The following is a 55299-nucleotide window of genomic DNA, read 5'->3' as shown; positions in this document are numbered from 1 at the left end:
TGTTTTCCGTCCGGCATTTGGCCGTTGGCGGCTTTTCTTGATTTTACGCTTCTCCCACAAACCTGTTATGCAGCTCGCCGAGCTTTTCGATCCTGACCTTGACTTCATCGCCGGGCTGTAAGTACACCTGCCGATCTTCAGGGTATCCCAATACGACACCCTCCGGGGTTCCTGTCAACAGGACGTCTCCCGGCTCCAGGGTAAGGTGATGCGATAAGTAGCTGATGATTTCGTCACAATGAAAAATCATGTCCGCTGTGTTCGAGTTCTGCCGCAGCTCGTCATTGACGAACGTCTGGATGGCCAGCGTATTCGGATCTCCGACAGCATCCGCCGTGACGATCCATGGACCCAGAGGCGCAAAGCCGTCGCTAATCTTGCCCAGCATCCACTGCGAGGTGCGCATCTGCAAATCGCGCGCTGACAGATCGTTGGCGATCGTATACCCAAACACATAGTCAAGCGCGTCCTCCCGCCCTACGTTACGAGCCTGTCGACCGATCACAATCGCCAGCTCGGCCTCATAGTCCAGCTTGGAGGTCGCTCGCGGGATCGCGATGGACGCTTGGTGCCCTGTCAATGCATTGTTGAACTTATTGAACAATATCGGGGTTTGCGGAATGGGCGAGCCTGTCTCCTCCGCATGTCTTCGATAGTTAAGTCCCACGCATATGATCTTCTGCGGCGACGTGACGGGAGACTCCCACTGCAAGTCCGCTTCGCTCTTGAGACAGGCGCTTGCTTCCTCGCCCTTCGCGGCCAACTCCGGCAGAGCGGCGATATACGTCCTCAGGGCGTTCAAGGATGGCTCGCCGCCCCGGATGATCGCCATCATATCCGTAGCGACCGGACGGTCGGTCGGATAGTGCTGCAAGGCCGCAGCAACGTCTATGACGCCCTGCGGGGTGCGAACACCCAATCGAACTTCCTCGCCTTGCCTAAAAGACAATAGTTCCATCATTATCGTTCCTCCCCGCCTAATCCTCCTTGGGATATCAACCTGCCCATGACGCGATCCGCAGCCTGGAGCGTCTTGGTCGCCTCTTGCTCCCTGTGCGCTGCCGACACATACCATAGACCGTTGGGCCTCAGCAGCACGCCCTCCTCCAGCATAAGGGCAGCGAATCTTGAGTAAAGCGCGCCGTCTCGCTTGTTGAACGCTTCGAAGCTCTCTACCTTGTCCTCGCGGGTAAACATCATATTGAATACCGGTCCCTCCCGGTTCACAACGCCCGGCAGTCCATGACTCTTCATAAGATCGGCTATGCCGTCCGTCAGTTGGTCCGTGATTCGGTTCATTCGCACATACGCGGCTCCATGATCGGCAGCCAGCGCTCCGATCGTGGCCAGGGCTGCGGCAGTCGCAACCGTATTGCCGTTCAGCGTACCGAGATGACTCACTGTACCGCGCTCGATCAGTTGCATAATGGCAGCACGGCCCGCAACGGCGCTTATAGCGATCCCGCCGCCCATCGCCTTACCCACCGTCACCAGATCCGGGTCGATCCCGAATAACCCGTGCGCTCCGCCAAGGCCAAGTCGGAACCCTGTAATGACCTCATCGAGAATCATCACGATGCCAAGCTCTCGCGTCCAGGCGCGCATCTGCTCCAGATAACCTGGCTTGGGGTGAATGCAGCCCGAATTGCACATGATCGGCTCCGAGATCACTGCCGCAATCTCATGATGACGCGCTCTCAGCGTCTGTTCCAGGATCTCCGGATCATTCCAAGGCAAGAGGATGATATCATCGAGACTGTTGGCGGACTGGCCGCCCGTACCAGGCACGACTGCGTCTTGGGCTGCCGTCAACGACGAGGATGCCTTCATATCCACGCTCGGGAACGAGGTGAAGATGGCATCAGACCAGCCATGATAATGGCCATGGAAGCGAACAACCTTGCGCTTGCCCGTGTGCGCCCGCGCCAGCCTCAGGGCCAGCATGACGGCTTCGGTGCCGGAGCCGCTCAGGGCTACTCGCTCCGCGCAAGGCAGGATCTCGCACAGCGTACGGGCCAAATCGACCTCTCCGGCATGCTGCAGCCCATATGTCGCGCCGCCCCGGACGGCAGTATCCATAGCGCCGATCAAGGACGGGTGGGCGTGCCCCAGGATTAACGGACCATACCCGAGCAGATAATCGATGTACTCCCGTCCATCGACATCGCGAATATAAGGGCCATTACCCGATTCGGCGAACAACGGGGTCGGCAGCATGGCCGCCCTTAATGTACTGGCCACCCCTCCCGCCAGATATTGCTTGGATTGCTCCAGATAAGCTCTAGATTTCGTATAAGTCATGAACCATTAACCTCCTGTTGCTCCTGTATCGACAGACTGGATCTTCATCCCTCCGGCAGCTCGTCCAACGGATAGACGGGACGTCTGACCAGGCGATACTGGAAATGATGCAGATTGGCGCTGCAGCATCCGGGCGTATCCAACTGATACACCGCTCGGGCCAATGCGCCAAAGGCTGCCTGCCAAGCGATCGCCGACTTGACGACGATAACCTTGTAGGTTGAGGGGTCTACCCCCAGGGAGAGGAGGTGGCCGATATCCCAGGGCGCCGTCCGTTGCCCGGTCACCACCAAGGTTAGTCGTCCGCACTCCAGGACCGCCGTCTTGCCCATCTCGGCATAGTGCCCTGTATTATACGGCCCCACATGCCGATATCGACCGTCCGAGAGCAGGCGGACCTTCCCGGCCACCGTCACGGGCTCCCCATGCATGACGTCCGTCTTGCCTCCGACGCGTAGCCTTATCGTTGCTCCGATCCCCGCTTCAGCCGCAATACGCACCGCCTCCGGATCGTATAGGACCTGCAGCGCCCGCTGGGGCGGATCGACGAGGCGCGCCAGCAGATGCGTGGCGTCCGCGGGCGCGCCGCCGCCGACATTATCCGATCCTTCCGCGAGGATGATCACGCCGTCAGGCACGCGCCAGGCTTCGGCGAGCGCATCCTCCGGCTTCCATAGCTCCACGTTGAATCGCGCCTTTTCCTTGCTCATCCTCGCCATGAGCACGGCCAGGCAGCGCTGCGCCGTCTCTGCGTCGCCGTCTGCCGTCACGACGAATGACATGCCCGCATCCGGAACGTCGCTGTATGGAAAACCGCCTGCTACCGTAATATTGACCAGACCGTACGTCTCCTCCAACTGAGACGCAAGCTCCATCAACTCGCGCATGGCCCCGCTGCCCGTCGTCATCGCCTGCGGCGCAATCAGCATCGACGTATGCCCATAGGCATGGACTGGCTGCAGCTGTCCGGCTATGTACGCGGTGAGCTTATGGAAAGCCTCGATCGCCCGCTCGTACATGTCCACATGCGGGTAGGTGTCATAACCGATGATAATGTCCGCCTGCTCCACCATCGCCAAGCTGATGTTGGCATGCAAGTCCAGTGTCAGCGCGATCGGGAAGTCCTTGCCCACCTTCTGTCGTATCAAGCGCAAGCACTCGCCCTCCGCATCCGGGTATGGCTCGGACACCATGGCCCCATGCATGATCAGGATCAACCCGTCTGCCGACGCATCGATGGAGTCGACCAGCCGATGCATCAGATGCTCCATCGTCTCCCGATCCACCATGGCGCTTGGGGTGGCCGACGTATAGAGCCCTGCCGCAACCGTCGCCCCCTGCTCTGCGGCAGCCTGCAGCACCCCGCCCATAGAGGTTCGGCTGCCCGCATAGCGGGCTGCGAACGCCCCGTCGCCCTCGACCCATTCACTGTGGAAATGATCCAGCGTCGTGATCCCCGGGGCAAAGGTATTGGTCTCATGATAGATGCCGCCCACCGCGATCCTGGGCGAGGAGACCTCGCCCGCTTTCTTCCTCGTACCCAACCTGTTCGCTTCCTCCTCCATCTCAGAGCTGCGCTGCTTACTTCCCGTATCCGAGGTCGTTCAGCTGTTGAATCGCCGACTCGACATACAGCTTGTAATTCATCGTGTTCTCCATCGTCTCCAGGAAGGCGTCATACTCCTCCAGCGGGCGAAGTCCGTAGACAAACTTCGTGAACTCCTCCTCCAGATAACGGTCGGCGTCCGCCGGATTGTACCCCTCCGGATAAGTAAGGAAGCCGTTCAGCACCTCGATCCGAGGCAATTCGCTGGCAAAATCAATATACTGTCCCTGACTTGCAAACTTGACCTTCAGGTACTCTACCTCCGGACGGCCAGTGAACTGGTACAGCCAGCTATATCCCGCCTCTTGCGCCATCAGCTCGGTTGCGACCACCTTGTCTCCTTCGATATTGAAGTGCGTGCCTTCAAGCCCGAACTGCACAAGCCTGGAGCCCTCGCCCTCCGATACATAGTTCAACAGCTCGAATACTTTGTTTAGCTTCTCCGTATCCTTCTCCAGGGACTTCGGGATGGCGAACATGGTGCCGGCAGCGCCGATATCGAACGAATTGGCATAATTTCCGCCCGGACCTTGCGGCGACTCGAGCTGAATCCATTCTGCGTTCGGATTAACCGTTTTAATTTGCTCGACGAACTCGTTTTTGGTCAAGTTCGCCCAGTCGATAAAGATGATGCCGGCCTGTCCCTTAATCGCCTTCTCCTGATGCATCATTCCGTTGTTGGCCATAATTTCCGGATCGACCACTCCCGCCTCATTCAGCTTGCGGAAATAAGCCAGCGCATCGCGCATTTCCGGGTCGTACAGCGAATTGACAACCTCGCCGTCTTTGACATAGAATTCGCCCGGGTTCACCGTGCCAAACGATCCGTAAAAGGCGGCAAACGTGCTGAGCGAGGTGCCTGTAAGCCCCATCGTATCTTTTGCGTTATTGCCATCGGGGTCGCGCTCCACGAAGGCTTTGGCTACCTCATAAAATTCGTCCAGCGTTTTGGGAACCTCCAGCTTCAAGTTGTCCAGCCAGTCCTTGCGAATCCACAAGCTTGTGCTTGGAATACCCGGCGCCTTCGGAATCGCGTACAGCTTGCCGTCGATCATCCCTTTTTTGAGCGTATCCTCACCGAGAAAATCCTTGACTGCCTTCAGCTCATTGTCCATGTAAGGCGTAAGATCCAGCAAAATGTCCTGCGCTTGGTATTGCTGCACCTGCGCCTTGTTTACGCTGAACAGATCAGGCAAATTCGTCGAGGACATCCGGATGTTCAGTTGACTCTGATAATCGTCCGGGCTGCCATATGTCGTCATGTTGATGTCGACATTCAACGCCTCGTTTAACGCGGTACGGATAAAATCCTTGTCGGGAGACGGCAAGCCGCTCGCGCTTTGCATAATATCAAGCTTGATGACCTTCCCGGCTCCGTTGCCGCCCTGGTCGTTGCCGTTATTGCCGGTACCAGGGTTCGGGTCATTGTCCTTGCCTGTCGAGCATGCGGTCAGCACCGTAGTCATCAACAGCGTCAGCGCGAGCAAAAGCTTTACAGAAAAAATCCTTTTCACAGTCTAACACCCCTTGTTTGTATTTATTGAATCGGGTTGGCGCGGCACGATGTTGACGATGCCTCGCCGCTCCCGCATCAACCTTTGATCGAGCCAAGCAGCATACCTTTCGTGAAATACTTTTGCAGGAAAGGATAGACCACAATAATGGGCAAGGATGCCATCACGACCGCTGCCATCTTCAAGGTTTGCGCAGGCGTGGTCGACTCGAAGTTTTCCAGCTGCTGCGATTGCATCAAGATTTCCCTCACCACCACTTGCAGCGGAAACATCGAACGATCCGTTATATACATAATCGCCTGGAAGAAATCATTCCAATGCCCTACGGCATAGAACAAGCCGATGGTAGCAATGACCGAGGTGGATAACGGCACCGTAATCTGCCCTAATATCCGATACTCGCTTGCGCCGTCGATCTTGGCCGCTTCGAATAGTTCCTCCGGCAGTTGCTCGAAGAAGCTTTTGACAATCAGGACATTAAAGCTGCCCACAAGCCCCGGCAAAATAAGCGCCCAGTACGTGTTCAGCAAGCCCATGGTCTTGACAATGAGATAGGTAGGGACCATCCCGCCGGAGAACAACATCGTAATTAAAATCATCATCAGTACCAGGCTGCGTCCCGGCATTTTTTTGCGACTGAGCGGATAGGCCAGCAAAATCGTCACGATCAAATTCAATATTGTCCCCACAACCGTCACCATGATCGTTACGCCATAGGCTTGCACCATCCCCGAATACTCCCAGATCGTTCGATACGCGCTAAACGTAATTTCCTGCGGGATGATCGGGAACGAGCCGCTCTTGTGAACGACGCTAAGCGGCGTCAGCGAGACCGAAACGACATAGAGCAGCGGGAAGACGGCGACCAGACCCGCCAGGAACAGGATCGTGTATATAATGCCATTGATGATGCGATCCTCAAGCCCTCTTACCATATCCCCTCACCCCATTTTTTCGCGACATAGTTAGCGGTCATGACCAGCACGAGCCCGATCACCGACTTGAATAGTCCTACCGCTGAGGCAAGGCTGAAATTCATCTGCTGCAAGCCTGTCCGGAATACCCATGTATCGATAATGTCTGCGACGGAATAAACCTGCAAATTGTACAGCACGTAGATTTGTCCGAACCCGGCGTCCATAATGTAGCCCAGATTGAGGATGAACAGCATGACAATAACGGTTCGAATGCCCGGCAACGTAATGTGCCAGATCATACGCAAGCGACTTGCCCCGTCCACGCGCGCCGCCTCATACAATGCGGGGTCAATGCCGGACATGGCGGCCAAATAGATGATCGCCCCCCAGCCGAGGTTTTGCCATATTTCGGACGAGACGAGCAAGGATCGAAAGTAATCGGGCGAGGTCAGGAACGGTATCGCGCTGCCCGTCGCATCCTTGATCCATGTATTGACCAGACCCGACGTCTGCGAGAGCAAGGCTATCATAATGCCGTAGATGATGACCCAGGACAAGAAATGCGGCATGTATGTTAACGTTTGCACCAACGACTTAAACCAGCGCACCCGGCATTCATTCAATAAAATCGCCATCACAATCGGCGGAATAATGCCAAAAATCATCTTGTACACACTGATCACTATCGTATTGCGCAGCAGCTGATAGAAATACGGCGATTCAAAAAAAGCAAGAAAATGCTTGTTCCACGGGTCTGCCCAGGGACTCGCCATAATTCCGTCCATAATGCGGAAATCCTTAAACGAAATAATGACGCCGTACATCGGCAAATATTTAAACAAAATATAATATAAAACTCCAGGTATCAGCATAATGTACAACGTTCTGTACGACCATATTTTCCTGCCGCGCTCCCACCTCAGCAGTCCTTTTCCGGATTTCTCAAGAGCCGGTGTAGCCATTGCATTCCCCCATCTCGGATGTGTGTATGCCTTTATTTTATCAACCGGCTTCTATCCGCTATATGCAGTAAAATTGTCAATTTAGGCGGTACGAGGGAGGATAAAATAACTCCGCCCCTGCACCGATGCGCAGAGGCGGAGTTGTCGGGCATCGCGAACAGCCCGGTTGCCTGATCGGCTAGCTACCTGATCGGCTAGCTATAGATAAAATGCGCGCTCGCCTTGCAATCGCTATGCGGAACGATCCGCACCCAGTGCGCGCTGAACCCTGTCGGGAACACATGATGCGCATAACCATTTGCCTCTACTTCGATGCGGGTATAGAGCTTCCAGGTGCCGTTGCCGAGGAAATCAACCTCGATATCAAAGGCGACCGCCTGCGACGACTCGTGCGTCAAATGCAACACCTTATGCTCGAAGCCCGTCATCAGGTAAGGGTCTGAGGCTACGCCAGCCGCAACTTCATCCTCCCACCAAGGGCCGCCCCAGCCGGATGGCTTGCCAAATTGCCACAGGTCGTCAGTTTTTCCGAACCACAGGTTGGATTGCGGCTCTCCGGCCAGCAGGTTCGTATCGAAGATCGGCGTCACCTGGTTGCCTGCGAGTACAAGCATCCCTCTCCAGGAGCAAAAATCAGGAATCATCCGCAAATGGGTCGAAATCGGGCGAACGCCCCATACCTTTCCGCCATAGGCGTTATGCGACATTTCATAGAACATGCCATGGAAGTTCATCAGCAGCCGTTCGGTCTCTACCTCGCGAATGCGCGGCCACTCGGTAAACCACATATGATCCATCGCTTGCGTCGCTTTTGGCAGCCGGTACGTGCTCCACTCCCCGTTCACGAACACCTTGAGAATCGCCGATGCGCGGTCAAAGCCTGTAGCAAACAGCGGGCTGCTGCCGGAAGAAGCGACCTCGCAGTAAGGGCTCTCCTCCAGAATCGTCCAGGTTTTGCCGTCCCATTCCGCCAAGCGGCCATCGCTTTTGCTGCCCAGATATTCCCGCTCATCATACGTATTGTTGGCGACGACGACCTTGCCGTCCTTCGTCCAGCCGCCCTTGAAATGCGGCCAGCAATCCGGGGATACCTTCAGCTCGACCAGAAGATCGAATAATTGCTCTGTCTCCAGCGTATGCACATCTACCTCGAAAAACTTGCCTTCCATCGTCAATACATACAGCTTGTTGTCCGCATCGGTCAAATGGGTAAAGCAAGCGGTCAAACGATGCTCAATAAGCGACTCAACGGTGCGCACGTTGCCTTCGGTATCAATAAAATGCGGCCCGATCATCAGTTGGCTGGATTGCGGGTGAATAATGCGATTGGCGTACGTGCCGACAACGCTTTGCGGATGCTTGCGCACCTCCAGCTTGTCATTGACCTCGAATAGACCGGTGCCGGTGCCCGTGCCGACGCTGTGCGCTACATACGAGATATACCAAAGCCGATTAGCCCAAGGCATGACTGCTCCGATCCCTGTCTCCGAACGTGCGCCATCTATACCTGCGACTGCCGTAAGATGCGGATATACGCCGCCGACCTGAACGTGATTGCTCATGAATGAATAACCTCCAATGTATGATGTATCGTCTAACGAATCATTACCACTTGCTGACGAACGTCCCATGCGACTGCCAATCCTCTTTGAAGATCGGACGAATCGCCACCTCCATCGCAAACGCCTTCTCCTCCAGCCGATATTTGCGAAGCAGCTCCGGTCCGCACGCATGGGAACCGGAACCGCTCATCTTATAATCCAGATGAACGATCGATTGGGGCCGCTTCAGCTCGCTCAGCTTGAAGTCATGCGTGGCGGACGCGAGATCCTCGGGCTTGTAGTGGCTGACGGCAAAGGAAAACGGCTTCGTCGCGCCAAACCATAACCCCATCCCTTGCAGATTCGTGACCGTCGCCCATTCCGTCCCATATCGCGCGCCGTTCTCCTGCGGACGAATATAATGCTCCATCATGTCATCCGCCGTCGTCAGATAACGTCCCTGGCGCGTGCTATGTCGACGATCGATATAGCTGGCATGCGGCCCGTATCCGTAATATTCGACCTCTTCATGTCCGGCAGGCATCGAGAGCTGCAAGCCGAAGCGCGGCAGGAAGGGCAAATGCTCCGCGACGTTCGCCTCCACCTGCAATACGGCTTCGCCCGAGCCATTGATTTGCCACCGCATCGTTCCCCGCACAACCGGACCTTTGCTATAGCCTCCCAGCGAGTAGCGGACCGTAATTTCCACCGTATTGCGCTCCTGCAGGTAGGTCCAGCTGGATGCGTATGTTTTTTGTACTGCGCGATCATAGCCTTCCCGCTCCCAGCTCTCCCGGATGAAGATGTCATTGTCCATCGGAGCCCGCCATATCGTCAGCTCGGCCGGTTCGTCGAGCAATGACAGGCCGTGCGATTCGATGAGGGCCAGCTTGCCTTGCCGCAGATCGAAGCCATAACGAAACTCGTCGCCTGCGACGATCAGCATCGTGCCCTGCTCCTGCACATCAAGACCGACAGCGGGCAACGCGCGCTCCCCATCTGGCACGGCGTCCATGCCCGGCTGCTCCGCCAGTCTGAACTGGGCGAACGCGAGCTCATGTCCGGCATCGCTCCACCAGTCGTCCTGCGAGGTGATCGCCCGCAGCAACAGACAGGATCTCGCCGGGGCAGCGGCATACAGGCTCGGCCATGAGCCGCCCAGAGCAACAGTCGTCTTGCACCCGGGGGACAGCTCCACCGGCTCCAGCTCGCCCTGGGCCCGGATCTCCCCTTCGCATTCCAGCCGATATCGAATCTTGACCTGCCCCAGATCGCTGAAGTCGTATCGATTATGGATGCCGATCAAGCCTTGCGACAGGTCCATCGCCTCGAAGTCGATCGGCGCAATCGCTTGCTTCAACTCCAGCAAGGCCGTATGCGGCGTGCGATCCGGCGCCACCAGACCGTCGATGCAGAAGTTGCCGTCATGCGGCTGCTCTCCGAAGTCCCCTCCATAGGCATAATGCTCCGGCTGGCCGTCACACTGCTCATTGGCCTCTCGCTTGATGCCATGATCGCTCCATTCCCATACGCAGCCCCCCATCATCTGCGGGTAGCGATAGATCAGCTCCCAATAATCATGCAAGTCGCCTGGTCCATTCCCCATCGCATGGCTATACTCGCATTGAAAAAAGGGCTTCTCCTGCTCCGGGTCCGATGCGTAGGCCTCCATCTCTTCTAATGAAGCATACATGCGACTCTCTACATCCAGACAAGATCGGTCGCTATCGCCCAGGTTGATGGGAGCGGCCCCTTCGTAATGAACCGGACGCGACTTATCCCTCGACTTGACCCAATGCGCCATCGCCTGATGATTCGCACCGTATCCCGCCTCATTGCCGATCGACCACATGACGATGCAGGGATGATTTTTATCGCGCTCTACCATGCGGATCGCCCGGTCGAGGAAGGCTGTCCGCCAGAGCGGGTCCTGTCCCAATCGATGGAACGATGCCGGATTGCCTGTGATTTCGCGCCCCATCCCATGGCATTCCAGATCCGCTTCATCGATTACATAAAAGCCGTACCGATTGCATAGCTCAAGGAATCGCGGATCATTTGGGTAATGAGCGGTTCGGACGGTATTCACATTGTGCTGCTTCATCAGCTTCAAGTCCTGGAGCATGCTATTCACAGGAATCGCATGTCCGAGCACCGGATGGGACTCATGACGATTGACCCCTTTGAGCTTGACCGGACGCCCATTGATTCGAAAGACCCCCTGCACGATCTCGATCGTCCGGAAGCCGACGTCAAATGCCAGCACCTCCGTCCCCGCCGTCAACAGCAGCGTGTACAAATAAGGGGTCTCGGCATTCCAAAGGTTCGGACGATCGACGCGAAGCGTCAACTGACCGACGTCGGCAATGACGTCAACGCTCGACGCGACTTGCTTGCCCTCCTGATCGAGCAGCTCTGCCCGAACCGTCAGCTCGCCCTTGACGATCAGCTCGCTGCTCAACACCGCCTGACCGAGATCCTCGCTCAGCTCGGGCTTATTATAGACATCCCTGATATGCTCCTTGTCTCGCGCCAGGACATATACATCGCGATAGATGCCGGAGTAGCGCCACATATCCTGGCCTTCCAGATACGTACCGTCGCACCACTTCAAGACGAGCACGGCGATCGTATTTTTCCCTGGCTTCACATAGGGGGCGATATGGAATTCCGCCTGCATCCGGCTTCCCTGGCTATATCCCGCCAGCTCGCCATTGATCCAGACGTAAAAGCAGGCATTCACGCCCTCGAAGACAATATATGCCTCCTTGTCCGACCACTCGGCAGGCATCCCGAATTCGCGGACGTACAAGCCCGCAGGATTATTGTCCGGGACGTAAGGCGGGTCGCAGGGGATCGGATAGTTCACATTGGTGTAGTGCATCTGATCATAGCCGTTGCGCTGCCAGCAGGATGGGACGACCAGCCCGTCCCAGTCCGATGTATCGTAACCGGGAAGATAAAAGCCCTCGTCTGCGTCCGCTATCGAGGAACAGTAGCGAAACCGCCATTGCCCGTTCAGCGAGCGGTAGCTGGTCGAGCTGCCGCGTTGGCCGGCTACAGCGAGGCTGCGGCTTGGATAAGGAATATAGCTGGCGCGCTGCGCCTCCCGGTTGACTTGTACGATATCGGGATTTTCCCAATACCGGGGAATACAGATCATTGGTTACTCGCTTCCTCCATTCCGTTCTATCCTGTTGCCCAAGTGCTCATGATACGGTATAGCGGGCAGGGTGACGCGGATGCACGTTCCCTTGCCCAGCGTGCTGCGTATGCGCAACCCGTAAGCCATGCCAAAGTGCAGCCGCAATCGTTCCTGCACATTGGATACGCCAATTCCGGTTAGCCGATCCTTGCTCCTCCCATGAGGTCCCGGTTGAAGCAGCTCCGCTTGTCGAGCCTTGGCCATGCCGGCGCCGTTGTCGCATATAAGGAAGGTCATCCGGTTGCCGTACCGTTTCCCCCTGACCGCAATGACGCCGGGGTACGACTTGGTCGGCAATATGCCGTGAAATATAGCGTTCTCGACGAGCGGCTGCAGCGTCAGCTTCAAAATCAAGCAATGCTCCATGCCCGGATCGATATCGCAGCGAAATTCGAACTTTCCTATATATCGAATGTTCTGAATTTGGATGTACTGCTTCAGCGCCCGAATCTCATCCGCTACCGTCACTTCCGCTCGGGTCTTGTCGAAGGTCAATTCCAGAATGCCGACCAGCGAACGAATCGTCTCCCCCACCTCTCCGAGCCTTTGCTGACGGGCGAGGCTTCCGATGCATGCCAGCGTATTGTATAGGAAATGCGGCGAAATCTGGCTTTGCAGCACCTTAAGCTCCAGCTCCTTCTTCCGCTCCTCCATCTCCCTGGTCTTGACAATGAGCTGTTGGATCCGCTCCAGCATCGCGTAGAAGCTGCGCGTCAGTCTGCCGATCTCGTCTTGCCGCGTAATCGTAATCTGAGGCACGACGATCGAATCCTGAACTCTGTCGAGCTTCAAAGCGAGCATGCGAATCGGCCGCGTGAGAAAACGCGACATGATGAGCGCCATCAAGAGCAATACGACGAACATGATCGCTCCTGCAGTCAGGAACGTTTCGAATAATACGGCGATGCTTTGATAAAAAAACTCTTCTTTGAAAAACAGGATGAGACTCCATCCAAGACGATTTTGGCCCGATCGCAGCGTGACAAGCTCCCCTTGAGGACCTGCATAGCTGTCGATGCCCAGCTTCAAACGACCCGCCTCCGCGATCGTCTGCTCCGACAGCTCGGTCAGATACGAGTTTGGCATAGCGGGCAACAGATTGGTCTCCCTGTCATATAAGACGAGGCGATCCTCGTTGGAGAGCAACATAAAGCTTTGGGTCGCGGACGAAATATCGATCATTTTTTGATGCAGCTTCTTCAAGTCCAGCTCCACAATCGCAACTGCAAATGGCTGCTCTCGCTGATCGGATATCGGCCTGGCGATCGCTACCGTCTGTCCCGACAACGGCGAATAATAAGGCTGGGTGACCATCGCCCCATAATTTTTTTTGGCTTGTTCATAAATTCCCGGCAAAGCAGGGTTTTTCATCACATCGCACACCAATTGCGCGTTGCAGAATACCTCCCCGTCCTCCCGGACAATGTACAACGTCTTCACGATATGACTGTTCACGGTCGCGATGGATCGCAAAAACTCGGATATTCCCCGTTCTTCTCCGCGCTTCAAAAACTCGGCCTGGGTCGTGAGCAGCAGCAATATATTTTGCCCATTGTCAAGGTAGGAGTCCAGAAACTGATTGGTTCGCACCATTAACGTCTGAGCGTCGTTCATAATTTGCGTCTTGAACAGCTTGGAAGTCTGCGTGTAGTTGTTGACCGCCAGGAACGTAAACAAAGCGACGGTAACGAGGAACAGCAGCAAAAATTGCTTCGTTGCCATGCTCCAGTTTTGGAGCCGCCAACCGCCTGAGAGACGATCTCCTCCTTTGACAGGATCGCCGTCCTTGTTGTTCTGATCCCTGACTGCCTGCATCGGTCTCATCCTCCCGGTTTCTTACGCCATCCATCGCCTCCGTTACGCTGGTTATTATGAAAGCTGGCATGAGAGCCATGATCGACGCTTTCATAGGTTCATTGTAACTTCGTTATGGCTGCCCCAATATACAGTAATGTTGTAATTATAGGTATTAATGCTGTAACGGTCCTTGTCTCCTGTATTCGGTAGGCGACAATCCGGCATACTCGCGGAAGACCGAGGAGAAGTAGCGGTAGCTGGGCACGCCCACCTGACAGGCGATCTCGTAGATGCGCAGACTTGTGCTCCGAAGCAAGCGAGCCGCCATCTCCATGCGTTGCTGCTTGATATATTCCTGGAACGAGACCCCTTTCTCCTCCGGAAAGAGGCGACACAAATAATGGGCGCTCAGTCCGACTTGCTCCGCTACGATCGATAAAGTGAGCGATTTGCCGAGATTGGACTTGATATAACGCATGGCATCGTCAATCTCCCGGCGCGGCTTGCGCTCGTGGTCCCACACGGCGTCCATCTCATGAATGATCACAGCGACCAGCTCTTCGGCCGTATCGGCCCTCATCACCGCCTTGGATATCTGAGAAAATTCAGGCCATGTCCGATCATCCTTTAGCCACTCCCGTCTCCATTCATTCGCCAGCTCCTTGAAGGCGTCCGGATGCAGTCTGCGCTGAAAGGCCCAGTCCGCGAGCGAGCTCCCAAGCTGAGACATACGCGCCTGAGCAGGATTAATATGCTCGGCCAGCAGCTCGTCAAATTCAGCTTTGTGCCGCTCTCCAGGCCACAACGTCTGCTCCTCCCCGCTGTCCCAGACCAATCGGCCTCGGTCATAAAATCGGAGCGGCTGCTCCCTCATCGCCTCCGCCATACCCGACTCCGCTTGCTCCGGCGAATCGGCCAGCGGCCCGAACACGCCGCAAATGCTGAGCTCGTCCTGCAGCAACCCGGCTTCCTCTTCCAGCAGGCTGCGGAGCCGATCGACAATGGCGGCTAATTTCTCCCTTGTCATCGTTAGCCTGAACGGGCCTTGCTGGTCGGCGAACACCAAAAAGACGCCTTCCATCGCTGGCAAATACCGAAACGACATTTGCTCCTCCAGAAGACCAAGCTGCTGCTCCAGCACGCGCTTTGCCAGCATCCACGCGTCTGATTTGGCATCGACGTGCAGAGCGGCGAAGTGCAGGGGCAGTCTGCAATCCAACTCGTCCGTCAAAAATCGGTATACAGCCGTCTTCGCTTCAGGCGCCGCTGCGCTGCTCCGGCTGCCGCCCAACAGCTTCGACAGCTGGCGCGCGAGCTCCCAACGCTTTTCCTCCCGCGCATTTTGCCTTCGCATACCGTCCTTCTGCAAGGCTTGCCGCGCTCGGTCAAGCGCCTGGATCAGCTCAGCCGGCGTTAAGGTTACCTTGAGCAAGTAATCAACGGCCCCCTGCCCGATCGATTCCTTGGCATAGGCAAAGTCCGAATGACAGGTGAGCAGTATAATCTGCGTATCCGGCAATTCTCGCCGTACCTGGCGCATGAAGGTAATACCGTCCATGACAGGCATCGTTATGTCCGTAATGACGATATCCGGTCGATGTCTGCGACAAAAAGAAAGCGCATCCAATCCATTATCCGCTTCCCCGACACACTCCAAACCGTGAACGCCCCAATCGAAGGCTCTCAGTTCCTCCCGCAATGGAGCTTCATCGTCGACTACCAGCACCTTCAACGTATCGTTGGACATAAGCTTACCCCCCAAGTTGACTTGCTTATTCTGCTATGACGCTCTCTACTAGGTCAGCTATCGCGAACCGGGAGGCCGTCCGCTTGCGCAACAGCCCCCGCTTCGACAGTCTACCTCACTTGCCGCTATCCGCTTCGTCCATGCGGCTGCATGTATCGACCAGCCAGGATGATACGGCTTGTACGATCGCTTCGATATATGTCCTGCCCTGGGCTGCCGTTGCCTGATCGGCCGCATCGGTATAGCCGTTCACTCCGGTCAGCTCCATGTGACGACCGATAAACGTGCCGGGCATCACGCCCGTTAGCCAATCGCGCTCCGGATGATGCTTGCCGATCGACGACCGATCGATATGCGCCCGGTCAAGCGCCATGACAAGCGACGTCTCGAAGCTTCCCGCATGTCCGGGCACAGGTCCCGATTCGGCGGCAGCGACGGCTTCCAGAGCCGTCTGCGCTATCGTCCAGTACGAAGCCGAAGCGGTCCAGACCGGATGCTGTACCGCCAGATCCGTTGCCGCCTGATGCATCAGATATTCATTGCCTCCATGGGCATTAAGGAATACGATCCGCTGAAAACCGCTGTCAATCAAGCTGTTGCCGATATCTTTAAGTATACAAAGATACGTATGCGATGCAAACGACAAAGTCCCGCCAAAGGCGAGATGATGCGAGGAGCACCCGATCGGCAACACCGGGCACAGCACGAGCCTGGTTCCCTTATCCGCCGCGAGCTGCACCGCTCGTCGGCTCACCTCCCGACAGACGAACGTATCGGTTCCCGTCGGCAAGTGCGGGCCATGCTGCTCGATCGCTCCCAGCGGGATTACAGCGGCATACCCATCCCGGGCTCTATGCTTCAGTTGCTCTCGCGTAAGCTGTTCAAACTCGATCGTCATGACGCTCGTCGGCCCCCTCCCTGCCTCTGGCTGCTATCGCATCAATCTCAACCAGCAGATCGTAGTTCAGATCGCAATACACCAAGGTTCGACTGGGATAAGGGGCACGGAAATACTGTCGGTACAGCTCGTTAAACGCCTGGTAATGCTTGCGATCCTTCAAATAGACATTGACTTTGACAATATGCTGCATCGTTAGCGAGGCCTCGGCCAAAATGGTCCGAATGTTTTCTAACGTCTGAATCGTCTGCGACTCCAGGTCGGGGCCAACGATCTCCCCCGTCTCGGGCAACAGCCCGCCTTGACCGGATACAAACACCAGGTTCTCAAAGGCAGTAGCCGAAGAAAAGGGCAAGGGTTGACGATCGCTTGCTTCGATTTCTCTATTCATCGTCCGCACATCTCCTGTCGTAATAAATCTCAAGCTCCGGCGTCGCAATAAAACGACCGGTATGCAATGCTTCCATCGCACGATTAATCAGGCAACTGGACACCAATATTCGCTCGGCAGGGAAAGGGGGAATACCCGTCATCATAAATTGCTCCAGCATCTGTGTCATCCGATCGAAATGACGAAAGGGCCACTCGTTATCGCTCAAGCATACCGACTCAAACACGTCCCCGCGGCCATCGCGAAAGGCGAAGCTCCATTGCTCGGCCAAGCCTGTCTGCTGAATCACATACCCTCTGCTTCCGTCCCTGTAATGAACCGTAAGCAGATACGTCCTGTCCGCAGACGCTCTCGGATGAGGCGCATCGGCAGCCCGTACCGGCTTAAGCGCAGCCAGCAGCAATGGCTCCGGCCATTGCCGACGATCCATCGCCTCCCATACGGCATCGCCCTGCAGCGCCTCGATCCCCGCGATACCCTGCTCCCCGCCTGCTCTGCGTTCGGCAAGCGACTGCAGCACCTCCAGCGCGTGGTAGCCATACGCTTCCAGCTCCGAGGAGAAGCTCACGACCAGCCATTCCCGCGCGCTGGCCAAGTGATGACTGGCGGGCATATCCCTCCTGGGCGCCAGCGGAATCGAAGAACCGCCCATGAAGGGAATCCCGCCGTCTCTGAGCATCTCGAACATGCGAACAGACTGATCGACCCGGTAGGACAAAAACTTATCGGAAAATATCGGCACGCGTACATTCAGCTCAGCCAATGCGTCAAGAACCTCCTGCATAAACCGATATCTCGGGTATTGCTTGCGCCCCCATTCGTCCAGCGGATAATCGCCATGCTCGCCAATAATGACCACGCCGTGCACCCCGCCGCTGCGCTCCGCATGGCCTATCGCCTCGCGAATATCGCCCAACAGCGGAATGCCCAAGCGGGCCGCCGTCTCTCGGCCCGTGTCGTTGGCCGGATATTGATCCAGATAAAGGGCGGCGACCTTAACCTGGGGAGTATAATCGGTGAATTCACCCAGCAATCGGCCAACAATCATATGCGCATGGGAATTAGGTCGATATTCCGTGGCGACTGCGACGATCCTCATAAGCCGAAGCCCCCCGTTATCGGGTACATCGACCCGGTCGCATAGGAAGCGGCGTCGGATAGCAAAAATGCCGCCAGCTCATTCACCTCATCGGGCAGTCCGCTTCGTCCGATCAACGTTTGCTCCCGGATCGCTTCCTTCTGTCGTTCGGTATAGCTGGCGATCCGTTCCTCGGACTTAAAATCTCCTGGAACGATTGCATTGACGCGAATATGCCAGGGAGCAAGCTCAACGGCCGCTACCCGGGTCAATTGCTCGACGGCCGCTTTGCTCGCGCCATATGCCGCATTCTCCGGTACAGGAACCGCGCCCAGAATAGAGGAGGTATTGACGATGGCTCCGCCCCCGTTGGTCTTCATCTGCCGGGCAGCATGCTTGTTCATCAGGAAGGTGCTGGTCAATGTGCCTCTAACGGCGTCCTCCCAATCTGCCAATGTTTGATTGACGATCAGGGCGGTGCGGTTGACATAGACATTGTGATAGAGACCATCCAGACGGCCGAACCGCTCCTGAATGATCGTCATTAGCCGGATGATCTGCGTCTCGTCGGTCATGTCAGCCTCGACGAACAGAAAGCGCGGCGCCATGTCCGCTCCCGGCATCCCGTCATCCGGCATCGGCCTGGCGTCGCATGCGGCTACCATCGCGCCACGCTCCAGGAACATATGCACGGCTGCCGCGCCCAACATGCCGGCGGCTCCGGTAATGAGTATGATCTTGTCTCTCAATTGCGCCACGGATCTCCGTCTCCTTATCCAGTGTGTAGTGATGACTATTGTTTGCGGTAATAGGGCAGTCTGCCCAGCGGCACCGGGATCGTCAGCCTCGTCGGTCCTTCGACGACGCTTCCGTCATCGCCCTCCCATCGGCCTGTCGGGAATACGACCTCTCTGGATCGCATCCCCTTCTCCAGGGCAGGCGCGATGAGCCATTGGCTCCCCAGCATGAATTGATCCTTGATCTGCTCCATGCCAGCCTCGGGGAATTCGTAGGCCATATGCCGCATGATAGGCTCGCCCGTACGGGCCGCATGCTCCGCCAGCTCGAGGATCTCCCCGCCCAACTGCGCATGAAGCCTGGCCGCTTCGACACAGTAGCCCAGATGCTCCTGGTCCAACACGCGCCAAGGCGCCGCAGAGAACTGCATCATCGGAAATAAGGCCGAGCATTGCGCGTAGCGCACATACAGCTCTGCATCGAGTCGGGACGTCGTAAAGCTGAGATATTCCCCGCCGCCGATCATGTCCGGGCAATTGTAGGCATAGCCCAGCAATCCCTGCGCCAGACCATCCGGGATCAATGCATCCAGACCGTTGCCGCGCCATTCATGGCTCTTGTCCTTCAAGCGCTGCACCAACGGCTGGCCCGCCAGCTTCCAGCAGGCGCGATACTCGTTCAGCCGATACCTTAACCCGACGCGCGCCCAGGCCTCGCATTGTCCGTTGGGCGTAGTTGGCGCGTAGCTCTGGTCCCCCGCCTCATAAAATTCGTTGTCCCCGGCATCCAGCTTGAAGCCGTCGATCCCGTATTCACGCTGCAAGCGATCAAGCTGCGCGCTGAACCAGTTGACCGTATCGGGGTTCGTGCAATCGAGCACCGCACTGTATCCGTTCCACCATTTGCGAATGGCAGTCTGCCCGTGGCTGTCCTTCAACAGCAGTCCGGCAGGCTCCAGCTCGCGGAATGCAGGCGAATCCGGGCTGACAAACGGACAAACCCACAGCATCACTTGAAACCCCATCTCGTGCAGCTCTCGCACCATCTGCGCGGGGTTGGGGAATCTTCCCGAGTGAAAATGCCAGTTGCCGTAAGGCTCGTGCCAATTATCGTCGATCATAATCACTCCTGGTGGCATACCGCATGCCAATACCGACCTGGCATATTGAAGCACCTTCTCCTGCGTCGGCTCATAGAGCAGCTCGATCCACAGATTGTACTGCGGCGCCGTAAACAGCAGCGGCTCCGGCAGTTCCGGAGCTGGCGGAAAGAAGGTGCGGGACACATGTCGGAATACGCCCTTCAGCGTCCCATAGCCTTCGCCCGTCATAAGCTCGTCCCCGTGGGATCGAACCGTCAGGCGTCCGTCCTCGAACGTGAAGTCGAAGGCGGACTCGCTCCATACAAATCTGCCTTTACTGGACAGCAATAGCGGAGACGCCTGATTGCCCAAATGCGACGACGATAAATCGACCTGATGGAGGCTATGCCCGAACGGCATACTCCGTCCATCCGCTACCCGTCCTCCCCACCAATGCTCGTTAGTCAATAACTCCATTGAAAGCTCTTTTTGCGACATCTCGCACTTCCCCCTTGCTTCTGTCCTCTCCTGCTGCATGACTGCAACGCCACATTCCCCAGCATCTTCCCGGATGATCCACATCAAAGCGCTGCACATTGCCGGTATCCGCGACCGTAGCGTAGCCCGTCCGGCCGTCATGCCCCCCGAAGGTTACGTTGGTCACATGGTTGCCGATAACCTCGATCTCCCTTAGCGGCTTGCCCTCCGGGGACAGCACCGCGATGCTCCCCTTGCCGTAGCGAGTCACATAGAGATTGCCTTGCATATCGCATCGCATCCCGTCCAGCAAATGATCGTCATATTGGATAAACAATCGCTTGTTTGCGATATCCCCGTCTGCCGTCAGATCGTACGCCCAGATGCGTCGTTGCACCGTTTCATTCACGTACAATATCCGTTCATCCGGACTGATCTCGATGCCGTTCGTCGTCCCGCAGTCCCCATCAAGCAACGTTACCGTCCGATCAGGAGCCACCCTCCATATATTCCCTGTCCCTCGGTCCCAATCCGGATCGCTCGCCAGCAGCGTCCCGTTCTGCATCATGGCAAGATCATTGGGCTGATTCATCGCCGGTTCGTGCGCCCAGACCGAGATCGCCCGAGTCGTCCGATTGATGTGCAACACTTGATGGCCCACATAGTCGGCGACCAGCAGATTCCCTTGTCCATTACAGCGAATGCCGCTGGCGACGCTCCCCTCTGGCAGCTCGACCCATACCTCGGCCTCGCCTTGAGGAGACACCCTGCCGATCGTGCCTTGCCGTTCATAATTGACCGCATACAGATAGCCGTCTGGATCGCATGCCGGGCCCTCGATTCCGCTCGTGAATCCACCGGGCTCCGTGAAATGTCGACTCACCCTGTCCTTCAATCTTATCCCTCCGAAATGGACGGCCAATGGAGCAGGAGCACGGCGCTCCTGCTCCATCCCTTCAGTCGTCGACTACGGCGTGCTCGGCGCGAGCGGCGGTGTCGAAGGGCCGTCGGTAAGTATAATCGGCTTGAATTCTCCTACGTTCCATACGGCTCCGCCGTCCCAGCCATACAGACCAAGCCCTGAGCCCGTGCGGTGGTAATTGCGGAAATAATGCCCCATCACAACCATCCCGGCCTCCGGCGATGCGATATTGATCGTACTGAAGGGGATCGCTTGAATGACGACCCATCGGTCCTGCTTCACGACAGCAGCCGACTCCCAGACGCCATTCCAGGCCGGACTGACCTCAGGACCACTGTAATCGATATTGACGCCTAGCGAATTCGACATGAGCGCGTAATAGCCGGTGCCCATCCCGTCGAGCAGATACGTTTCTACCGAATCATCGTCCGAATTGACCCACCACTCGTTGGGCGCCGTCGGATGTGCCCGTATGAGCGAGACATCGGGATCGAAGTTTTCGTATCCGATGTATAGATAGTCGTCATCCCATAGCGTATACACCTTGGTATCGACTAATGGCGCTGCTCCGGTCTGCATATGCTTGAAGTCTGTCACCGGCGTCTCGACACTAGACCAAGGAGCCGCATCGAAATCAAAGGTCGACAAAATTTGTTGCTTCGTATAGTTCGTTTTGATCGCTTGGGTCGAAACATCGATATTGTCGCCGACAGCCAGCGCCATTCGCTCGAACGCTTCCTTGATTGGGGCAATTCTCGCCTTGGCCTGTACATCCGCGAGGCCGTAGGCTTCGTTCAGCGCCGCCCGCGCCGTCTCTCTTATACCAGGTCTGACAATATATTGCCGGAACAACGTTTTCCCGCTCGTCGCCCATGTTTGCTGCGCGTCATCATAAGCCCAGCCTTGCTCCAGCAGCGCATAATAAGTGCTCATCGCATCGGCGGCCGCACCGTATGCTTTGTTGATGAACGTCGTTTTCAACTGCTCGATATCTTCGTCCGGATTCCAGAACAGCTTGTTCATCAGCCAATATTGCAGGGCATTGACGCCCCAGGCTTCGTTGGACGAATCGATCGTTCCCTCTGGCAACACGCCCATAATCCCCAGCTCGCGATAGAACTGTACATCTTCCTTTACTTTCTCGGCGATAGGCCGCTCAAAGTCGGTGGAAGGAAAGCTTCCGTAATAGTTGTAGACGATGATATTTTTCGTTTTCAGCGACCAGGCCTCGAGCTGTTGCTTGTATCTGTAATTCGCGCTGCTCGTATCGTCCGTGTCCAACGTGATGCGCGCATCCTCATACAGCGGCGCATAGACGACAATAATATTGTCCTCCAATGCCGTCTTGGGAGGCTCCTCCGTCAAGGTGTAAGCATAGGCTACAACTTTGGCATCGGGATAAGTAAGCTTGATTTCTCTGGCCATCTTGTTGAGGAAGGTGAAGAACACGGTAGACATGTAGGACGGATCGCTCGGCTGCACGACGAGGCCTTCCTCGGTCGTAAACGGTTGATCGGACAATCCCGCCTGATAGAAGCTGGAGTTGTCGTTCAAGCCTACGCCTACATACTCCGTACCTGTTGCCGCGATCAGAGCTTTCGCTTTTTCTGCGAACAGATGCGGCAGATCCGGATGATAGAAATTGAACTGCGTCTTGGCAGACAGCGGGATATAATTGCCTTGCTGATCTGTATTATAGTAATCCGGATGATCGTCAAAATACTCCGCGTTTGGAAGCCAATAATTGAGGTTATGCCCCAGCATGATCGGTTCAAGCCCGTCAGCCTTCATCCTGCCCCATGTTTGTCGCGTCGCATCATGCGCCGACATGCGGGCATTGTTCTTGTTGCGGGCCAGCATCCTGTCGGTCGCCTGATCGCCCTGAATTTCATTGTCGGCGCTCAGGCCCAGCGTCAGCCAGCCGCGCACCTGCAAGGGTGATCGCTCCCAGTAATCCGACTTGAGGAGCGCCAGATCCTGTTGCGGCTCATAGAGCGTCCCTTTCTCCGAAGCCCGCGTCCAGAGCACACCCGCATTCTCCTCGAGGAAATCGTAGACCCCGTTCAGCACGCCACGCGGCTCATCGCCTACAATAAAGACACGGTTCCCCTCGCTGTGCACCGCAAAGCCGTCGGAGCCTTGCAGATGCCCGGCGTAGGTCTGCTGAATCGCCGTAAAGTCGGACCATCGGTCCAGCGTTCCGACCACGATCTGGAAGCGGCCTTGCGAGATCACGCCCGGCGCCGGCGGACCCGTCGGCTCGACCGGCGGATTCGGCGCCTCGACAAGCGTCACATCGTCGATCCACAGCCGGCCGGGGCCATTCGCTTGATTGAACGACATCACTATCCAGTTCGTATCGAATTGATGTGACGGGTTACGGGTATAATTGACGGTGAATGGCTGCCATTCTGTCGTAACCGCTGCATCGACTGCAAAAACTTCGGTTTGCGTATAACCGACCACTTCGCTTAGTTGCAGCTTGGCATTCCCCGCCTTCTCGCCCTTCATCCACGCCTTCAATACATAAGAAGAGCCAGGCGCTGTCTCGAAGCTTTGGGTGGAACGCACATTAAAGGTGTTGCCGGTATCCGCCCCCAGACGATACGACGCCTCGCCGCTTCGCTTCACGTCCGTATCGAGAGCGGCCGTACCCGCAGGCGAATACCAGCCGTCGCTGAGGCCGGCTTCGAACCCGCCATGCTCCAGCAGATTGCGCTTGACCCGAACCGTCAGCTCAAGCTCCGGTCCATAGACAACATTGTCGACATAAGGCTGAAATCGTACCGTATAGTTCCCGTCCTCTGCCGTTGGCGGTACGAACAGGGAGCCCGTTACCGAACCTGTCTGCCCTGGCGCAAGCGAGAATCCTCCATTCAACGCAACATCAAATGGGTTTGCAACAGCAGGCGCACCGATTGATACCGCTTTCAAGGTGGTGTCGTCATTGGTGAAGTTGATCGACAGATCATAATTCCCTGCCTCCGCAACCTCTAGCTGCCCTTCGCCAAGCGATACATTCACAGCTTCGCTCAACAGCTCATCACGGACATAAATCGGCAATTCTGCTCCGGTGACGAGCTTGATCGTGTCCTGCAATTCTTCGGCCGCATAATGCTCCATGTCGTCGGCATCGGAGTGAATAATAATCTCGGCGCGTGGTAGACCGTTCTCGACAAGCAATGGCGCATCCTGCGAGAGCCCGTTGTCCGTCGTTGACGCACTTGCCTTGGCGCGAACATCTGACAATGGCAGAATGCCGGAAGCAGCTACAGTTACAGCCAACACGTATGACAGTGTCTTGTTCAGCAATGATGGCGTGGCTTTCATGCGTTCTTCCTCCTTATCCTTATGAGATGATCTTCATTGGAACAGTCTAGCACCCTTTCCAGCCGATCCTCTATGCATAGAAGTTGCAAAAATGTACACTGAGTCGTGGTACGGCAATGGGATGAACAGCAAATGGCAGCTTTTCCCCGTTCCGTCAGCGCAAGAAAAACAAAAAAATGCCGGGCGAGAAAACATTACGTTTTCTCGTCCGGCATATGGTTTTGGTGCTTGCTTATGGAACAAACGTCACCCTATTCTCCAATTAGACCACTCTTCGAGAAGGCTGGCCGCCATCGACGACGCTCAAGGCCACCGCTTGCGGCAGATCTGCGGGCGCCCCGGCCTTCTGCTCTTGCTGACGCGAGATCAGCAGCAGCGCGGCCCAGATCAGGATAAAGCCGACGATCTGGGGGATCGTAATAACCTGACGGAATACGGCCATGTTGATAAGCACGCCGACCATCGGGAAGCTCAGCTCTGCCAAGGTTGCATACGAGGCTTTGATGCGGCTGAGTCCTTTGTAGTACAGCAGCAGGCTTAGCAAGCCTGGCAAGAGCGCATGCAACAGCAGATTGACGCCCATCAGGGCAAGGCCACCCGCCTCGCCGGGCAGCGACCAGATCTGACGCTCCGTCAGCGTCATCGCCAGCAGCAGCGGCAGCGCGAGCATAAATCGCAGCGATGTGACCGTCTCATAGTTGACCGTACCGAGCAGGTAACGTCCCATTACTGTGGAGCCGCCCCACAGGATCGCTGCGCCGATCGACATCAGACTGCCGGCCTGGAGCACCTCGCTCATATTCGAGAACGGCAGCTGCCAGCCGAAGGTCAGCAAGTACGTACCGAGGATCGCCACGAGGAATAATCCTCCGAACGAGCGGGGCAGATGCTCCTTCAGCAGCCATCTCGCCATCAGGATTGCGAACAGCGGCTGCAGCTTCTGCAGCAAGAGCACGGAGTTCAGGTCGCCCGACGCCAGCCCTTGGGTGAACAGCACCGTTGCTAGCGCCGAGCCGCCCCACGAGACGAACAGCAGCGCGCCTAGATGACGAAGCTTGAGCAGCTTCAGCTGCTGACGATGCTTCCACATCACGGGCGACATGAACAAGACGAGCAGCACATGCTCCAGCAGCGTAATCTGCGTCGAGGTCAGATGCTCGAGCAGCAGCTTGCGGAACAGCGGATCGACGCCCCAGAGGGCGGAGCCGAGGACGACAAACCAGAACGCAGGCTTGACGGTCTGATTTTTGAACAGGGACGACGACATCAGATTACTCATGGTTGATTGCTCCTCTTCTCGCATCAACCTTCAGGGGTGTACCCTTGCTATGGAGTTGCTCAAAAAAGCCCCGTTCCGCAAAGTGGCGCGAAACGGGGCTAGCCAAATAAAACAAGCCGCGGGCTTATTTTAAATGGCGATCTTCTCCCATCCGGACTATACCGTCGGCCCTGGATTCTCACCAGGTCAGTCCCCCTGCCGTGATCGGCTTGGGGAGTCGCGGGCTTAGCTTATGCAGCATCACCGCCGGTCAGGAATTGCACCTGCCCCGAAGATCTCTATGCGTATCATGTATTACTGCTACTATACCTCGCATCTCGCTGCGCAGCTATGATGTTCCTCACAGGCACAGCGATGACATTAAAAAAGTAAGTATCAATATTTTCTAATCATAAGGAGTATTGGGGTTGTTGTCAATACTGAATTGTTATCGAGTGTCGTTGGGCTTTGATATTATCACCATAAAACTGTTCTGAGATACTTTGCCGACACCTTCGTTATAGCCTAAGAATTTGGCTTTACGTAAATTTACTTATACTTAATTGAATTTTTAAGTTTTCTGTTCAATACCAACCCAATTAGGCCACCTACTATACTTGATAACAATGTTATCGAAAATGTTACTAAAAGCACCAGCCCAACTGCAATGTTCCCTTGATCACCTTGACTACCTCCTGTACCCATCGTTATTTTATAAACAAGGTACAACAACAAGAATGAAAGAAATATTCCGATATTACTAAAAAAATATTTCCAAAACTCTCTTTTATACAAGAACAAAAAAGTTAGGGCATTCACCGTGACAACAATTACCGAAAAGGCAACTATAAACTCTAATGTAAAAGCCCAATTAAAGTTAAGAACAAAAAAAGATGCCACCACCAATAAAATTACATTTATTATCGGATTAAACAAAATAAAAGAAGCTCTTGTCATTTTATTTCCCCTCGTATATCGAATTTGTAAAATCAACTCACTCCTTTCACCCGAATTAATTGGAAATGAAGTGATTTTCTGGCCTTTTAGTTAGAAAATACAACCGAACCCCCATAGAGGGAATAACGGAAATCGGAGCCGAGTACGATATTCTTCAAGACTAAGAGTTCAAAATCATCCAGTCTCGATAGTATCACCGACTCCTATTCCGTTTCACTCGTTTTTGTCGTTGGACCGATTTTACCTCTGATTAGGAAAACAACAGACAGTATCTAGCACCAAATAACTAACAGCGTTAGTAATGTTACTTCCGCGCATCAAAGCGGCCGATTCTATTCGTGTGCATTATGACGATTATCTCATTTTTCAACAAAACATTAAGCTTATATTTGTAGCTGCACTTATTTATAAATTGAATTGTAGATATCGATACCCACTTGTATCATGGCAGAATCTCTAGGGTCATCAAAATATGAGGAAACATATCCCCATTCTGATGTCCCGGAATATATTTGATATATACCCGCTCCACTCTTAAGGAAAGTATCATCATATCCAAAGACTTTACCTGCGTATCCAAAATATATATTACCTAAATCATCTCTTCTATAAAGCTCACCACTATATATATAATACGAGTTGTCCTTAAAATGTGAATTTTTCACATCAACTCTTCCACCTGTCTTTACATTATTCACAAATGTCCTTAATTTAGTAACAGAATTCTCTGTGTTGTCCTTAAAATCTGTATTAAACTCAGACATCAACGAATTTAACTGCACAGTCACATTAGGGGCAGTTATAGATGAACTTCTGTATTTTACATCAGAAGGGATCGCCATACCATGCAGTTTATAATATGAAGTTCTTACTGCATCCGCTCCCATTTCATATTCCTTCTGCAGACCTTTGTAATAATCTATTAGAGGCAGCATAGTTTGTGCATTCTGACACAAAGTTACTGTAGAACAAGTTTTCACAGTATGATTAATAGTATTGATATTCTGCTGAGCCCGGTTCCATTTATCCGTATAGCCTTGAACCAACCCCGTCAAGTGTGCATTATCAGAAGCCTTTGCGTGTCCTGATGGATCAATCCAATTTATAGGGTTGTTCTCTACATATGTATAAAGGTTCATACTCAGTGGATTCGTAATCTGCCCCTCATACGTATCCTCATTTAAAAAACGCCCTACTGCCGGATCATAATATCTTGCGCGCAAGTAATATAATCCGGTTTCCTTATCATACTGTTGACCGGCATACAAAAACGAATTTTCTATCCCCTCATCTCGTTGAAGGACATTTCCCCACTCATCATAGCGATATTTATTAACAATCGAGCCAGAAGTATCTATAATCTGAATAACGTCTCCATGGCCGTTGTAAAGATAATAATAATCCTTTGACGTCGCTACTTCTTTCTTCACTAGCAACCGATCACCTCGAACGTAATGTGCAATAGCTTGATTATTCGCATTTACTTCTGCAATTACTTCTTTGTTTGTATTGTAACGGTACTGCGTTACATTGCTTCCATTTGTTTTCTTATAACGAAGCCCATCTGGGCCGTACTCGAAATTAGTAGTATTATTTGATTTTATGACTTGCTTGAGAGTATTGTATAAATCATACGTAAAGGACTGATCTGATACATCAAAAATCATTCCTCGGCTGTCTTGAGTAGTCAGCCTATTTCCTTTTAAATCATACGTATAGGTAGCTTGACTACCATCAGAACGCGTAATTCCTATTAACCGATTTAATCTGTCATACGAATACAGATTAGCCTCAGTTGGTTGGCCTTGCATCTCCTGTGTCGAGCTTGTAGTATTCCCATTGCTGTCATAGAGGTAAGTTGTCGAAGATAAAACAGTACTTCCTTTTTTATTTTCTATTTTGGTCATTCTTCCAAGAGCATTATACGTGTAGTCAGTTCTTAGTATACTACTATCAGTTAAGTGCGGATAGGTTATAGATCTCAGTTGACCATTTGGAAAATAAGAATATTTAACATTAGCTACATCAGAATCATTTATAGTTTGTTGCCCATTCGTTTGCACCATTTCAAGACGAGTACGATCATATTTATATCTTGTCGAAAATAAAGAAGAAGAAGAAGAAGAAGATGTACTACCCGAAGAAAGCACCATTAAGTTGTTATTATTATCATAACTCATCCCTGTGAAAGCCGAAAATCCCGAACTCACACTTGAAACATTAGTCACTCGTTTCAAATTATCCATCGTATTCGTAATCGTACTTGAAACAACGCCATTTTGAAGCATTTCAATCTTATCTTTCAGAATTGAACCGCTACCCACCGTTAGACGTGTTTGCAGACTCTGACCATTCGTTGCAGATGCTGATTTTATAACATCACGATAACCTTCATCATATTGTGTTGAAAATAAAGTATTGTTCCTGTCTTTTCTTGAAACTTGAAGTCCAATTTGATTGTACCCATACTGATCCAGACGACCCGCTGGATCAGTTTTCGTAGCAAGCCCTCCACTTTCAGTATAGTCCTTTTTAAAAATAGTCTGTTGCGGCCCCGAGGATCCTTTGCGGATTGTAGCCTGTTTTAATTGACCATTAGGATCATATTGATATTCCGTGTGTTGATCCAATGCATCAATAATGCTCACAACACGGTTTAGTCCATCATACTTGTATTGATTTGTAACGGAACCTGGAAGGCTGAAGTTTGTATTTGGATCTGTGTAATGAGTAAGATTCCCCAAATTATCGTATTGGTAGCTCTCAATGATTGGTGAAGACTGACTAGGCCAGTTCGGATAAGCCTTATTTGAAATCAACCGTCCCTTGATATCATAGCTTTGCTCTACGTAGTTAGACTTCAAATTATTTGAGGATGGATTAGCTCTATATGCAGAAATATCCGCTGCAGCTACAAAGTAATGGACTTGCTTTCGTTCTTTTAGTTTGGCCTCTGTAACACTTAAATTGCCGAAAGGGTCTATTGTTTCAGCTAATTCACCCCAAACGCTATAAGCGGCACTTATGGAATTCCCCATAGGGTCCAATGACAATGTTAAAGCTCGTTGATCATTATATTTGAATTGCTGTATCTGTGTGCTGCCGCTTCCTGATGTAACCTCGTATAGAAGACCTCCGAGACCATCATAATGGCTTGATTTATTGGACAAATAAATTGGTGAAGCATTAGTGGTTTTATTAGTGTATTTTCTTTTATAGTCCACCCTCAAGCTATAAATTGATTTTATATCTGCAAATGCTGTACTAGGTACTGCTGAGTTAATATAAGAATACTCATCAACTGCTTCATACTTTGTCCCCTCTAAATTTGTGAATTGAGGGAATTTAACCGTCTTAACCCGCCCAAGAAGATCATACGTGTATACCGTTTCGTTGTTATCGCCATCTTTCTCTGATAATAATCTTCCAGAACTTATATCATATTGCATATGTTTTTTGACTATTTGTTCGATAGATTGGCCATTAGCATTACGAGTTGTTATACGGCTACTTATTTCACCAGGGTAGGCGTATTGTGTTTCGGATTTAAATATCGTTTCATTTCTTGTGGACTTTGAATTACCTAAGCTTTTCGTCTCAATAACTTTAGTAACAGGCCCTGACAATTGCTGTGAAGAATTTGTGCAGTTGTTAAGCTCTTGTTGACTTGTATTGATAGTGTAATAGCAATAATTTGTCGTTTCAGATACTGCATTTTTGTAACTTTTCAGCCTACCATTTGAATAGTACGTGTAAGTATCTGTGAATGGACCGGCATTGGCACCCTGATACCAAGATTTAGTTTGCAAAAAATTATATGTTGGCTCATATACATAAGAAATTGCATGAACAGGGTTGTTCACTTCAGCAACAGGAACAAAGTCAGTCTCACTTGCTAGTCCTCCCCAAGGAGTATAAACATTCTTTTGTTGTAGAACTTCTGCTGCGGAAGCCGTGTCTCCAGCCGCATAAATCTCCTGTTGAACAAGAGTCGGCAAATACTTGAAAGTACTATCAAAGCTCAGATTCCGAAGGAGTTTTTTCTCTCCGTTTGCTGCCTTTGTCTCCGTTGATATAGGCTTTCCCTCACCGTTATATAAATAGGTCGTAGCCAGTCCATTTATAGCTGTAGAGCTAACTGTCGTAGCTTTAGATGAATAATTATACGACTGAGGGAGCGAAGCTGAATTCGAATAAGTAGGATAGCCTGTGTAATCTCCGTTATATGTGTAATCTACGCGTTGGTACTCTCCTTGAGCTGCCCCAGAAGTTTTTAAAGTATTGTAACGTTTTTTTGCGCGATATTCTTCTGTGAAGCCGGATGAGGTCCAGTTTCGACCCACCTTCTCGTATTCGTAATAGACATACGAGCTTGGAGAGTTAATATGGGTTAGATAGAGCCCGTAGTTATTACCTGAATAGCTCGTGTGGGTTTTATAAATCGGATGGAAATTGGATAGAAAGAACTCATGATTATAGTAGGTATATTCACCCAATTGGTTTTTGTAGTCATGCAATATTGGTAAGTATTTCCCATCTAAAACACCATTATAATTCGAGGCTACTCTAGTCTTTTGGAATTCAATTTCTTGTCTCGTTATTGTGTCATTGCTATTATTATAAACCCTTACTGAGATAGCCTCCCCACTAAAGGCACTAGGATTTTGTAATGTTGTCTCATAATCAAAACGTACTACACGGCCAATACTGTCTGTAATGGCAGAGATAACTTTGTTAGTTTGACCATCATAGGTTATTCGGTCAATATGATTAAAAGTAATTCTATTTCCGAATCTATCTTGAATCCCCAACAGACGTCCATCACTCGCAAAATATTCACGTTTTTTGTCCGCATACTCTAAATAATATCTAGAATTCTCAGTTCCATTAGAAAATTGACCTTGGAGGTCATCCATAAAACGCAAATCCTTGCCTTGATACCCTACTAAATGAGTATAGTTAACTAGAGAATCACTGGAGTTCATTTCAACTGTATAAACGGCACCTTGTCCATTATGGTAAAATAAATACCCTTCAGATTTTTGTACAGAAGGAAACTGAAAGCTCCACCCTGCTCCTAAGTCGTATCGCGTCAGCCAATAGTTGTTTTTCTTCAACTCCCACGGAGACCCAATATTTTGAACAAAATGAAACGATTGATTGGAGTCGTACATAGTACCAATGTTTAGGTCCAAGCCATCCCGTCCGGGCAATGAGATATGCAACTGTTTAACGACTAGTTTCCCGGTTACTGGGTCTATAAATTCACTGTTCCCCTCACGGTCGGCATACTGAGGCTTATTCGTCTGATTAATCATTTGTTGTGTGATTAGCCCGTTAATTACACTGTTTACATTGGAGACGAGCATGTTTAATGCACTATTTTCGTCCATTACAATTTCATCAAGCATTTCTTCGGTTATAATTTCCGGAACCTCAATCTCTATCGGCAGTTCTTCAGGTAAAGTTCCATCTTCTACAACTGTTTCTGTCAGTGTTTCATCTGTTATGTCGGTCAGTGTTTCATCTGTTATGTCCGTCAGCGCTTCATCAGTTATATCCGTCAGCACTTCTTCAGAAAGTTCAACTTTCTCTAAGTTACTCTCAACCTCGAAGAGGCTCTTTTCGGATGAATTCTGCTGTGTTGCTGCTTCCTCCATCTGCTCCCACGTTAGTTCACTTTTCTGCTTTTCTTGAAGGATCTGTTCCGGCTCTACTTGAAGCTCGTTAGCCAAGAAGTAAGAAAGATAGATATCATCTGGCGAAACGCCGTTCAGAAGTAATTGTTCAATTTCTGATTTAGAATAATTATAAGTCAGACCTTTTGACGTTTTCTGTAATTCCAGTTCTTGCATAGCAAGCTTTTTTAGGATCGAATCAATTTCTTCTTCGTTGCTAATACCTTCAAAATTGACAGGCGGAAGTTCTTGTAACGGGATTACTTCATCTACACGCTCAAAACCAATATCAACTGCTTCTACCAATTCCTCCGCCATGCCATCATAGTTATAACTTTCATCAACTGATCCAAGCGCATAAGTCGGAGGCTCTAATAGCATGACCCACGCTAACATGAAAATGAATAAAGCTCGCAGTCTTTTCTTTTCGAATAACATTCGATTTTCTCTCCCTTATATGAGTAGTACGAGAGCTTTCCCTTAATTCTTACTGATAGAGGCTATTTAAAACTTGAGTTGAATTGCCATTTTGATCATATCCGTAGGTGCGAAGGTACTTTTGCCCACCCTGCAAGAAATAGATCCCTTTCAGACGATTATTATCATCATAGACATATCTTGGCTTATTAGGTGTTCTAAAGCTATTCAGGGATAGGACCGTCTCGGAAATACCGTTAGAAGATGACTTGCCTAGTTGTCCGTACTGATTGGTTCCCCAACCAAAGACCCCACCATCATCTAACATTGCTACTGCAAAGGTGTCACCAGCACTTACAGAAACAATTCCCTGTAATGTTTGAGTGCCAAGTGGCCCTGCTACAAGGCTAGCTGTATTCATTGTAGTGAACGTATTAGCAAGCCATGGCGGTTTTCCCCAACTGACAACAGTACCATCCTCAATTAGCGCTAATGCATAGTTTGATCCGGCGCTGACTTCTTTTACGTTTCCAAGGATCTTCGTGGGAATATCATCTATCCTAACTTGGACTGGATCAGGAGTCCAGTAATCATAACCTTCTCTAGGAATTTGAACATTACTACTATCCCCTAATTGACCATTCCCTCCATAACCCCATGTAAGTACTGTTTTATCCGTTTTAAGCGCAACTGAAAATTCATCTCCCGCACTAACAGATACTACGCCTTGCGTAATTAAACTTGGGTACAATATGTAGTTAGGCTCAATCATCCAAGGATCTTCAATTTCTCTATATTGACCAACCTGACCATAATAATTATTTCCCCATCCCCAAACTGTGTTGTCGGATCGAACAGCAAGTGAGTGACTAGCACCTGCACTTACAGAAATAACATTGGTTAAAACACCTGAACCATTTGGCCCTTTGACTTGTACCGGGAATGAACTCGTTGTTTGGGTTCCATTCCCTAATTGCCCTCCATAGTTACCTCCCCATGCCCAAACCGTACCATCATTTTTAAGTGCTAAGGCAAATTCCCTTCCAGCACTCACCTGCTTTACTCCTGACAAGTAACCTACTCCGCCAGGGCCTTTAATTCGATCTGGATTATTCCCTTCTCCCCACTCCCAAACATAGCCATTATTATCTACCGCTAATGTACGATTAGCCTTAGAACTTATGCTCACGATACCGCTTAATTGATTACTGCCATTAATCACATAAGTACCCAGATGATTGTTTACCGTGGTTCCATTTCCTAATTGTTTAGAATCATTTCTTCCCCATGACTGAATTTTTCCATTAAATAAAAGCGAAACATGACTTCCACCTGCACTAATACCAACATCAACTGGTTCTTCATATGGAGGCTCTTCTATTGGAGGCTCTTCTACCGGAGGTTGCTCGTAATACTCAACTTCAATTACTGTAAATAATTGCGTTTCATAATAATTGTTATCTGTCGTATAAAAAATCCCTCCAAAGAAATCCCTTTCTCCAACAAGAGTTAAAAGTTGTTGACCTGATAAAGTTAATGAGCTACCGTCAGCAGTGATTGGTACGAATGACGTATTACCTATTAGAATTCCTTCAGCAAGACTAGGAGGCATACTAATATTGCATCCATCTCCATAGCTGCAATCATTATCCTCAACATCACTGAGGGCTAAATAAACTTGAAAAGTAGAATGTACGGGTTCCCAGTTCCTCCCTGGACGTTCCCAATACTCCGCCTTAAAACTAATTTCTTTAATTTGGCTTGTATTCAAATTTGGCAATGAATGAATCGTCATATTTGTGTTAAATCCCTCCAAAAGTGTACTTGTTACGGTCTGTACATTATTTGGATTAGCTGATAATAAGCTTAGACTGGTTTGAGGGGCGTTTTCTTTAATTTTAGAATTCTGCAAGGAATCTACCTCATCAGTATTAATGACGGTATAGATGGTATAAGAAAAAAAACATGATATCAAAAAGAAAAAAACGGCAAATTTCTTCATTTTTCAATTACCTCCATATTATTTATAAATAACATCCACAAATTTCACAAAACAAATCACATAGAAGTAACACAACCTTTCCATTAAATCTTTCTAATTAATTATCGGTCAAAATCACGAAAAATAATAGGGGATTTTTTTGTCTTATAACGTCTAATAAAATCGAATTTTGTCGAATATCGATATAATTTATCCAGAACAAAAAGCATGCACCTCGCAGGACAGCTAGATAACAAAGACAACTAATAGAAAAAGAGGTGTTCCGAATGGGAAAAGAGGACAATATTATGGTGAAGAGCGTAAAGAACAACATAATACGTAAAGAAAGTTATCATGATTAAGGAGTTTAATTTACTGCAACCAAATCCCCCCCTCTGTCAGAATAGTTGTCGTGCCCCAGTGGGGATAACGAGGACCAGGTGAGGACCATGAACCAAACAAATGAGAAATAAAAGCAAAATATTTTAGAGCGGATGTTGCCCCCGAATAATTAATCGGTGAGTCGGTTAGCCATGGAGAGCGGGGTCTCCGAGATGATGTTAGTTAATTGTGATGGGCCGAGTGCAACCGAGCACGGCTGATGTGTCCACTGAGCGATGAAATACACACGAGAAGTTCACGATCATCATCGAAAGTTTAAGTGAAATCGAGTTCGAGTGTACTGCCGAACAAAAGTGTTATGCGTCAAGCAGGTGGAGACCTGACGGGATGCTTGGTTGCAGGCTAATGGCGTCGTTCCCGCCCAGACAGGCAAGCTGCAGGAAGAACTTCGCATCAAAGAGCAAGAGAAAAACTTTAGACGAGAACTGAAACGCAAAGAAGCCGCGCTCGCTGGAGCCGCAGCCTTGTTGGTACTACGAAAAAAAGGGGCCGGGCGATTTTTTTTTTGGGGGGTCCCAAGGACTAGTGATTCCTGCCTCAGATCGCAAGCAAATCATCACCCTGATTCATGCCGCCGTCATTGACGGTGCAAGAGAAACCTTGGCGTGCCAGGAGTTGGGGCTGTCCCAGCGAACGCTGCGCGCAAGCAAGGCAGCACGGCTCGCCACACTTCCAACGCCTGCCAACAAGCTAAGCGAGGCGGAAAAGCAGTAGGTACTGGAGGTTCTTCAGCAGCCTCATAACCGGAGCCTTCCGCCAAAACCAGATTGTACCGGCTTTAGCTAACAAAGGGAGCTTCATCGCTTCGGAGTCGAGCTCTATCGCACCATGCATAAGCATCATCATCAGCACCATCGCGACCGTAGCAAAAAGTCCACCGCGAGGCCGCTCACCAACCAAGCTGTAAACTGGGATGAATGGAGTGTGGTGTCACCCTACCTACACCACTTAACAGGCAGGTTGCTAATTGATTCTAGTTACAGCCACGAACTGGCTTCGCGAAACTCGGTTGGACATGTAAGCTGAGCGATTGGGAATTTCGCAGAGCGCACAGCTAGAGCGCGATGTCAGATGACTTAAGCAGAATGGCGGAGCCTCCGTAGTAGTCCGTGATCGGAAAGCCATTTACATGGCCAAGGGGGCAGTTTTTTTTCGAGGAATTTGCAACATTTATCTTGACAAACACCATAAACCGTAAGGAAAGCGGCCGTGAATATAGACATCAATTGACTCCATCCCTCATTTCATTAACTAAACGCGTCAATTCGAGTCTTATTTTCTTATCCTTCTCCCCAGTATAGGGCTGCTCCAGAATAAGCAAGGCTTCCCGGCTGATGCTTCGAGTCGTTATGGCGAACCGGACGGTTGAATAGGATCTGTTGTCTAACAGAGTTATCATGTCTTCCTGGGACAAGCTTTGCCCATGCTGCAAGTTTCTGCGGCATCTGGAAGCAAAGCTTTCCTTTAATACCGTTTTCGTAGGAATACGGGCCAATACCTCATTCAATTGCGCTTCTGTTAATAGGTCTTCTTTTATTAATCCAATTACTAGGCTCTCCAGCGCGACATATTTTGTTCGTTCGTATGCGTCTACTAATCTGCTGAAAAGCTCTTCCGACAGCGACTTCTGTTTCACCTTTCTCCAAAAGAACGACCACACGATGTGCTCTAATGGACCGTCATCTAAAGTAATATCATCTATATTCTGATAGATGAAATCCAAGGCAGCGTCGGATAGATCGTGATGAAGAGACAACTGCTCACTCATCCCTAGATTCGAAAGCAAACGATTAACGCGATTGATTAACGAGGCATCATTTGATGCGGATAAGACGATGGCATTGATTTGGTTTGCAGTTGATATTGACATAGCCCCCTTCTTGCAATTAAGGCCACAGTCTGACTATCTTCCATTGACTGCCTTGCTTAACATATCGAATTCGTTTATGTTTTCGCTCGGGGTCTCCTTGCCAAAACTCTACTTCTTGCGGGTCCACCGCATATAATCTCCACTGAGGCGTAATCACTTCTGGATTGCGAGCAATCCGGTTTTTCTGAGCTGCAACGGAGCTGTCCACACTCTCTTCACTATCCAGTACCTGACTCTGGCGTTCTGTCATCGCAACGGCTCTAGCCCCCATAGAGCGTTGTCTGAAATCATCCGCTCCCGCTTCGTCCCCTTGATCCTGGACGATCCCTCTCACGCGAATCTGCCTTCCCAATACAGGCCAATAGAAGGTTAATGCCACATGCGGGTTCCCCTGCAGTTGCTGTCCTTTTCGACTCGCTGAACTGGATGCAAAGTAGAAGCTGTCGCCAACGATTTGTTTTAGTATTAAAACTCGCGCATCAGGATACCCTTCCGCGTCCACCGTCGATAACGCCATCGCATGGGGCTCTTTGACATCGTTATCCATGGCGCATCTTAACCAATCCAAAAAAAGCAGCCCTGGACGGGCTGGCAACTTCTCCATATCCCATTGCGGGAACGGTCCGGCTAAAGAATGTAGATTGCGCAACAGGTTATCTGATTCATTGCCCATATCATTACCTCCATGCAAGATTCCCATTGGAGCCCTGTTTCGTTGACATGTTTTTCCTACAAATAAATTGTAGCTCGCAAAATGAATTCCGTCTATACACTATGACTTAAAAACACCCTCACTCCATGATCTTATCCAGTCTTCCAAAAAGAAGCTTCATCATCCGGGTAGGCCCGGGCAAGCCGGGATAGATGAGGAGCAGCAGCGCCAGGAGAGTGGCAGCCAGCGTAATGCCGGCCATCGCCGCCCGCATCTTTTTGCTTTTGCTGCCTCGCCACTCGCCCAGGATAATGGCAACCGCCAGGACAACGATACCGAGGGTGGATAGAAACTTCATGTCAGCACTCCTTCCTGCATGCCATACTGACTGGGCGGGAGCGTCCTTTATGCCTCCGACGAGGCAGTAAGATCGCGTCCGTCCACTCGACTACTTGGTCGCTTGGCGCGGGATGCCTTGAGGTTCAATCGATTGGCCGCTATCGGTAATGACGACATTCCCTGTAATTTCTACTCTCATATTGCGATAAATAGTTAACCACTCCCCTTGGCGCTGCTTCCATAGTCCAGGATAGTGACGGCGGAACTTGTCGGCGAATTGATAAATGTCGGCTGACAGCTCCTGCCGGGCAAGCTGAAGAGCGTCTTCGGTCAGCTCCTTGAAACGATTCAGCCAAGCCCCCTCCACTTTGCTTCGCAGGATGGGATCGAGCAGATCAAGATCAGTTGTATTCAATACCACCTCACCCTCGGCTTTGAAGTGGATGCCCATGCTCCATTCCCCGTTTGTAATATGTGGCGTCAGACTGGTTTTGACCTCATTCATGCGGATGGAGAAGGAGCCTTTCACCTGCTCCAGCTCTACAGGCATAATTAAGTTGTTTAATTCATTGCAAAGCAGCAATACCCCCACGCTTACCGGCTCCAGAGCGGTCTTAACATAGTAGCCGTCCTTAAACAGACTGATGCCTTTGGCGTAAGGCGTCGTGATGCGTTTCTTTTGCTCGGGATCCGAAGGGGAGATCAGCATACGAGACAAAACAACGGCGCTGCTAGGGCTCGCAACCGCTTGGGCCAGCTCCAGCATCGTCACGCGGGCACCCAGCCCGAGATTGGCCATCTCGCGCAGCGATTCGGCCGAGCTTCTCTCCAGCGGGTCCATGAGCGCCAGCACTTCCTTGGCGTCGCCGCCGCTGGTGAACACATAGGCATGCTCCCGGAATTGGGGATAGCGGAGCAGGAAATCAATATATTCGCGAAGTCCCTGCTTGCCCGCCTGCTCGCTAATGACCACGACCTCGCAGTGTCCCCAGAACATCTCGCGCGACACCTTCCTTTGCAGACGATTCAAGGCTTCCGCTATCGTGCTGCCCTCCGCTGTGCGTGTCATCGTCACCCCACTTGGGCTGCTTTCCGAGCTTCCGGTACTGCTAATGCTCCCGCTTTGACGAGGAATAAAGATTTGCGCGGTGAGCTGCACTTGCTGGTCGGCATAGTCAATGCCGGTAGCCAAAACAATCGCCAAATCGTTGATTTCCGTTCGATCCCAACAGCCAGACAACAGCAGGCTGCACAAAAGAGGAAGAAAACAAGCAGCGCTGCATCGGATTGTCCTTCGCTTCATATCCTTCAGCTCCTTTTGGGATCAGCTTGGTTGTCGTTATTTCCGGCGCCTTTTTTGCGCAAAAGCGCTACGATATAAAGGGCGGTGGGCAGCACCAGCAAAATAAGCATGGTGTATGCATGCGCTGAAGGACCAAGAAGACCGGAGGCTCCGGGTCGATCGGAGACGATCCAATAGGTGTAAGCCATGCATAGATAGGATAGCGGGAACACGAGCGGCTTGTAGCTGCTCAGGCCAAGCCACTGCGCTGCTGTAATGGCGAAAATATACAGGAAGACAGATATTTTCACGAAAATGCCAAACATCCAAATCGCAATAATAATCGACTCGATATGCTGCAAAAAATCTGCGATCGTAATGTACCGTGCCGCGATCATCATCGGATAGCCAAAGCTGCTCGTAAGATCGCCCAGCAGGAAGAGACAAAACAGATTGGTCGTTACCATGGCTACGGTTGTAATTGCAAGCGAAGTCAGCATAATCGGCTTGATATTTTTGTTTGAATGAACAAAGGGAAGTAGGAACGCCAACACCAAATATTCGCTAAACCAGGCCGCCGGGGCAATGGCCCCCTTGAGGGAAGGCAGCAAGCCATCCTCCATGAAGGGCAACAGCTCCTCCGGATTCAGTTCGCCGATCAGCAGGAAAAAAATCAAGCACAACAGAAAGGCCAGCAGGACGACAAAAACTTGCGAGGTTCTGCCCACCACTTCAATGCCGAGTCTGACATTGAGCGCGCAAACCGCAGTCATCGTCCCCATAATGACAAAAAGCGGCGTCTCGGGCAAAGCATTGCTGGAAATAAACTCGCCGTACGCCCGAATAATCATCCCCAGGAGATGAGGCAAATAAATCAAAAAAATAAAGCCAAACAGCTTGCCTGGCAGCCAGCCAAGGATATGCAAGCTCGATTGGATAATCGTCTGTCCTGGATAAAGAGAACTCAAGCCCAGCGAGACGCCAATCGTCGCCAGCCCTACAAGGGAGCCCCAAACAGGCGACAGCCACATATCGTGACCCGCATAATGCATCGTAAGACTGGGGATGGACAAAATAGCAGTGGCCAAAATAGCCGGAAGCATCATAATCGCAAGCTGGGAGGCCGATATTTTCCCTTGATCCGGAAGCATAAGCGAAAACTCCTTTGTATCTTAACGTGACTTGCTCCATGGCAGGGTACGCGACCAAACATCATGCAGCCTCCTGCCGGAAGTAGGCGCAATAGGATACAGATACGGCGTGCCAAATGAGCGAATACTGCTCAAGTGAATGACAAGCAGTATGATGCCTAGCATAATGCCGATCAGTCCAAGCGTGCCCGCAAGCAGCATAATCGGAAAGCGGAGCAGACGGGTGGAAATACTAGCCGAATAGCGCGGAATCATAAAAGATGCAATGCCGGTCATCGCCACGACAATAATCATCGGCGCCGATACGATGCCTGCCGATGTGGCGGCTTGTCCGATGATAAGCGCGCCTACGATACTGACGGCGGAGCCGATCTGCTTGGGCAAGCGCACGCCCGCTTCTCTCAGCGCTTCAAACGAGACCTCCATAATGAGCGCCTCGATGAGCGCGGGGAATGGGATCTCCTCGCGAGCTCTGGCGATGCTCAGCAGCAAGACGGTCGGAACCATCTCCTGATGAAAGGTAGTAATCGCTACATAGGCCGAAGGCAGCAAGAGCGACAAGATATAAAACACGTAGCGCATCCATCGAATCGCGACGCTGATGTAGATGTTCTGATAATAATCCTCGGGCGATTGAAGCATCGAGGACAGGGTGATAGGCGCAACGAGGCTGAAGGGCGTCCCATCCACCAAAATGACAAAACGGCCTTCCAGCAAATTGGAGACGACCACGTCCGGGCGTTCCGTAGCGAGCATTTGCGGAAAAGGGGAAAAGCGTTCGTCAACAATGCCTTCCTCGATCGTATGGCTCTCCAGCACGGAGTCAAGCTCCAGGCGGCCAAGTCGCCGCTCGGCTTCTTCGACAAGCTCCGGGGCAATAACCCCCTCCACATAAGCCAAGGTCACCTTGGTGTTGGTATATTTGCCTATCGTCAGAGACTTGGATTTGAAAGCCGGTATTTTTAGTCTCATCCGCAGCAGCGCCATATTGCTCTCCAGCGATTCCGTAAAGCCATCCCGAGCGCCTCGAACCGTAGATTCGGCTGCTGGCTCTTCTGTCGTCCGGCCTATGTTCTTGGAGAGGGCGAACACCGAGCCGCTCGGCTGGCCTTCCACAAGCAACAACGCAAGGCCGTCCAGAATGGCTTGTGTGGCCTCCTCGATCGTAAATACAAGCTGGCTGGAGGATACCGCCGGCGATCCGGCGTCAGCCTCGGCTAGCGGCATCAGCACTTGTCTCTCGATCCGCTCGGCGTCGCATAACCCGACACAAAAAATACAGACCGCAAAAAGACCGCTTTCGGTCTGAAAGCTGTGGAAGATAATATCCGAGCAGCCTGAAAAAACGGTCTGAAGCCTTGCTTCGTCGATGTCCGGTCGCCCTGTAATAACGTCGTTGTCCTTACTGTCCACCGTGCTCTCTCTGTTGCTCATGCTTGTCCCTCCCCCACCCCATATCTCGTCAAGCTACCTATGTAGATTATGAGTAGGATGCGTAAGGAAAAGGGAAATTATGCATCTTGGAGCTACGAAAAGGCCTCCCTCTGCTCTAAAGCGAAGGAGACCTTTTCCTACTAGCTGTCATACGCTCAACCGCTATTGCATACGATAGACGTTCCGATACTCTCCGGGCGGAATGTTCAGCACTTTTTTGAAGGCGCGATAGAACGAGATATGGTTGGGATAGCCGCTCTGCTCGGCGATCGACTGGATCGGCTCGTCGGTCTCGGCCAGCATCCGCTTGGCATGCTCCAGCCGGGACTGGATGACGTAATCGACAAACTTGACGCCAAGCTCCTCCTTAAAGATCTGGCTGAGCGCGCTGGGCCGCACCTGAAGCGCCGAGCTGACGGCAGCAAGCGACAAGGACGGCTCTGTAAAATGCCGGTCGACATAGGCTTTGGCCTGCATCGCCAGATGGTATGGCCGCCGTGCTTCGCGCTCCTCCTCCAGCACCTGCGCGAAGGCTGACCATTCCTTTATTAGCTCGACCTCCAGCTCATCAAGCGTCTCGACATGCTCCTTCATCTCGGCAAAACGAGGTATAAATGCCTCCTTCCATTGATGTTGAATGTTTGCGGGCAAGACGGTCACTTCCTTCTCCATCTGCACCATCGCGCTATGTATCAGCATCGTCAAATCTTGCTTCGTCACTCTCCCCTCTCTTAGCGCCTTGAACCATAGAACCAGCTTGCCCTGCCAGTCCGCCTCCATCATCCGCAAGGAACGAGCCACTTGCTCCAGCGCTTGCAGATCGGCATAGCTGTCCAGGCTGCGCTTGCATGAGCTGCATGTATCGTCGATCCTCGCTCCAGCTCCGAACACCGGCTTGAGCGACAGATTGTCCTGCGCGCTGCGGTACGATGCGGCGATCGTCTCTACGCTCTTAGCGTCTGTCCCTATGCCGATCGATACGCTCATCCTCAGGTACTGCTGCACCCACCCTTGCCACTCGTCGGCCAAGGCTGCCACCAACCTCGGCGGCTCTTGCTCAGGGCTGCGCAGATGCAGGACGCATGCGAGCCGGTGCGACGTCATCCATACGAGCCGCGTTGACAGCCCGTGTGCTCCGGCAGCCTCCTGCAACGACTGCTCCATCGCGTAACGGAACAACTGACGATCTCTCGCCGGATACTGCGCTGCAAAGGCAGCCTGCCCGTCAATCTCCGCCAGGAACACGCCTATCCGATCATAACGATGAGGCAGCTGCAGCTCCGACAGCCGCGATATATACTGTGCCTCGGTCAACATGACATGCCCTGTCAGCAGGTCGTAATCGAGTCGCTGGCTCTGCAAGCTTCGCCACTCATCATCAGGTACGGCCTCTTGTACGCCGCCGGTCGGCGCAGCTGGCTGTACGCTAGACTTAGGATCTAGCGCCTCCTGGCACATCTCGTCCGGAGCGATCGTCATGACGTTGCCTGCGCCTGCTCGCCCGTCGGGCTGGCCTCTCGCTCCGCTGATCGGCAGTCCGCAAGCCTGCTCTGCCAGTTGCCCGGGGTGGTCGCGAACGGCGAGGATAGCTTCCGCTGCGATCCTCTCCTCCGCCTCACATCTGCCCGCCGTCTCCCATCCGAACCCCGACTCGGCAGCTTCCGGTTGTCCTGGGCCAGGACGTCTGCGAACAGCCATCGTGAGGAAGACCAGCGCTACAGTCGTCGGCAGCAACGCTACCCCTGCCCATCTGCGATGCTCCGGCGAGATCGGCACATAGCCCGACAGGTACTCGTTTTTCCAGCGGTACATCCAGCCGGTGTACTCGGAGCGGACCAGCGTCGACGTCACGGCCTCTTTACCTTCAGATGTCATCCCCCCATCCGACGCGCCATACAGGAGCTCGACAGACCCGGCAGCGCTTTCAATAAACGTGTTCACCTTTCGCTCCAGTGCATCTGTGTCTACATTAATGATGATCGCGCCTCGCTTGGAGGGAGCGTCCGCGAACACTCGCATGAGCGAGACGACCTGTCGCGTCCGACCTTCTTCATCTCCTTCCCGCAGGAAGCGAGGTCCCGTCCATTGCGCGGTAATCTCTCCCCTATAGTGGTCGAGGATATACGCCTGGTCAGGGAACTGGTACAAGCTGCGGATGCCCGCAGCGGATATGACCCTTTGAGCGCCGTGATCGTAGAGATAGATCGAGCTATGGACGGGAAGCGACGCCTCCAGCTCCCGCAACGACCGCCGGGTCTGGGCTTCTTCAGCGACCGTCATGGCCCGATTGGAGTAAAATTGCTGCAGCGCCTTGTTCGTCAACAGCTCGCTGATCGTATTGCGCTCGGCAAGCAGCAGACTCGCATCCGCCTGGTAGATGATCCGCTCCAGTATCGTCCGTTGACTCTCCTGTTGATCGTCCGCCGATGCGCCGGCAAGCGCCACCACTGCGAAAAAAATAAGCGCGATGACCACAATAGACAGCATGGGGATATACGAAAGCAGCCTTCGGCAACCCCGCAACATCGTCATTGCACCAGCTCCCTTTCGCAAGTTAGGTTTGTACAATTTTCCTTTTCATCTAGTATATAGGTCATCTTGGCAAAGGGACAAGATGAGAGACTATAGCTTGTACTTTCTAAACTATAGATGTTTGGCTGACGGCTGCGCCTATCCGAGCAAAAACGCCCTCCAAAAGGAGGACGCCTTCATTAACCTCGCTCTTCCTTGTCGCGGCGGTCCAGCTTCATCCTCGCCGCGACGCGGTCCCGGTTCGGGGAGACGCCGTAGTAGCGCTTGTAGATCGAGCCGAACTGGGAGCTGGAGACGTGGCCCAGAGAGAGCGCAATATCCTTGATCTTCATCGTCGTACTGCGTACAAGGACCCTCGCCTTGCCCATGCGGATCTGCTGCAGATGCTGCATCGGCGACACCCGGTACACGCGCGAGTACATCGTGCTCAGGTAGACGGGATGACAGCCGGCCAGATGGGACAAATCATGCAGCGTCAGCGGCTTGTCGCAATGGGTGAGCATATAATGGTAGACCGAAGCGACGCGCTGCTCCATCGCCTCTCGCGGCCTCCGCGCCACCTCCCGGCGAGGATCGAGCGGGCAGGAGGCGAGGAAGCGCAGCAGGCCTCGCTCGGCCGCCGCCAGCTCCTGCTCGGAATGGATCGGCCCGGCGAGCAGCCGCTCCGCCCTGCAGCGGGCCGCGGCCTCGGTGATCGGCGCGACCCAGCCCTGCTCGGCAGACTCTGCGTCCTGCACCTCGCAGATCATCGCCCGGAAGCGGAGAGCCAGCGTCGCGTGCGGCGCCAGATCGAGCGGACCGACGGCGAGCACGACCTCGCCGCTGTCCAGATCGGTGACGCTTTGGCCCTGCATCAGGCTGAGCGGATGCAGCGCCTGCAGCAGGATCAGCTGGTGCTGCTGGATGATCTGCTGCGGACGCACCGACTTCCTGCTCAGCATGACCGACTGCTGCGACAAGAAGGCGTGCAACCGGATCTTCATCAAGCCCCCTCCCCCCTTCGCCCCTGTGATTGCAATGGCTCGATCGATGCCCCCAACCGCAGGATGTCCTCGACGATCGCGTCGAGCCCGCGCTGTCCGTCGTTGTCGACGACGAGATCCGGCTGCAGCGGCTCCTCGAAGGGTTGGCCCCTTCCGACCACCTGCTGCGACTCGACGACGCTGGCTGCCGCGCCCGAATACAGCCCCTTCTGATCGCGCGCCGCCAGCGTCTCTGCCGACGCCCTCACATAGACCTCGCTATAGCGCTCGATATGGGCTCGATTCCAGTCGCGGCACGCATGGAACATCGAGATCGTCGCACAGACGACATCGAGCCCCTGCTCCGCCAGCATCCGGCACAGCCTGGCATAACGCATCGCACTGGCATAACGGTCGGCTGTCGAGTAGCCGAGATCATGACCGAACGCCTCGCGCAGACTATCGCCATCGAGCAGGACGACGCCGTCGCGCCGCTCCTTCAGCTGCGCATAGAGGCGCTTGCTGATCGTGGTCTTGCCTGCGCCTGCCAGTCCGGTGATCCAGTACACGCGGCCCTGCCTGCTCAACTGGCCTCCATATCGGCCCGCTCCAGGCTCTCCAGCAGACGATGCAGCAGCTCGCGCTCCGTCAGACAGCGCTCCAGGTACGGCTCCATCTCCGCCGCATAATCTGCCGCCGCCGGACGGTCCGGCTTCACATAATACTGGATCAGCTTGGTACGGATCAGCCCCCATGCCCGGTACAGCTCCGTAAATCCGTCTCGCAGCTCTCCGGTCAGCCCGCCTCCGATAATCCCGTTGCTATCCAGGTAGTCGATTAGCATCAAGTTGCGCTGCTGATAGTAGAGCGGGTAAGAGAGCCGCAGATTAACGCTGAGATCCTGCCCGCTCATCGCCAGCGCGATCTCGGCGAACTGCTCGCGATAATGCGTCACTGCGTCGAGCCCTCGCAGCAGCGTCTCCCGCTCTGTCTCCACAGGCGTTCCATATAGCTGCTTGCGGATATTGGCGCGGATTACGCCGACGGGCGCGACGGGCGACATCCGCTCCTGGAGCACGCGCAGCGAGAGGCCGTACCGATCTTCCTCGGCGACGCTGTCATAGGCATTTTGCAGCCGTTCGTAGCTCAGCTCATACGGGATGATCTTGCCCGGCGGCACGCAATCCTCGGCTGTGAAGACGACAGACCGCGCATCGTCGTAGCCGTAGACGAGTACGGGATGGACCATATGACGATGCATCGATTCCGGACAATACGGGAAATGATAGCGGTTTAATCGCAAGACGCAATAGTGTCCGCTGCGCGTATGGCGCTTCACCAGATCGACGATATCCGTCTCCAGGCCAAGCGTCAGCTCTGTGCGCTCCACATAGCGATCGCAAAGCTCGTCCGGCAGTTCGCGGGTTACATAGGGGAGCAGCCAGCCGTTGTATTGCAGCTCCCGGTACGCCTCTTCCGTTATGGCGTCGCGCCTCGGCACACCGATCGCATACTGGGACGCGACGAGCGGAACCAGCGCTTCGAACTCCTCATGTCTGCTCGTCAGCAAACCGACCACGTTATTCCAGTAACAGTCGATCCGATTCGTATTGTATGGCTCAAAGTCAAGCTTGATCATATCAGGCGTCTCCTTCCTGAAGTACATGCGCTTATAGGGAATCGGTCCTCCGAACCTGGATCAGAGCACCCTCCGGTAGCGTTGCTCGTAGAGATGCAGATCGGACGCCCGATCCACCTCCAGCCAGAGGCCCTCGTAGGGGAGCGCAGCGATGGCCTCGCCCTGGCCCAGCAATCCGGCCAGCAAGCTCGTCACATCCATGCGCGCCTGCTCGCTCGCACTGCAGCCGTCCAGAAACTTGCGGATCGTCCGCCAGCCCGCAGGCGTCAGACGGAGCAGCCCCATAAACTGCCCCTCCACCTCCTCCAGCGTCGCCGGCACGCCGCCGATCTCCGCCACGTCGCCGTTGGCCGTCAACCGGAACGTCTCGGCGTCGGTGAGCGGGTCGTCGAAGCGCGCCTCCCACAAGGCGCGCCACTGCGTGCTGTACGGGATCGCGATGTCGGCATCTGGCGCGCCGCGCAGCAGCAGCTCGATCGCGGACTGACTGTACACGATATCCGTATAGCTGACGAGACACGGACCCTGCTCCAGCCACGAGGCTGCGCAGCACAGACTAGCGACCATATTGGTATCCGACCATTGTGCATTCGTATAATAAGTGACATCCTCGACCTGGATGCGCTCCGCCCTGTAGCCGCGCACGATCGCGATCTCGCGGATGCCCGCCGCGCGCAGCGCCTCCAGCTGGCGGTCGATCAGCCGCTTGCCGAGCAGCATCGTCCGGCATTTGGGCTCCTCCTCCGTCAGCTCGCCCAGCCGGCTGCCCCGGCCCGCCGCCAGCAGTATCGCTCTCATCTGCCGCCCTCTACAACGCCTGGACGGTCCAGGCCCGCGTCTTGTATGGCACGCGGATCGTCTGGAGGTCGCCGAGCAGCCGATCGATCTCGCCGACGATCCGCTCGAACAGCTCCGGCCCGGCCTGCACCTGGATATCGTTGACGGAACGCCAGGCGTTCAGATACCGTTCCTTGGACATATCGACATGGTGAGGCGCCTCGACGAACAACAGTCGGCCGAAATGTCCGGTCGCCTGCAGCGCCTCCTCCAGCCCGTTCATATGGCTGTGCGAGCCGGACGAGACTCGCTTCAGCTCCGGCACATAATGACGGATCAGCGCCTCGATCTCCTCATGCAAGGCGTTGCCCTCGATATGGCGCGGGTTCCACAGTGCCGTGAAGTGTCCCCCCTCCCTCAAGAGCCGATGGAACTCGGCGAGGGCGCGCGGCTGGTCCGTCCAATGGAAGGACGAGGCCATAAACACCCAATCGACCGAGTCCTCGGCCAGTCCGGTCTCCTCGGCGGAGCCTTGGCGCCACTCGAACTGTCGGCCGCCAGCCTCCAGCCGCACCCCCTCCTCACGCATCGCGTCATTGGGCTCGACCGCGACGCCTCGCAGGCCCAGCTCGGCCAGCAGCTCGGTCAGCTTGCCAGTGCCGGCGCCGACATCGGCTGCGGTGAAGGAAGGCCGCTCGGCCCCGGTATGGGCCATCAGTACGCGGAGCGCCGTCTCGGAGTAGCCGGGACGATGGATGTATTGCTTGGCGAGCAATGTAAAATCACCGTGAGTCATGTTCATGCGCATTCTCTCCTCTAAATAAAAGTTGGATCATCCTCAGATCAGATGCTGCAAATGGCTGCTCCCGCTCCGGGTGCCACATGATGCCCCGGATCGGCAGCCGGCGATGCGCCACAGCCTCGATGACGCCGTCCTCTGCGACGGCCGTCACGGCCAGCTCGGCTACGGTAGCGCGGGCGCCATAGCAATGGTAGCTGTTGCGCGGGACGGCGCTGGCGGGGGATGCTGCTACATTACTGCGTAACTGTCCGCCGTTGCCATAGCTGGAGCGGGCTGCAGTGCTGTCAGGCTCGCACACGAGGTGGCGCGTCGCGACATGCCCTTCCACTGGCGCGAGCGGCACGCCCCAGCGATGCTGGATCGCCTGCATGCCGCGGCACACCCCGAGCAGGGGCACGACGTGCGCGCTGGCATAATCGAGCAGCCAGCGCTCGACCTCGTCGCGCTCCGGCGAGGCGCCGCCGTACGTAGCCAGATCGCCGCCCCCGGTCAGCACGAAGCCGTGGAGCGGCAGCTGCTCGACCAGGCTTTGCACCGCCCGCATATGATTGGGCAGCAGGACTGGCAGACAGCCGCAAGCGGTCAGCAGCTCGACCCAGCGCTGGTCGATCGCATCGCGACGCTCGCCGCGCGCGCCCCACACGTCGACGCGCAGCGTGACGCCGATCCGTCTCATCGGATCACCCGCAGCTGCTTGCTGGCGCAATCGATCGTCAACAGCTCGGCCTGACTGCAGCGGCGGTACAATACCTCTCCGGCGCCGACCACCGCCGGGATCGACAGCTCGCCTGCACGGATCGCCATATGCGAGTTGGCCCCTCCGTACATCGTCACGAACCCGGCGATGCCGGTCGAGAAGATCCAGTCATAGCCCGGATCGGCGCTCGGCAGCAGCAGGATGCTCCCCTCGAGCCGCTCGCGCGCATCCTCCGGGAAGACGACGGGGCCCGTCGCCTCCCGGAGCGTGATGTAGTTCGGCTCGCACTCGGGGTAGCTGAATCGCCATACGTCGGCCGGCTCGGTGATGAGCGGCGGCAGCTCCAGCTGCAGCGTTGCCCGGTGCCGACGCCTGCCCTGCTCGATGCTGCTGCGCAGCAGACTGCGCAGGTCGCCGTCCGACTCGTAGGCTCGCTTGATGACGAGGATATTGGCATAAGAGGCCTCTTCCTTGGACAAGCCATACTCCGCCGCCACCTCCCCGAACAGCCGGAGCGCCTCGCTCAAGCTTTTGGTGAAGACGAACTTGGAGTATTCCCGGCCCTCGATCGCCGTCTTCAGGAAGTCGAACAGACGCAGCACGTCGCCTCCCAGCAAGCCATGCTCCTGCAGCAAAGCCTGGATGCGCCGGTATTGCGCCAGCGACAGGAAAAAGGGCGGCTTGTCCGCTGTCTCCTTGCCGGCTCGCGACGGCTCAAAGGCGAAATATTGCTCCGGCGCTTCATCGTAGCGCGGCGAGCACAGCTCATAGGTGCCCGGCCGCAGATGCCCGTATTTCGCCAGGAACTCCGTCTCCTCCAGCTGGCCGTAATCCTGGCTGATGCGACCGCTGACCGTCTCCAGACTGCTCATGTAGTGCTCGTAGTCCGTATCCGAGAGGATGCCGATCGCCACGAGCGAACGCAGCAGCTGCACCGCGATGAACCCTCCGCGCGCAAGCCCGGCGAACGGCAGCGTGCCGTATCGCTTGCAATCCTCCAGCAGCCAGTAGATCTTGGACACCTTGTCCAGCGAGCTGTCCATCATCGTCGCCCGCCTCGCCTCCAGCTCCTCGATCCGCTCCAGGTCGCTGCCCAGCAGACCGTTGTCGGGACAGACGATCTGATTGGTCAGCGCCTTCAGGCACTGCGCCAGCCGATGCAGCTCCGCAGAGGTAAAGCCATGCTCCAGCAGTCCGGACAACTGGCGATCCAGGTCAAAGGTGAAGCAGGAGAAAATAATCTCGAACTCGACCTTGTCGTGATGCTTCGGGTTGTTGATCAGTCGCTGCATGTAGTAGTCGAGGAGTTTTTCGCTAAGCGGCGGCTCCAGCTCCCTCGGCAGGAATGAATTGAAGCTGACCCGCACATCGATGTACGGCATGCCGCCAAGGTCGATCAGCAGCGGGAAGCTGCGGACGTTCTGGTAGCCGTAGCGGCTGCGCTGATACGCCCAGATGCTGTCGGTCACCAGCTCCTTGTACAGCGACAAGGCAAGCGGGCGCGGCCGGATGCCGATGATCTCGGCCGGATTCCAGTCTGGCATGACGCCGTAAACGGTCTTGCTGCCATACAGATACGGCTGTCGCTGCTGGCCCTGCGCCACCTTGTCTGCGATGCGCTGCAGCAGCTCGATCTGCTCCTGCAGATCTGCGGGCTCGCAGACGACGGCGAGCGGACGCGCCTGGAACAGATACAGACAGCCGCCCGCATCCAGAGCGAACTCAAGATCGAGGCTCGCGGTCATCAGCAGGCTCTCGAGCTCGCGGATCAGCGCGACGACGCGGTCCCATGGCGCAGCAGGCGGCTCGGGCGAGCCCTTGAAGTAATAGTAGGTTTTGAGCCCGCCGACCGTGCCGGCCGTGACCGTGTCGGACGCGCCGCTGCTATCGTCATAGTTAATAATGATATAGTGTCCGCCGTTGTTGGGATTGGCGCTGAAGGCGACGCCGCTGACTGCGATGTCCGCCAGCATCGGCTGGATGAACACATCATGCGGCGCTCCCGCCTCCGGCGGATAGGACGCGATCACCTGATTGACCGCAACGATCGTCTCGCCCTCGCCGTGCACATCGAGCACCGACTCGTAACGCCCGGCGTGCGAGGCCGCCGCTCCGTCCTCTCCGGCGGCGCTGCTGCGCACGATAAGCGGCTGCCCGGACCAGGACTGCAGCCGCAGTCGCGCCAGTACAGCGGCCTGGCTTGCACGCCATTCCTCCACCGAGAATTGCAGCAGCGGCAGCACCCTCGCCTGCGTCACCTGCTCTCTCAGACGCTCGAGCGTCCCTGCCTTCGTACCGAATACCGTCATGGCTCACGCCCTCCGCTCGCCGATCGGATCGCGCCGGATAGGAGCCGCGCCTTGTACTCCAGACGTCCTTGCTCGTCTGCTTGCCGCTCGGCCGCCAGCAGCTTCATGCATAGCCGGTAGATGACGACGCGCACCGCTTCCGGCTGACTGGCAAGCGCCTCATACGCCGCTTCGAAACGGAACGGCTCCTTCAGCTGCTCGTACAATGCCGCGTCGCTCTCTGCCGCATCGCCCTCCATTGCCTCGCCATCCCCAGCATTGCCGTCCTTCGTACGACCGCTTTCATCGCTATCCACCGCTACGCCGCTATCGACGGCCTGAGGAGCCGAGCGCTCATACCCCCATGCCCGGTATTTGACGCGCAGCATCCGCTTCAGCTTGTCCTTGTCGCCTGGCGACAGCAGGTCTTCGTACGTTTTGGAGACAGTGCGATCGGTGAAGCCGGTCAGCTGCTCGGAGGTTAACGAGTTCCACCAGGTTAGCCCGCCGAACGTGCTGCGCAGCAGACTGTCCTCCCAGCGGATGCCCAGCATACCGCATAGCAGCTCCAGCGTCGCTCGCGGCTGCGCATGCACATCCTCCAGCCGGAGGACGCAGGTCTGCTCTGCCCATTCGGCTCTCGCCGGCACGGACTGGAACAGCGATTGCAGCTGATAAGACAGATTGTATAGCGTCGCCTGACCCGATCGGAGCTGATAATGCAGCGCCGAGCCGAAGGCAATGACCGGATCGCGCACCATATGGAGCAGACGGGCGTAAGGAAACAACGTCAGCAGCCGCTCGGTATCCGCGATATGGGTCGCAAAATGGATACCGCCCTCGACGATGACCGGCAGCTCGCCCGCCTGCGGATCGCAGCTGCCGCCCAGCGCCAGGAATGCCGCCAGGTGCACCGCCTGATAGAACAGCTTGAGCTCGAGCTTCTCGGCCCCCGTCACAATCTCTGCCAGCTCCTGCCGGAAACGGACGCGATCGATCGTGAACAGCTGATCCCGGCTCTCGCCAAGCGTACACATACCGCTCATGCGAGGCTCCTCCAGGATGCGTCCTTCGTTGAACTCTCCGGGAAAAGCCGCGAAGATCGCCTCGGCCAGCGTCTGCGGATCGGGTCGACCGTCCGCCGCATCGACCTCGGACTGCCATAGCTTGAACAACACAGGTCCGCTCAGCATCGACACGATTACTTGCGAGTGGCTGTCCAGCAAACTCTTGAGCAGATGGGTGCCGCTCCGACCATAGCAGTAGATGCTGACGACCTTGCTCAGCGCTGCTGCATAGTCCCGCTTCGTCGTCTGCATGCCGCCGATCGCCGTGCGCAACCGCTCGCACTCATGAGAGAGCACCTGCCCCTCCGAGGTCGAGCCCGCGAGGCGACGCGCCCTCGCATACAGATCCAGCGCCTCCAGCAGTCGGCCTTGCCGCTCGTACAACGCGCCGAGGTCCCACAGCGCGGTCAGCGTCTCCGGCTCGCGGAGCAGCCGTCGCTGCAGACGCTCTTCCTCCCGCTCGAGCTGATGCGGATGGATGCGCAGCAGCTTGCCGGTCGAGGTCCGCGGCAGGCGACTGCTCCAGCAATAGCGGCGGGGCAGCTTGTAGTCCGCCATCTGCTCCCGGCACCAGGCTAGCAGCTCGGACTCCTGCAGCTCCGGCTCCCGCTCGATATGCGCCTCGATGCGCGCGCCATCCTCAGACAGGCAGACGAGCGCCTCGCGAACCTTCGGGTGCTGTCTGAGCTTGGCCTCCACCTCCTGCAGATTGACCTTGAGCCCGCCGATGCTGACGATACTGTCCGACCGGCCCTCCACATGCACATAGCCGTCGCTGTCCACATAGCCGCTGTCGCCCATCACGAACCAGCCCGCCTGCCAGCGCTCGCCCCCGGCCGGGGACAGATACGGCGACTCCGGCAGCGCTGCCTGCAGCTCGCCTCGCACATCGCGCAGACTGACGCCCGGCAATGGCCGGCCTACCGTCTCGGGGCGGCGGCCCTCCCAGTCCATCGTCAGCACGCCCGTCTCGCTCGTGCCGTACTGCTGGCCGATCGAGACGCGGTAACGGCTGTAAAACGCCTCATGCGTCTCCGGTGACAGCGCCTCGCCTGCGGAGATCGCCCGTCGCAGATGCTCCAGCGGGGCGGCTGCAGGCGACTGAGCCAGCAGCTGATAATGGAAGGGCACGCCGAACATGACGGTGATCCGCTCCTCGCGCAACGTCTCCAGCAGCTGCGCGCTCTGATTATTCCTCGGGAAATATAGCACGGCTCCGACGTACAGCGTCTGCAGCAGCCCATTCAACAGGCCGTACGTATGCGTCAGCGGCGCAAGCGTCAGCACCCGGTCGGCAGGAGAGAGCAGCGGCTCGGCGGTCAGCTTGTACAGATCCAGCAGGATCGCCTCGCGTCTGCGGCCGATCGCCTTGGGCGTCCCGGTAGAGCCGGAGGTGAACAGGATGAGCGCATGATCCGGGTCAGGAGCGCGCTCCGGGCGCGGCAGCCGGACCAGCTCGACCTCGATCCGGTCCTCGAAGGCCGCCAGCGGGTTGTGCCGACCTACAGCTCGCACATAATAATGCGGCGGCACTTGTCGCAGCATCGCCTCGCTCTCCGCCTGCTTGAGCCGGCTGTCCAGCAGCATCGCCTGAGCCCCCAGACGCCATATCGCGTAGAGCAACGCGATGAAGGTCAGCGAGCCCTTGAGCTGCAGGGCGACCAGCTCGCCAGCCGCTACGCCTTGCTCCATCAGCAGCTGCCGCTGCCGCTCGATCTCTATCTCCAGCTCTGCATAAGTAAAGGCCATCTCCCCCTTCACCGCCAGCGCCTCCGGCAACGCGGCGCGAGAGAGCAGCATCTGCCCGAACGCTTGCTTATCGATTGAGTGTAACAGCATAGCCTCCCCCTCCGAATAGATCGTCGTAGACGGCAGCCGGAGCTGCCATCTCCCCTCGGCTGATCCTGCTCGCTGCGATCGCCAGGTCGGCCAACCCCTGATTGCCCGCTAACGGGCGAGCCGGTCGATCGCTGCTGTCGGCAGCCGATTGTCCCCCCACCTCCTCTATATACACCGCTGCGCCATCCCCGGACGAGCGTTCCAGCAGCAGCGCCACGGCATGATCGCATGCTCGCATCGCGTCCCCTTCCGTCAGCTCGGCCAGCAGCTCGTCCGCGCGGTCAGATCGCAGCTCCACGCCGATGACCAGCACCTGCTCGACATCCGGCAGCTCGCTGTAGAGCATCGCCATCTCCAGCAGCGCAGACAGACCGTCACCCGCATGCGCGAGTGTCGTCATCAGACCCGTCAGGCCGTACTGCCTGGCCGCATAGCCCAGGATCGAGTTCGGGACGGACTGATAGAACAGCAGCGGATTATGGACCTGGCCCGCCAGCAGATTGCGGCTGGCGCGGTCGGATGTCCCGGTATCGCCAAGCGCGCTCGCCAGCACGATCGCCAGCCGCGCGGGATCGCGGACGTTGCCCGAGTCCATATGCGACCGGATCATCTGATAGACGAGCGGCGGGAACGCCGACTCGATAAAGCCCGGCACCTGCGCCGGCTTGGCGGTCAAAGGGAGCTCGTCAACAGCCGGCTGGACGGCGTTCAGCGGGCGCTCGTCAGCGGGCGGCTGGACGCTACTCGGCGAGCGCTCGTCAACAGGCGAC

37 protein-coding genes and 1 riboswitch are annotated in these 55299 nt (G+C 54.4%); all 37 genes read right to left on the bottom strand.

What is annotated here, in order from left to right:
- Positions 1 to 43: 43 nt before the first annotated feature.
- Complete coding sequence (locus tag PA598K_RS13065; RefSeq protein WP_128657417.1) at positions 44 to 958, bottom strand: fumarylacetoacetate hydrolase family protein; 915 nt, start codon at positions 956 to 958, stop codon at positions 44 to 46.
- A gap of 2 nt (positions 959 to 960) precedes the next feature.
- Positions 961 to 2301: an aspartate aminotransferase family protein gene (locus PA598K_RS13060; RefSeq protein WP_128657388.1), complete on the bottom strand. Its 1341-nt coding sequence runs from the start codon at positions 2299 to 2301 to the stop codon at positions 961 to 963.
- 44 nt (positions 2302 to 2345) lie between these two features.
- Positions 2346 to 3845, bottom strand: a complete 1500-nt coding sequence (locus PA598K_RS13055; protein ID WP_260405389.1) for a M81 family metallopeptidase — start codon at positions 3843 to 3845, stop codon at positions 2346 to 2348.
- Positions 3846 to 3882: 37 nt separating this feature from the next.
- Positions 3883 to 5421: an extracellular solute-binding protein gene (locus PA598K_RS13050; RefSeq protein WP_307719887.1), complete on the bottom strand. Its 1539-nt coding sequence runs from the start codon at positions 5419 to 5421 to the stop codon at positions 3883 to 3885.
- 77 nt (positions 5422 to 5498) lie between these two features.
- Positions 5499 to 6356, bottom strand: a complete 858-nt coding sequence (locus PA598K_RS13045; protein WP_128657386.1) for a carbohydrate ABC transporter permease — start codon at positions 6354 to 6356, stop codon at positions 5499 to 5501.
- Entirely contained in the window at positions 6350 to 7210 is an 861-nt protein-coding gene (locus tag PA598K_RS13040) for an ABC transporter permease (protein WP_260405393.1), read from the bottom strand. Before PA598K_RS13040 ends, PA598K_RS13045 begins: the two co-directional genes overlap by 7 nt.
- Positions 7211 to 7494: 284 nt before the next feature.
- Positions 7495 to 8862, bottom strand: a complete 1368-nt coding sequence (locus tag PA598K_RS13035; RefSeq protein WP_221414131.1) for a hypothetical protein — start codon at positions 8860 to 8862, stop codon at positions 7495 to 7497.
- A gap of 43 nt (positions 8863 to 8905) precedes the next feature.
- Positions 8906 to 12004: a glycoside hydrolase family 2 TIM barrel-domain containing protein gene (locus tag PA598K_RS13030; protein WP_128657384.1), complete on the bottom strand. Its 3099-nt coding sequence runs from the start codon at positions 12002 to 12004 to the stop codon at positions 8906 to 8908.
- Between the two features lie 3 nt (positions 12005 to 12007).
- A complete protein-coding gene (locus PA598K_RS13025; protein WP_260405388.1) occupies positions 12008 to 13861 on the bottom strand; it encodes a cache domain-containing sensor histidine kinase in 1854 nt (617 codons plus the stop codon).
- A 154-nt stretch (positions 13862 to 14015) separates the two neighbouring features.
- Complete coding sequence (locus tag PA598K_RS13020) at positions 14016 to 15590, bottom strand: response regulator transcription factor (protein ID WP_128657383.1); 1575 nt, start codon at positions 15588 to 15590, stop codon at positions 14016 to 14018.
- 115 nt (positions 15591 to 15705) lie between these two features.
- Positions 15706 to 16488 carry a creatininase family protein gene (locus PA598K_RS13015; RefSeq protein WP_128657382.1) on the bottom strand — a complete coding sequence of 261 codons (783 nt, stop codon included), beginning with the start codon at positions 16486 to 16488 and terminating at the stop codon, positions 15706 to 15708.
- Positions 16472 to 16879: a RidA family protein gene (locus tag PA598K_RS13010; protein WP_128657381.1), complete on the bottom strand. Its 408-nt coding sequence runs from the start codon at positions 16877 to 16879 to the stop codon at positions 16472 to 16474. Before PA598K_RS13010 ends, PA598K_RS13015 begins: the two co-directional genes overlap by 17 nt.
- On the bottom strand, positions 16872 to 17978 hold the full coding sequence (locus PA598K_RS13005) for a hypothetical protein (RefSeq protein ID WP_128657380.1): 1107 nt from the start codon (positions 17976 to 17978) through the stop codon (positions 16872 to 16874). Before PA598K_RS13005 ends, PA598K_RS13010 begins: the two co-directional genes overlap by 8 nt.
- Positions 17975 to 18715, bottom strand: a complete 741-nt coding sequence (locus tag PA598K_RS13000) for an SDR family NAD(P)-dependent oxidoreductase (RefSeq protein ID WP_260405387.1) — start codon at positions 18713 to 18715, stop codon at positions 17975 to 17977. The genes PA598K_RS13005 and PA598K_RS13000 overlap by 4 nt, the downstream gene beginning before the upstream one ends.
- A 35-nt stretch (positions 18716 to 18750) precedes the next feature.
- Positions 18751 to 20274, bottom strand: a complete 1524-nt coding sequence (locus PA598K_RS12995; RefSeq protein WP_128657379.1) for a glycoside hydrolase family 31 protein — start codon at positions 20272 to 20274, stop codon at positions 18751 to 18753.
- On the bottom strand, positions 20237 to 21148 hold the full coding sequence (locus PA598K_RS12990; protein ID WP_260405386.1) for an SMP-30/gluconolactonase/LRE family protein: 912 nt from the start codon (positions 21146 to 21148) through the stop codon (positions 20237 to 20239). The genes PA598K_RS12995 and PA598K_RS12990 overlap by 38 nt, the downstream gene beginning before the upstream one ends.
- Positions 21149 to 21220: 72 nt before the next feature.
- Positions 21221 to 24505, bottom strand: a complete 3285-nt coding sequence (locus PA598K_RS12985; RefSeq protein WP_128657377.1) for a DUF4838 domain-containing protein — start codon at positions 24503 to 24505, stop codon at positions 21221 to 21223.
- Between the two features lie 262 nt (positions 24506 to 24767).
- Positions 24768 to 25784 (bottom strand): DMT family transporter, encoded by a 1017-nt coding sequence (locus PA598K_RS12980; protein WP_128657376.1) that lies wholly within the window; start codon positions 25782 to 25784, stop codon positions 24768 to 24770.
- A 135-nt stretch (positions 25785 to 25919) separates the two neighbouring features.
- Positions 25920 to 26064, bottom strand: a riboswitch (FMN riboswitch).
- Between the two features lie 248 nt (positions 26065 to 26312).
- Entirely contained in the window at positions 26313 to 26720 is a 408-nt protein-coding gene (locus PA598K_RS12975; RefSeq protein WP_128657375.1) for a hypothetical protein, read from the bottom strand.
- Positions 26721 to 27121: 401 nt separating this feature from the next.
- Entirely contained in the window at positions 27122 to 32836 is a 5715-nt protein-coding gene (locus PA598K_RS12970) for an RHS repeat-associated core domain-containing protein (RefSeq protein WP_128657374.1), read from the bottom strand.
- 49 nt (positions 32837 to 32885) lie between these two features.
- Positions 32886 to 34817, bottom strand: coding sequence for an RCC1 domain-containing protein (locus PA598K_RS12965; protein WP_128657373.1), 1932 nt, complete (start codon positions 34815 to 34817; stop codon positions 32886 to 32888).
- A gap of 1603 nt (positions 34818 to 36420) precedes the next feature.
- A complete protein-coding gene (locus tag PA598K_RS12955; RefSeq protein WP_128657371.1) occupies positions 36421 to 37068 on the bottom strand; it encodes a hypothetical protein in 648 nt (215 codons plus the stop codon).
- Positions 37069 to 37084: 16 nt separating this feature from the next.
- A complete protein-coding gene (locus PA598K_RS12950; protein WP_128657370.1) occupies positions 37085 to 37741 on the bottom strand; it encodes a pyridoxine/pyridoxamine 5'-phosphate oxidase in 657 nt (218 codons plus the stop codon).
- A gap of 118 nt (positions 37742 to 37859) precedes the next feature.
- Positions 37860 to 38078, bottom strand: coding sequence for a hypothetical protein (locus tag PA598K_RS12945; RefSeq protein ID WP_128657369.1), 219 nt, complete (start codon positions 38076 to 38078; stop codon positions 37860 to 37862).
- A 90-nt stretch (positions 38079 to 38168) separates the two neighbouring features.
- Entirely contained in the window at positions 38169 to 39362 is a 1194-nt protein-coding gene (locus tag PA598K_RS12940) for a Ger(x)C family spore germination protein (RefSeq protein ID WP_128657368.1), read from the bottom strand.
- Positions 39363 to 39367: 5 nt separating this feature from the next.
- Complete coding sequence (locus PA598K_RS12935; protein ID WP_128657367.1) at positions 39368 to 40492, bottom strand: GerAB/ArcD/ProY family transporter; 1125 nt, start codon at positions 40490 to 40492, stop codon at positions 39368 to 39370.
- A 21-nt stretch (positions 40493 to 40513) separates the two neighbouring features.
- The gene (locus PA598K_RS12930) at positions 40514 to 41926 is read right to left on the bottom strand and encodes a spore germination protein (protein WP_128657366.1); all 1413 of its coding nucleotides are present in this window, start codon (positions 41924 to 41926) and stop codon (positions 40514 to 40516) included.
- 162 nt (positions 41927 to 42088) lie between these two features.
- Positions 42089 to 44458 (bottom strand): helix-turn-helix domain-containing protein, encoded by a 2370-nt coding sequence (locus tag PA598K_RS12925; protein WP_128657365.1) that lies wholly within the window; start codon positions 44456 to 44458, stop codon positions 42089 to 42091.
- Positions 44459 to 44637: 179 nt separating this feature from the next.
- Positions 44638 to 45441, bottom strand: a complete 804-nt coding sequence (locus tag PA598K_RS12920) for a helix-turn-helix transcriptional regulator (RefSeq protein ID WP_128657364.1) — start codon at positions 45439 to 45441, stop codon at positions 44638 to 44640.
- Positions 45441 to 46007: an adenylyl-sulfate kinase gene (locus PA598K_RS12915; protein ID WP_221414130.1), complete on the bottom strand. Its 567-nt coding sequence runs from the start codon at positions 46005 to 46007 to the stop codon at positions 45441 to 45443. Before PA598K_RS12915 ends, PA598K_RS12920 begins: the two co-directional genes overlap by 1 nt.
- Positions 46004 to 47059, bottom strand: a complete 1056-nt coding sequence (locus PA598K_RS37295) for a BtrH N-terminal domain-containing protein (protein WP_221414129.1) — start codon at positions 47057 to 47059, stop codon at positions 46004 to 46006. The genes PA598K_RS12915 and PA598K_RS37295 overlap by 4 nt, the downstream gene beginning before the upstream one ends.
- A 60-nt stretch (positions 47060 to 47119) precedes the next feature.
- Positions 47120 to 47857, bottom strand: a complete 738-nt coding sequence (locus PA598K_RS12910; RefSeq protein ID WP_128657362.1) for a phosphocholine cytidylyltransferase family protein — start codon at positions 47855 to 47857, stop codon at positions 47120 to 47122.
- 10 nt (positions 47858 to 47867) lie between these two features.
- Complete coding sequence (locus PA598K_RS12905; RefSeq protein ID WP_221414128.1) at positions 47868 to 48638, bottom strand: class I SAM-dependent methyltransferase; 771 nt, start codon at positions 48636 to 48638, stop codon at positions 47868 to 47870.
- Complete coding sequence (locus tag PA598K_RS12900) at positions 48619 to 49314, bottom strand: gamma-glutamyl-gamma-aminobutyrate hydrolase family protein (RefSeq protein ID WP_128657361.1); 696 nt, start codon at positions 49312 to 49314, stop codon at positions 48619 to 48621. The genes PA598K_RS12905 and PA598K_RS12900 overlap by 20 nt, the downstream gene beginning before the upstream one ends.
- Positions 49311 to 51644 carry a PEP/pyruvate-binding domain-containing protein gene (locus tag PA598K_RS12895; protein ID WP_128657360.1) on the bottom strand — a complete coding sequence of 778 codons (2334 nt, stop codon included), beginning with the start codon at positions 51642 to 51644 and terminating at the stop codon, positions 49311 to 49313. The genes PA598K_RS12900 and PA598K_RS12895 overlap by 4 nt, the downstream gene beginning before the upstream one ends.
- A complete protein-coding gene (locus tag PA598K_RS12890) occupies positions 51641 to 54529 on the bottom strand; it encodes an AMP-binding protein (protein ID WP_128657359.1) in 2889 nt (962 codons plus the stop codon). The genes PA598K_RS12895 and PA598K_RS12890 overlap by 4 nt, the downstream gene beginning before the upstream one ends.
- Positions 54507 to 55299, bottom strand: a 793-nt coding sequence (locus tag PA598K_RS12885) for a beta-ketoacyl synthase chain length factor (RefSeq protein ID WP_128657358.1), incomplete at its 5' end; no start/stop codon positions are given. The genes PA598K_RS12885 and PA598K_RS12890, both read right to left, overlap by 23 nt.

It is taken from the genome of Paenibacillus sp. 598K, assembly GCF_003851045.1.
In the GTDB taxonomy this organism is placed as follows: domain Bacteria; phylum Bacillota; class Bacilli; order Paenibacillales; family Paenibacillaceae; genus Paenibacillus_D.
The sequence above is the reverse complement of the archived record's forward strand: the minus strand, read 5'-3'. Positions and strand labels throughout refer to the sequence as shown.

Coding starts and splice junctions, on each gene's coding strand:
- PA598K_RS13065 (WP_128657417.1), bottom strand. CDS start 958: ATGGAACTATTGTCTTTTAGGCAAGGCGAGGAAGTTCGATTGGGTGTT.
- PA598K_RS13060 (WP_128657388.1), bottom strand. CDS start 2,301: ATGACTTATACGAAATCTAGAGCTTATCTGGAGCAATCCAAGCAATAT.
- PA598K_RS13045 (WP_128657386.1), bottom strand. CDS start 6,356: ATGGTAAGAGGGCTTGAGGATCGCATCATCAATGGCATTATATACACG.
- PA598K_RS13040 (WP_260405393.1), bottom strand. CDS start 7,210: ATGCTGATACCTGGAGTTTTATATTATATTTTGTTTAAATATTTGCCG.
- PA598K_RS13035 (WP_221414131.1), bottom strand. CDS start 8,862: ATGAGCAATCACGTTCAGGTCGGCGGCGTATATCCGCATCTTACGGCA.
- PA598K_RS13030 (WP_128657384.1), bottom strand. CDS start 12,004: ATGATCTGTATTCCCCGGTATTGGGAAAATCCCGATATCGTACAAGTC.
- PA598K_RS13025 (WP_260405388.1), bottom strand. CDS start 13,861: ATGCAGGCAGTCAGGGATCAGAACAACAAGGACGGCGATCCTGTCAAA.
- PA598K_RS13020 (WP_128657383.1), bottom strand. CDS start 15,590: ATGTCCAACGATACGTTGAAGGTGCTGGTAGTCGACGATGAAGCTCCA.
- PA598K_RS13015 (WP_128657382.1), bottom strand. CDS start 16,488: ATGACGATCGAGTTTGAACAGCTTACGCGAGAGCAACTGAAGCATAGA.
- PA598K_RS13010 (WP_128657381.1), bottom strand. CDS start 16,879: ATGAATAGAGAAATCGAAGCAAGCGATCGTCAACCCTTGCCCTTTTCT.
- PA598K_RS13005 (WP_128657380.1), bottom strand. CDS start 17,978: ATGAGGATCGTCGCAGTCGCCACGGAATATCGACCTAATTCCCATGCG.
- PA598K_RS12995 (WP_128657379.1), bottom strand. CDS start 20,274: ATGTCGCAAAAAGAGCTTTCAATGGAGTTATTGACTAACGAGCATTGG.
- PA598K_RS12985 (WP_128657377.1), bottom strand. CDS start 24,505: ATGAAAGCCACGCCATCATTGCTGAACAAGACACTGTCATACGTGTTG.
- PA598K_RS12980 (WP_128657376.1), bottom strand. CDS start 25,784: ATGAGTAATCTGATGTCGTCGTCCCTGTTCAAAAATCAGACCGTCAAG.
- PA598K_RS12975 (WP_128657375.1), bottom strand. CDS start 26,720: ATGACAAGAGCTTCTTTTATTTTGTTTAATCCGATAATAAATGTAATT.
- PA598K_RS12970 (WP_128657374.1), bottom strand. CDS start 32,836: ATGTTATTCGAAAAGAAAAGACTGCGAGCTTTATTCATTTTCATGTTA.
- PA598K_RS12965 (WP_128657373.1), bottom strand. CDS start 34,817: ATGAAGAAATTTGCCGTTTTTTTCTTTTTGATATCATGTTTTTTTTCT.
- PA598K_RS12955 (WP_128657371.1), bottom strand. CDS start 37,068: ATGTCAATATCAACTGCAAACCAAATCAATGCCATCGTCTTATCCGCA.
- PA598K_RS12950 (WP_128657370.1), bottom strand. CDS start 37,741: ATGGGCAATGAATCAGATAACCTGTTGCGCAATCTACATTCTTTAGCC.
- PA598K_RS12945 (WP_128657369.1), bottom strand. CDS start 38,078: ATGAAGTTTCTATCCACCCTCGGTATCGTTGTCCTGGCGGTTGCCATT.
- PA598K_RS12940 (WP_128657368.1), bottom strand. CDS start 39,362: ATGAAGCGAAGGACAATCCGATGCAGCGCTGCTTGTTTTCTTCCTCTT.
- PA598K_RS12935 (WP_128657367.1), bottom strand. CDS start 40,492: ATGCTTCCGGATCAAGGGAAAATATCGGCCTCCCAGCTTGCGATTATG.
- PA598K_RS12930 (WP_128657366.1), bottom strand. CDS start 41,926: ATGAGCAACAGAGAGAGCACGGTGGACAGTAAGGACAACGACGTTATT.
- PA598K_RS12925 (WP_128657365.1), bottom strand. CDS start 44,458: ATGACGATGTTGCGGGGTTGCCGAAGGCTGCTTTCGTATATCCCCATG.
- PA598K_RS12920 (WP_128657364.1), bottom strand. CDS start 45,441: ATGAAGATCCGGTTGCACGCCTTCTTGTCGCAGCAGTCGGTCATGCTG.
- PA598K_RS37295 (WP_221414129.1), bottom strand. CDS start 47,059: ATGATCAAGCTTGACTTTGAGCCATACAATACGAATCGGATCGACTGT.
- PA598K_RS12910 (WP_128657362.1), bottom strand. CDS start 47,857: ATGAGAGCGATACTGCTGGCGGCGGGCCGGGGCAGCCGGCTGGGCGAG.
- PA598K_RS12905 (WP_221414128.1), bottom strand. CDS start 48,638: ATGAACATGACTCACGGTGATTTTACATTGCTCGCCAAGCAATACATC.
- PA598K_RS12900 (WP_128657361.1), bottom strand. CDS start 49,314: ATGAGACGGATCGGCGTCACGCTGCGCGTCGACGTGTGGGGCGCGCGC.
- PA598K_RS12895 (WP_128657360.1), bottom strand. CDS start 51,644: ATGACGGTATTCGGTACGAAGGCAGGGACGCTCGAGCGTCTGAGAGAG.
- PA598K_RS12890 (WP_128657359.1), bottom strand. CDS start 54,529: ATGCTGTTACACTCAATCGATAAGCAAGCGTTCGGGCAGATGCTGCTC.